Source organism: Kitasatospora sp. NPDC088160 (genome assembly GCF_044741445.1).
Classification (GTDB): Bacteria; Actinomycetota; Actinomycetes; order Streptomycetales; family Streptomycetaceae; genus Kitasatospora.
This window is the reverse complement of record NZ_JBIUSS010000014.1, coordinates 110,020-167,690: the sequence shown is the minus strand read 5'-3', so window position 1 is coordinate 167,690 and position 57,671 is coordinate 110,020. Positions and strand designations below refer to the sequence as shown.

The following is a 57,671-nucleotide window of genomic DNA, read 5'->3' as shown; positions in this document are numbered from 1 at the left end:
GAGGTTGGTCGAGATCCGGTGGACGAACTCGGTGCCCGAGCGCCCGGCGAGGTCGCGGGCGCGTTCGCAGATCTTGCGGATCACCGTGAAGTTCGCCAGCGGCTCCCCGCCGAAGAACTCGAAGCGGACCCGCTGCCCGGGCGCGGCGTAACGGTGGATGAAGTCGAAGATCCAGGCGATCGAGTGCTCGCCCATCGCCTCGGTGATCCGGCCGTAGTCCCCGCCCTCGGCGAAGCAGTACGTGCAGGCGAGGTTGCACACGTTCGTCAGGTTGACGTTGACCGCGAAGTCGGCGCCGTCGGACAGCGCGCTCTCCCGGAGCCGGATGCGGTTGGCCTCCCGGCCGGTGGCGGCGCCGGCCTGCAACCGCTCCCACGCCCGCCGCTCGTCCAGCCGCAGGTGGTCGACGCCGGAGGCCAGCCGCTCGGCGGTGTCCGCCGGGGCGAGCAGCAGCCGGTGGCTCCCGGTGATGAGGACGGCCGACAGGTCGTCGCTGAACGGCAGGACGCGGTAGTCGGTCCCGTGCCGCATCGGACCCGCCTGCTCCGTCGCGCTCGCGGGCCCGGTCATGACCTAGCGCGGGGCTGGAAGAGCGGCAGCGGCGAGACGTCCTCGTTCAGCGTTCCGGCGGAGGCCTCCACGGTCGGGAAGTGCGCGCGGTCGAAGACCTGGTGGAGGCTGGAGGTGCACTGCGGAGGTACGGCCACCTGGACGCCGACCTCGCCCGCCGTGCTCTTGGCCGCGATGTACCGGAAGCTCTCCTGCGGGGCCAGGTCGATGACCTGCCAGCCCTGCTCCGCGGCCGGGTCGCCGTAGCGGCGGTGGTAGGCCCGAACCGGCGCGGCGGAGGTGTTGCGCACCTGGACGTGCAGGGCGCGGACGTCGCCGTGCCAGTCGAAGCGGGCCAGGTCCAGGCCCTCGGCGGCGGGGAGTTCCGGCACCCGGGCGCGCGGGCGGGCGTCGGGCAGCAGGACGATCGGCGAGCGGGCGCCGCAGCCGATGCAGGCGCCGGCCGCGTCCAGGCCGACCAGGTCGGCGTTCAGGCCGTAGCGGGTGATCTGGAGCTGCCCGCACCGGTGGCACCAGGTGTTGGTCGACTCCGTGTCGTACACGTTCCCCAGGTAGACGTGGTTGAGCCCCATGTCCATGGCGACCTTGCGGGCCCGTTCCAGCCGGTCGACGGGGGTGCGGATGGTGTTGGTCATCTTGTAGTCCGGGTGGAAGCGCACGAAGTGCGTGGGCACGTCGGGGCTGAGCCGCTCGCCGACGAACCTCGCCATGTCCCGGGCGGTCGCCTCGTCGTCGCTGAGGTCGGTGACCATCAGCGTGGAGACCTCGACGTGCTTCCCGGCCCGGAACACCTGCTCGGTGCCCTCCAGGACCGGTTCCAGCCAGCCCTTGGTGATCTTCCGGTAGTACTTCGGGTCCAGGGACTTGATCGACACCGAGAAGATGTCGATCACCGGGATCAGTTCCTCGATCGCCTCGCCGCTGATGAAGAACGCGGACTTGTAGAGGTTGACGATTCCCGCCGCCTTGGCGAGGGCGGCCGTCTCCACCACGAACTCGTGCCACACCACCGGGTCGTTGTAGGTCCAGGAGATCACCTTCACGCTGTGCCGGACGGCGATGTCCACGACCTCCTCGGGCGTGTAGTGGTAGACGTCCTTGTCCTCCACGTGGCGCGCCTGCGACGTCTTCCAGTTGTGGCAGTAGTCGCAGTTGAGCATGCAGCCAACGTTCCCCATCGAGAGGATCCGGGCGCCGGGCGCGTAGTGGAACACCGCCTCGGTCTCGATGGTCTCCTCGGTTGCGTGGACCGAGCGCCCGTAGTTCAGGGTCACCAGGCGGCCGTCCCGGTTGGCCCGGACCATGCAGAATCCGTGCTGGCCGGGGCGGATCCGGCAGTTCCGGGGGCTGAGATGACATCGGACCACGCCGTCGTCCAGGCGTTCCTCCAGCCTGGCGGGGCGCGGTTCCTTGTCCCAGGTGTTCTGCGACATGGCTGTTCCTTCCGTGCGGTGGTACGGACACGGTGGTACGGAGGCGGTGGTGGTACGGCGGCGACGGGTCGGGGCCGGACGGGCAGGGGCGGGCGGCCCGGTGCGGTCGTCCGCGCCGGGCGGGGCCCTCCGGATCAGGCCGTCGCCGGAGGAGGTGCGGTCACGTGCGCGGGGCACGCCGGGACGGGGCGCGCCGGGGCGGCGCGGTCGGGAAACCCGAATTCCCGCACTGTGGTGTGGAATTCGACATCGGCCCGCCCGTACATCCGCCCGTGGTCCGGAACGCCGCTGTCCCGGTGTCTCGCTTTCACCGGGCGGGCCGGTTCCGCGCGGGTTTCCGCGGTCACGAACGTCAAGCGGATCTCACTTTCCCTCATGACGAAGCCACTGCTGAGAAAAACGCCTCGTGAAGAGGCCGAAGCGGAGCGGGAGTTCGGTGAGAAATTCGCCAACTGCGATGAGCTTCGGCGTATGGGCTCCCGCCTGTCAAGAAGTCCGCGTGCCGCCCGATCCGGCCAACACCGGGAAGCGGACAGCGCCCTCCGGTCACGGCGGGGAGCAGGTTAGGCAAGCCTCACAAACGGTGATCTCGCGCCTGCCCAGCGGGTTCCCGGGCCGGGGAACGGCGGGGGCCGATCCGGCGGGGCGGCGCGGCCGGGATCGCCCGGTGCGGGAGGAGGGCCGAAAATCGCCGCCGATCGGTGGAATACCTGCCGCCACAGGGCCGATCGGCCGTCCCACCCGCCGCTCGCCGAGCACCGGTAAAGGCGGTCCCGAGGGGGGGCGTGTGGAGCGGCCGGGGCAACGAGGGGCGGCTGCTGGGAATTCAGGGGGCGGTGGGGCCGGACGGGGAGAGGATCCGGGAGAGGCCGAACTCGAAGCGCTCGGTGAAGGCGGCGTCCTCCAGGTGCGGGGCGACCCGGGCGAGCGCCGGGTAGTCGCCGCCGGCGAGGGCCGGGCCGAGGGTGTGCACGCCGTCCTGGGCGGCCAGGGCCTGCTCCTCCTGGGCCAGGCCGAGGGTCAGGTACTGGATGGTCCAGAACACCCAGGACGCGTGGCGCTCGTCCAGTCCGCCGTCGAGGAGCGCGGCGATCATGGCGTCGGTGAAGCGCAGGGTGCCGGACTCGGCGGCGTAGGTGCCGGCGACGATGACCGCGCCGTCACGGTGGGCCAGCAGGCACCGCCGGTAGCGGTGGGCGAGCTCGCGGGCCCGTTCGCGCCAGGGCGCGGGCAGGTCGTCGAGCGGGATCTCACCGACGATCGCGTCCGCCATGAGTTCCAGCAGGCGGCCCTTGGTCTTGGCGTGCCAGAGCACGGTGTTCATCCGGACGCCGAGCCGTTCGGCGACGCCGCGCACGGAGACGGCGGCGGCGCCCTTGTCGTCCAGCAGGTCGAGGGCGGCGCGGACCACCGTGTCGGAGTCGAGTCGGGTCCGGGGGGCGTCCGGGGCTTGCTTCTTGGTCACTGACCTAGTCTACTGGAGCCAAGTCATTGGTCACTGACCAAGAGAGGGATGAGTCATGGAACAGGTCGTCATCGCCGGCGGGGGCCCGGTCGGGCTCTGGCTCGCCGCCGAACTCCGGCTGCAGGGCATCGAGGTCACCGTGCTGGAGAGCCGCACCGAACCCGACCCGCACTCGCGGGCCACCACCGTGCACCCGCGCACCCTGGAACTGCTGGCCTGCCGCGGCCTGGTGGAGCCCTTCCTCGCCGAGGGCGTCCGAATCCCCGGCGGGCACTTCGCCGCACTGCCGCCCCGGTTGGACTTCAGTCGGCTGGACACGCCGTACCCGTTCACGCTCGCACTCCCCCAGGTGCGCACCGAGGCACTGCTGGCCGAACACCTCCGCTCGACCGGCGCCCGGCTGCTCCGCGGACACCGCGTCACCGGGCTGGACCAAGGCGACGACGCGGTCACCGTCCACGTCCACGGCCCGGACGGCCCCCACCGGCTGCGCACCGCCTACCTGGTCGGCTGCGACGGCACCCGCAGCACCGTGCGCGAGGCGGCGGGCATCGGCTTCCCCGGCACCCCGGCCACCGCCTGGGCCTGGATGGCGGACGCCGTGCTCGACGCGCCACCGCGCTGGCGCTCCGTCTCCAACGAGCAGGGCACCGTGATGGTCTTCCCGCTGCCCGGCGGGGTGCACCGGGTGGTCGGCAACGACACGGCGACCGTCCACACCAAGCCCGGCCCGCTGACCTTCGAGCAGCTGCGCGCCAAGGTCCGCGGGATCACCGGGACGGACTTCGGGATGCGCGAGGCCGGCTGGATCTCCACCTTCGGCAACGCCTCCCGCCAGGCCGACCGGTACCGGCACGGGCGGGTCCTGGTGGCGGGCGACGCCGCGCACTCGCACTTCCCGGCCGGCGGGCCCGGACTCAACGTCGGCATGCAGGACGCCGCCAACCTCGGCTGGAAACTCGCCCGCACCATCACCGGCGCCGCCCCCGACGGCCTGCTCGACAGCTACCACGCCGAGCGCCACCCGGTCGGCGTGGAGCTGCTGCGCTCCACCCACGCCCAGTCCGGGCTGATGACCGACCACTCGCGGACGACGCTGGCCCTGCGCGGCCTGCTCGCCGAACTCATCACCGGCGTCGACGAGTTCTCGGACGAACTGGCCGGTCGCGCGGCCGGCCTCACGACCGCCTACCCGGCCGACCCCGCCGGCGGGGCGCACCCGCTGACCGGCTCCCGGGCGCCCGACCTGAGGCCCGCCGGGCCCGCGGACGGCACCGGCCTGTTCACGCTGCTGCGCCCGGGCCGCCACGTCCTGCTCGACCTCACCGGCCGGGCCGGCACCGAGTTCGCCGCCCTCGCCCACGCCACCAGCCCGGGCGTGACGGTACACAGCGCGCCGCTCGCCGCGTCGCGGCCCGCCTGGCTCGGCGTCACCGCCGCCCTGGTCCGGCCCGACGGGCACCTGGCCTGGCTCACCGAGGAGCAGCACCTCCCCGCACTGGTCACGGCCGCGCACGCGGCCGTCACGGCGACGACCGCCCACCCTTCCGCCGCGATCCCTCTACGCTGAGGACCGGTCGGCCCACGGGCGCCCCCTCCGGAGCCCCGAGGGCCGGCGGCAGCCGCTCGGGCAGGTCCGCGGCGCCCCGCCGGCCGCCGACCTGATGCCGCTCACCACCACCCCGGCCACCCGCCGAGCCCGCACCGGAGCCACCCGATGACCACCCTCCACCTCGGCGTCGACGCCGGCGGCAGCCGCACCCGCGCCGTCCTCCTGGACGCCGCGGGCGCCGTCCGGGGCCGCGGCGAGAGCCCCGGCGCCAACCCCGCCGGAGAGGGCCCGGAGCCGGCGCTCGACCGGCTGGCGGCGGCGGTCACGGCCGCCCTCGACGCCCGCGCCCCGGGCCGCATCGCCGCCTGCCTGATCGGCCTCGCCGGGTACCGCTCCCTACCGGACCCGGACGCGTTCGCCGAGCGCTGCCGGGCCGCCCTCGGCCTGCGCCACCCGGTGCGACTCGTCCCCGACACCGTCCCGGCCCTGGCCTCCGGCGGCGTCACCGACGGCCACGGCACCGTCCTGATCGCGGGCACGGGCGCAATCTGCGTCCGGCTCGCCGGTGCCCGCACGCTCGCGCGCACCGGCGGGCTCGGCTGGCTGCTCGGCGACGAGGGCGGCGGCTTCTGGCTCGGCCGCGAGGCCCTGCGCCACGCCCACGCCGACCCGGCCGGCCCGCTCGGCACCGCCGTCCGCGCCCGCTGCGCCGCCGACTCCCCCGACGCCCTGCTCCGCTGGGCCTACGCCGGCCCGCCCCGCCGGCTCGCCACCCTCGCCCCGCTGGTCTCCCGGCTCGCCGCGCAGGGCGACCCGGCCGCCCGCGCCATCGCCGACACCGCCGCCGACCACCTGGCCGCCCTCGCCCGCGCCACCGCCGCCCCCACCGAACCCCTGGTCCTCACCGGCTCGGTGGCCACCGCCCCCGGCCCGATCCGCGAGCGCCTCCACCACCTCCTCGCCGACCTCCACCCCCGCCTCCCCCGCACCGACCCCGCCACCGCCGCCGCCCACCTCGCCACCCGCCTCGCCGCCGGGCGGTAGACGGCCAGACGGATCACCAACCCGGCCGCGCCCCACCGGAAATGGCATGCACGCCACTAGCCAACCGGTCAGTAACGCCCCTACCGTCGAGCTCCCGTGGCTTCGACGGAGGAGCTCCCCTTGCGCCTACGCCCCCACCCCCTGCGCTTCCCGGCCGCCGCCGTCGCGTCGGCCCTGCTCGTCACCGCCGCCCTGACCACCACCCCCACCGCCGCCGCCCCCGCCGCCCCGACCGCCACCGCGGCCGACTACTGCGGCGGCCACTGCCGGGACATCCTGCCGCCCGGCGAGAACGGCAACGCCACGCTCGCCGAGATCCTGCTCAACCGGATGTTCGGCAGCCGCCCCGCCCACACCGACGACCAGCTCGGCCCGTACGCCGCCCTCGCCTCCGGCTACCCGGGCCTGACCGAGGCCAAGCTGCGCGACTTCTTCAACGACGCCTCCTTCGGCGTCCCCGCCGACCAGGTGGCCAGCACCATCAGCCCGCGCGCCGACGTCACCATCGTCCGCGACAAGGCCACCGGCGTCCCGCACATCACCGGCACCACCCGCTACGGCACCGAGTACGGCGCGGGCTACGCCGCCGCCCAGGACCGGCTGTGGGTGATGGACCTGTTCCGGCACGTGGGCCGCGGCCAGCTGTCCGGCTTCGCCGGCGGCGCCGCCGCCAACCGCCAGCTGGAGCAGAGCTTCTGGCAGGCCGCGCCGTACACCGAGGCGGAACTGCAACAGCAGATCGACGCCCTGGCGGCCCGCGGCGGCCGGGCCGCCCAGGCCCTCACCGACGCGAACGCCTACCTCGACGGCATCAACCAGTACGCCAAGGAGTCCTACAACGCCCGCACCTTCCCCGGCGAGTACGACCTGACCGGGCACATCGACCCGATCACCAACGCCGGGTCGATCGAACCGTTCAAGCTGACCGACCTGGTCGCCCTGGCCTCCGTGGTCGGCGCCCTGTTCGGCTCCGGCGGCGGCGGTGAACTCGCCTCCGCCCAGGTCAAGTCGGCCGCCGAGGCCCGCTACGGCAAGGACGCCGGGGACGCGGTCTGGAAGTCGCTGCGCGAGGCCGACGACCCGGAGGCCGTCCAGACCCTGCACGACGGCCAGCGCTTCCCCTACGCCCCCGTCCCCGACGCCCCGCAGGGCGAGGCACTGCCCGACCCCGGCTCGGTGGTGCCCGAGCGGATGATCTACGACGCCACCGGCACGGGCGCCGGCGCCGCGAGGACGGCCGCCCCGGGCGTGCTGCCCGGCAACCTGCTCACCGCCAAGCACGGCATGTCCAACGCCCTGCTGGTCTCCGGCGCCCACACCGACGACGGCCACCCGGTCGCCGTGTTCGGCCCGCAGACCGGCTACTTCGCCCCGCAGCTGCTGATGCTGGAGGAGATCCAGGGCCCCGGCATCAGCGCGCGCGGCGCGGCCTTCGCCGGCCTGAGCTTCTACGTGCAGCTCGGCCGCGGCCAGGACTACGCCTGGAGCGCCACCTCCGCCGGGCAGGACATCACCGACACCTACGCCGTCCCGCTCTGCACCACCGACGGCTCCCCGGCCACCACCGCCGCCGACTCCTACCTCTGGCACGGCCAGTGCGTCCCCTTCGACCGGCTGGAACGCAAGAACACCTGGAACCCGACCACCGCCGACTCCACCGCCGCCGGCTCCTACACCCTGGTCATGTACCGCAGCAGGTACGGCCTGGTGACCGCCCGCGGCACGGTCGGCGGCGCCCCCGTGGCCTTCACCTCGCTGCGCTCCACCTACCGGCACGAGGCGGACTCCATCATCGGCTTCCAGGAGCTCAACGACCCGGGCGCGGTGCACGACGCCGCGAGCTTCCAGCAGGCGGCGCAGGACATCAACTACACCTTCAACTGGTTCTACGCCGACTCCCGCGACATCGCGTACTACAACTCCGGCAGCAACCCGGTGCGCGCCCCCGGGGTCGACGCCGGCCTGCCGCTGCGCGCCGAACCGGCCTACGAGTGGGCCGACTTCGACCCCGCGACCAACACCGCCCGGTACACCCCGGCGGCCGAGCACCCGCAGTCCGTCAACCAGGACTACTACATCTCCTGGAACAACAAGCAGGCCGACGGCTTCACCTCGGCCGGGTTCGGCAACGGCTCGGTGCACCGCGGCAACCTGCTCGACGACCGGGTCAAGGCGCTGCTGCGCAACGGCGGCAAGGCGAGCCGGGTCTCGCTCACCCAGGCCATGGCGAGCGCCGCCCTGGCCGACCTGCGCGCCGAGGACGTCCTGCCGGACCTGATCCGGGTGCTGCGCAGCGCCCCCGTCACCGATCCGGCCGCCGCCACCGCGCTCCAGCAGTTGGAGGCCTGGCTGGCGGACGGCGCCCAGCGGAAGGAGACGTCGCCCGGCAGCCACGGCTACGCGGACGCCGCCGCGATCCGCGTCCTGGACGCCTGGTGGCCGCTGGTCGCGGAGGGCGTCATGCGGCCCGGCCTCGGGGACCAGCTGTTCACGGCCCTGACCGGCGCCCTGCAGATCAACGAATCGCCCTCCGGCGGCCAGACCGGTCCCGGCAGCGGCGGCCCGGTGAGCGCCAACGAGGCGATCCCGCACAAGGGTTCGGCCTTCCAGTACGGCTGGTGGAGCTACCTGGACAAGGACCTGCGGTCCGTCCTGGGAGACCAGGTGGCCGGCCCGCTGGCCCGCCCGTACTGCGGCGGGGGCGATCTGGCGGCCTGCCGGGGCGTGCTGCTGGACACCCTGAAGCGGGCGGCCGCCCAGACCCCGGCCCAGGTCTACCCGGGCGACGCGGACTGCTCCGCCGGCGACCAGTGGTGCGCCGACACGATCATCCAGCGCCCGCTCGGCGGTGTCACGGACGACAAGACCACCTGGCAGAACCGTCCGACCTACCAGCAGGTGGTGCAGTTCCCGAGCCACCGCTGAGCCCGTGCCCTGAAACGGCCGCGGGTGCCCCCGTCCACCCGGGCGGGGGCACCCGCGTGGAAGACAGCGGCCCGGGCCCGACGGGCGGGGACGGGGCGCAGCACCTAGCGTGGTCCGGGGCCGACCCAGGCGTCAGCGGCCCCCTAGGACCCCCGCGATTCCCCGGAGAGGCCCCACACACGCCCAGGAGGTAAGCCGACCATGACCGTCTCCCTGTCCGAGCTCACCGGGGACTACGTCCTCGACCCCGCCCACACCCGGATCGGCTTCGTGGCGCGCCACGCCATGGTGACCAAGGTCCGCGGCTCCTTCACCGCCTTCGAGGGCAGCGCCCACCTGGACGGCGCCGACCCGGGCCGTTCCACCGCCCGGGTGACGATCCGGACGGAGAGCATCGACACCGGCGTCGAGCAGCGCGACCAGCACCTGCGCACCAACGACTTCCTGGACGTGCCGAACTTCCCGACCATCGCCTTCGCCACGACGGCGGTCGAGCCGCGCGGGGACGGCGAGTTCCGGGTGACGGGCGACCTCACCGTCAAGGACGTCACCCGCCCAATCACCATCGACGTCGAGTACACGGGCAACGCCGTCGACCCCTACGGCAACCTGCGGGTGGGCCTGGAGGGCTCGGTGACGATCAGCCGCAAGGACTTCGGGGTGACCTGGAACGCGGCCCTGGAGGGCGGCGGCGTCCTGGTCGGCGACAAGGTCGTCCTGGAGTTCGACGTCTCGGCCGTCCGACAGGCCCAGTAGCGGCCGCAGGAGCCAGGAGCGGCCCGCCGGAGCCCCTGGGGCGCGGCAGCCCCAGCCACAGGCCCCGGAATCCGCCGGACCGGGCGGCGCAGGCCCGGTTAGGCTCCTGACATGGCGACAGACGGCTCCCTCGCAACCGGCCAGCGCTCCCTCGGCGATCCCACCCTCGACTACCCGTTGTGGCCCCCGCTCACCGCGGGCTGTCCCCGCACCAGCACCGAGGACGTCTCCTACCCCGTCGAGGTCGACTACGCCTACCGCGAGGCCGACGCGGCCGCCCTGTTCGCCCCGGGCGCGGACGCCGGGGCGCCGCGCGGCGGGCTGGAGCGGTGGGCCCCGCTGCTGCCGCCGCTGCTCGCGCCGGGCCTGGGCGAGGGTGGCACGCCGCTGGTCGAGCTCGAGCCCGGGGTGTACGTCAAGGACGAGGCCCGCAACCCGACCTGGAGCCACAAGGACCGGCTGAACCGCTGCACCACCAGCGCCGCCGTGGGGGTCGGCGCGCCCGGGATCGCGGTGGCCTCCTCCGGCAACCACGGCGCGTCCGCCGCCGCCTACGCCGCCCGTGCCGGGCTGCGCTGCGTGGTGTTCACCGGGCCCGACCTGCCGCCGGCCGTCGACGCGTTCCTCAACGCCTACGGCGCCGTCGTGCTGCCGGTGCCGTGGGAGGCCCGCTGGCCACTGCTGCGGCAGGTCGTGGACCGGCTGGGCCTGCACCCGGTCAGCAACCTCACCACCACCCACACCGGCCACGCGTACGGCCCAGAGGGCTACAAGACCGTCGCGTACGAGATCTTCCGGGACATCGGCGTGCCCGCCGCGGTGTTCGTGCCCACCGGCTACGGGGAGCTGCTCTTCGGCGTCTGGAAGGGCTTCAGCAAACTGCACCGGCTCGGCCTGGCCGACCGGGTGCCGCGCATCGTCGCCTGCGAGTCCGCGTCCGGTGCGCCGCTCGCCCTGGCCGTCCGCCAGGGCCTGCCGGCGGCCCGGGTGACGGTGGGGCCGAGCGAGGCGTACTCGATCGCCTCCCCGGTCGGCGGTTACCGGGGCGTGGTCGCGGTCCGCGAGAGCGGCGGCCGGGTGCTGACCCTGGACGACGGCCAACTCGCGGCCGCCCAGGCCGAACTGGCCCGCTCCGGGCTCTGGACGGAGCTGTCCGCGGCGGCCGGGCTCGCCGGGCTGCGCAGCCTCGGCGGCGTCGAGGGCCTCGGGGAGGCCGAGGGGCCGGTGGTCTGCGTGTCGACGTCCAGCGGTTTCAAGGACCGGGGCGTCGGCGCGCGGTCGACCGCGCCGGTCACCCCGGAGTGGGAGGAGGTCCGCCGCCGGCTGCACGCGGCCGGAATCCGCGGCTAACGGGGCTCCCCCGACTCACGCCCGGCGTTGGAGGCCTGCTGTTCGCCGTCCGGTTCTCCGGCGTAGGGTTGGCGTTCGCCGCGGCCGCCCAGGCTGGTCCGGATCCGCACCGCCCCCGCTCCTCCCCGTGCGTCGAAGGGCTGTCACCGTGTCCCGTTCCCCCCGCCGTCTGCTCCCGCTGGCCGTCGCCGTCGCGGCGGTGCCCGTGCTCGCCCTGCCGGTGGTCCCGGCCGCCGCGGCCTCGTACGGCACTCCGACGATCACCTTCTCGGCCGGCTACCTGTCCGGCGCGGTCGGCGCCACCGGCGATCCGACGGTGTCCGTGGCGGTGGCGCAGAGCGGGGCCGCGGCCTCGGCGCTGACCGTCGCCGCCTCGGCGAGCACCCGCAGTGCCGTCGCGCGGACCGGCGACGTGGCGGTGACGGGCACCGGCGGCACCCGCACCCTGGCGGTCGCCGCGCAGGGCGTCGGCTACACCGACCTCACCATCAAGGTGACCGGCCTGGGCGGCAAGACCGCGACCCGCACCCTGCACTACGCGGCCTCCCCCGCCGTCCGGTTCCCGGCCGCCAGCCGCTACCTGACCGGTTCCAGCGACGCCTCCGCCGCGGTGGACGCGGGCGGCGGCTACATCCTGGTCGGCGACGACGAGTCCAACGTGCTGCGGCTGTACGACCGCAACGCCTCCGGCGCGCCGGTCCGCACCTGGGACTTCAGCTCCGCGCTCGGCGTCTCCAAGGAGATCGACATCGAGGCCGCGGCCCGGGTCGGCGACACGATCTACTGGACGGGCTCGCTCGGCAACAACAAGGACGGCAAGGTCAAGCCGGACCGGCACACCGTGTTCACCACGAAGGTCACCGGCTCGGGCGCCGACACCCAGCTCTCGCTGGCCGGTTCGTACCACGGCCTGCGCGACGACCTGATCGCCTGGGACGGCGCCCACGGCGACCGCTACGGCTTCGCGGCGGGCGCGGCGGACGGGCAGGCGCCCAAGCAGATCGACGGATTCAACGTCGAGGGGCTGGAGTTCGCCCCGGGCAGCACCACCACCGCGTACATCGGCTTCCGCGCGCCGCTGACCCCGGCGGTCACCGGCGGCCGCGCGCTGCTCGTCCCGGTCACCAACCTCCCGTCGCTGCTGTCCGGTTCGGCCTCGCACGCGACCTTCGGCGAGCCGGTCGAGCTGGACCTCGGCGGTCTCTCCATCCGCGACCTGCGCCGCAACGACCTCGGCCAGTACCTGATCGTGGCCGGCTCCTGGTCCGCCGAGGACAACTCCGCCCCGTACGCCCTCTACCGCTGGAACGGGCAGTCGGGCTCACAGCCGGTCAAGCTGGTCGACCTGCCGACCAGCGACGCCGGCGCCTGGGAGGCCGTCCCGGACGTACCGAACCTGGACGCCCCCGGCGCCCGGGCCCAGCTGATCACCGACGACGGCTCCGCCGACCTGTACGGCGACGGCACCGCTGCCAAGGACCTCGCCCAGCCGGAGTGGAAGAAGTCCCGCTCCACCTGGTTCACCCTGAACTGACCTGCGCGCCGCCGGGGCGGGCACACGAACCGCCCGCCCCGGCCGGGCCCCGCCGACCGCCCGGCTCAGAGTTCGACGAGCACCTTGCCCCGGCTCGCGGAGCGGTCCACGTACAGGCTGCGGTAGGCGGCCGGGATGTTGTCGAAGCCCCGGTGGACGGTCTGCTGGTAGCCCAGGTCCCCGCTGCGGACGAGGGCGCCCAGCTCCTGCCGCAGCGCCGACCAGTTCTCCTCGGTGAACCACTCCAGCGAGAAGATGCCGCGGATGGTGGTGCGCGGGAACATGATCATCGGCAGCAGCCGCGGGCCCGTCCAGTCGCCGCCGACCTGGCTGCCCCACTGCCAGCAGACCGCGACCCGGCTGTCCACGGCGAGCAGGGAGAAGACCGCGTCGGTGAGCGCCCCGCCGAGGCTGTCGAAGTAGCGGTCGATGCCGGCCGGGGCGAGCTTGGCGAGTTCCTCCCGCAGCCGCTCGGGGTCGTCGCCGTCGCGGTAGAGCAGGACCGCGTCGAAGCCCAGCTCACGCAGCCGGGCGGCCTTGGCCGGGGTGGCCGTGGTGCCGATGACCCGGGCCCCCCGGTGCCGGGCCAGCTGTCCGACCACCGAACCGACCGCCCCGGACGCCCCGCTGACCAGCACGGTGTCCCCCGGCCGGACCTCCAGGAACTTCTCGACCGTGCCCCAGGCGGTCATCCCCGGGCCGCCGAGGACACCGAGGGCGGTGGAGATCGGCAGGGCGTCGTCGTAGTCGCTCCGGTCCAGCCGCCGGTAGGCGGGGAAGACCATCGGGAAGGTGCCGGTCTGCCAGAACGCCGGGGCGCCGTTGCTGATCACGTGGGTGCGCCAGCCGCCGAAGCCCTGCACGAGGTCGCCGACGGCGAAGGCGGCGTCCGGCCCGGCCTCCACCACCTCCATGATGGAGTCCGCGCCCATGTGGTCGCCGATCGGGGTGTCCAGGGCGATCCCCTGGAGGTACGGGTCGACCGAGACGTACCTGGTCCGCAGCAGCATCTCGTCCGCGGCGAGGCGGACGTCCACCTCCTCGACCACCTTCCGGTACATCCGTTCGACGTCCGGCACGCCGTCCACGTGCTCGCGGACGACCCACTTCTCGACCCTCATGAGGTGACTCCAAACCGCCGGTCGGCGGGCCCGACCGGTTCGATGACCAGGGTGGGCGGCGGCGCGCTGTCGTCCACGGCAGCGGTGAACGGCCGGCCGTCGTCGCGGCAGATGAACTGGACGACGTGCCGGCCGGCGGCGGCCGCCCGGATCAGTCCCCCCGTGGTCGCCCACACGCCGGAGAGGTAGAAGTTCGCCAGGCCGGGCAGCCCGGGCCCGTTGCGCTTGATCTCGTCCTCCAGGGTCTCGCCGCTCTCCACGAACGGCTGCCAGCCGAGCACCGTGCCGTCGTAGTTGCCGGTGTAGCGGACCTGGGTGAGCGGGGTGGACACGTCCTTGACGGCGACGGCGTCCCTCAGACCGGGGTGGTGCCCGTCCAGGAACTCCACGATGGCGTCCCGCACCCGGCGCTTCTCGCGCTGGTACTCGCGCCCGCGCCCCACCGGCAGGGTGTGCAGTTCCTCGCCCCGCCGCAACCGTGGCGCCTGCTCCGGGCCGGTGCTCAACTCCCGCCAGGGGGCGATGTCGCAGAAGTAGCTGGCGTAGACGACGGTCGTCGCGGCGGGCGACAGCTCGGGGTAGTGGCGGCTGCGGAACTGGACGTTGATGCTGGGGTGGCGGATGCCGGTGAGCCGGTCGGCGACCTCGTCCTCCAGCAGGTAGGTGGTGCACGGGTCCCCGGCCGGGAAGGGGCGGCGCAGGCCGAGGAAGACGGTGAGGTAGCCGGGGAAGACCATGCCGGGCTCGGTGATGGTCCGGGTGTACAACCGGCGGTAGGTGTCGTTCAGGTAGCGGCCCTTGAGCAGGTCCAGCATGGTGGTGCGTCCGTCGCAGGCGGCGACCACGATGTCCGCCCGGATCTCCCGGCCGTCGCTCAGCCGCACCCCGACGGCCCGGTCCTGCTCGACCAGGATCTCGGCCACCTTGGTGTTGTAGCTGATCTCGCCGCCGAGCCGCCGGTAGCGCTGCTCGATCGAGCGGGCCAGCCCGAGCGAACCGCCCTCCGGCACCCCGGCCGACTGCCCGGCGTGCGAGGCGAGTTGGAAGTAGGTGGGCAGCACCGGGAAGTTGGGGTGCTTCTCGTAGAGCACGAAGTTGAACGCCTCGCGCAGCAGCGGGCTCCGGAAGCGCGCCGAGTAGTCGCTCATCAGCACCGTGATCGAGCGCCGGATGACGTTGAAGTACGGCAGGAACGAGGCGAGCATCCGCCAGCGCTCGGCCCGGCCCATCAGTCCGACCGGCTTGAGGAAGGGGTAACGGACCAGGGCGCGGCGGAACTTGCGCAGCCCCTCGCAGAACTGCCGGATCCGCCGGGCGTCCTCCGGGGCGAGGTCGAGCAGGTGCGCTTCCAGGCGGTCGGGGTCGGAGTAGAAGTAGACGGCGCGCCCGTCCCGGGTGCGCACCACGTTGAAGACGTCGAAGTTGCGCATCACCTTGCCCTGCAACGCGCCGAGTTCGAGCCAGATCTGGTGCATCTCGTTGCCGGGGCCGCTGCCGAGCAGCCAGCTCACGCAGCAGTCGAAGGTGAACTCGCCGCGGTCCCAGGCCGTGCAGCAGCCGCCGGGGAGTTCGTGCATCTCCAGGACGGTGGTGCGGTAGCCGTTCATCTGTGCGTAGCAGCCGGTCGACAGGCCGCCCAGCCCGCCCCCGACGATCACCATGGTCTGCCTGCTGGTACTCATTCCGGTCATTCCGGCACTCCCACGGTGGCCCGGTCGAGTTGCGGCAGTTTGCCCAACTTGCCCGCATGCCAAGGTTCCTGGTTGTCACTGGGCCAGGCCCGGAACGGCCGGCCGAGCTCCCGGCAGAGGTACTGCGCGGCGTACCGGCCGCTGGTGGCGGCGCGGATCAGACCGCCGAGGCCGGCCCACTGCCCGGCCATCGAGAAGCCGCGCAGACCGGGCAGCCGCATCCGGTCCCGGTTGACCAGCCGGTTGGCGGCGTCCTCGGCCTCGGAGAAGGCCTGCCAGGCGAGGATGCTGCCGTAGGTGTTGCCGGTGAACCGCTCGGTGGTCACCGGGGAGGCGACGTCCACGACTTCGATCCGGCGGCCGAGCCCCGGGTACGTCCGCTCCAGGAACTCCCGGACGAACGCGGCGACTTCCTGCTTGCGCGCCCGGTAGGCGCGGCGGTCGCGGACCCGCAGGTCCTTCCAGGAGCGGTAGTCGCTGAAGTAGGTGCAGTGCAGCACCGACTTGCCGGGCGGCGCGAAGCCCTCCGCGTAGTCCGAGCGCAGTTGGACGACCAGGCTGTGCTGGAGCGAGCCGGGCAGCCGGGCGCCCTGCTCGGGCGACAGCAGGTAGGTGGTGCTGTGCGGTTCGCCCTCGGGCAGCGGGCCGTCCACGCCGACGAAGGCCGAGACCACGGCCGGGTACAGGTTGCCGGGCTTGTCCAGCAGCTCGCCGTACAGCCGGTCGGTGGCGGGGCTGGACCAGCGGCCTTCGAGCAGCCGGTCGAGCACCGTCGGCCCGTCGCAGGCGGCCACCACGTGGTCGGCGAAGTGCCGGGAGCCGTCCCGGAGTTGGACGCCGACGGCGCGGTCCCCCTCGACCAGGATCCGCTCCACCCGGCAGCGGTAGCCGACCACCCCGCCGAGCGAGGTGTAGCGCTCCTCCACCGACCGGGCCAGCCCGAGCGAACCGCCCTGCGGGAAGCCAGTGTTGCCGTTGTGCGCGGCGGCCAGGGTGTACAGGTACGGCAGCAGCGGGAAGCCGGCCGGCTCCTGGAGGAACATGTTGGGCAGCGCCCGCCGCAGCAGAGGGTCCTGGAAGCGCTCGGCGAAGCCGCTCATCGGGGTCGTCGCGGTCCGCCAGAAGAGCCGGAACGCGGGCAGCACGGTGCGCAGGGTGCGCAGCCGCTCGGCCGGGCCGCGCAGCGGCGGCGGGGTGAGGTCCCAGGGCAGGTCGATGGCGGCGAAGCGGCGCAGGTCCCGGCAGAAGGCGCGGATCGGCTTGGCGTCGCCGGGGGCGGTGGCCAGCAGGTGCTGTTCCAGCCGGTCCGGGTCCCCGTAGAAGGTGACGGCGCGGCCGTGTTCGTCGACGACGCGGTTGAAGACGTCGAAGCAGGTGATCGACTTGCCGTCGAGGGCGCCGAGTTCGCGCCACACCTGGTTCGCCCCGGTGCCCTCGGCGGTGCCGATCAGCCAGTCGATGCAGTAGTCGAACAGGTAGCCGTGCCGGGACCACGCGGTGCAGCAGCCGCCCGGCAGCACGTGCTTCTCGAAGATCCGGGTCTCCAGCCCGCTCATCTGCGCGTAGCAGCCGGTGGAGAGCCCGCCGATGCCCGCGCCGATCACGATGACCCGGGGCGGGCCGCCGGGGGCCCGCTCCCGGCTCGACCAGTCCGGCCCGCGCTCAGACCCGGCCATCGGCGGTGCCTCCGGCCAGGATGGCGCCCGCCAGTTCGGCGTTGCGGGCGGCGAACTCGGCGTCCAGCATCTCGGCGTGGCTGCCGTGCCCGGCGTGGACGGCCGTTCCGGCGCTGGAGGCGCCGTGCCAGGAGCCGTGCTCGCCGCCCGCGTGCAGCGCCAGCCGGTCCCGTTCGCACACCACGTTGAGCGGGGCCTTCAGGACTCCCAGGTTGGGGGTCCTGCTGCAGAACGCCAGGTAGTCCCGGGCCTGTTCGAGGGTCTCCTGGGCGACGATCCGGGAGCCGGTGTGCCGGTGCAGGTGCTCGTGGAGTTCGCGTTCGAAGACGGCCAGGTGCTCCTCGCCGAGCTCGAAGGGCTCGGGGATCCGGTAGGAGTCCACCACCAGGACGGAACTGACCGTACGGCCTCGGCGTTCGAGCTCCCGGGCCACCTCGAAGGCGAGGTTGCCGCCGAGCGAGTAGCCGAGCAGGACGTACGGCCCCGCCTCCTCCAGGTCCTCGACCAGGTCGGCGTAGCGGGCGGTCTTGTCGTCGCCGGTGAGGTAGTTGAAGGCGGCGAGCCGGTGGTCGGGCAGGTGGGCGGCGAGCTGGCGGTAGACCAGGCCGTGGCCGCCGGCCGGCGGGAAGCAGAACACCGTCCGCCCCTCGGGCGCCCCGGGGTTGAACCAGAGGTACGGCTGGCCGCCGGCGACCTCGCCGGTGATGATCTGCTCCAGCGTGCGGGCCATCCCGTGCAGGGTGGTCACCTTGAACAGCAGGCCGACCGGGATGCTGATGTTGAACTCGGTCTGCAGGTGGTGGATCAGCTCGATCAGCCGGATGGAGCTGCCGCCGAGCTCGAAGAAGTCGTGCTGGAGGCCGACCTCCGCCACGCCGAGCAGGTTGCTCCAGTGCTCGGCGGTGCGGATCTCGTAGAGGGTGACGGGCGGTTCGTGCTGCGCGCCGCCGGTGTCGATCCGGGGCTCGGGCAGGGCTGCCAGGTCGACCTTGCCGTTGGGGGTGAGCGGCAGGGCGGGCAGTTCGGTGAGGTGGGAGGGGATCATCACGGTGGGCAGGTGCTCGGCCAGGTGGCGGCGCAGTTCCCGGCGGTCCAGGGTGGTCCCCTCGGCGGGGACCAGGTAGGCGGCCAGCACGGCTTCGCCGGTGGAATCCTCACGGACCGTCACACAGGCCTGGGCGAGTTCGGGGCGGGCGGTGAGGTGGGCCTCGATCTCGCCGATCTCGATCCGGTGGCCGCGCACCTTGACCTGGTTGTCGATCCGCCCGAGCAGGTGGGCGGTGCCGTGGGCGTCCCAGTGGCCGAGGTCGCCGGTGCGGTAGAGCCGGACGGGCGGGCCGTCGAGCTCCAGGGTGGTGAAGCGCCGGGTGGTCTGCTCCGGGTCGTTCGGGTAGCCGGCGGCGACACCGGCGCCGCCGATCCACAGCTCGCCGGGCACGCCGGGCGGTACCGGCTCGCCGTAGTGGTCGAGGATGTACAGCGCGCTGTTGGGGAAGGGTCGGCCGATCGGCACCATCCGGCCGGGCTCCAGGGCGTCCGCGCCGCCCTCGTAGTAGCTGGTGTCGATGGTGGCCTCGGTCAGGCCGTAGGAGTTGACCAGCCGGGTGTCCGGCCCGCACAGGGCGCGCAGCCGCCGGTGCTCGGCGGCCTTCCAGGAGTCGGAGCCGACGACCAGCAGCCGCAGGAAGTCCAGCCGCAGGCCCTCGCGTTCGCAGTGGGCCAGCAGGCCGCGGGCGACGGCGGGCACGAACTCGCCGCAGTCGACGGCTTCCTCGCGCATGGTGCGGTACAGCCGGGCGGTGTCGAACAGCAGGTCGCGGTCGACCAGGACGAGGGTGCCGCCGGTGCTCAGCGCCCGGGCGAGGTCGCCGGAGAACACGTCGAAGGCGGTCCCGGCCATCTGGAGGTGCACCCGGGCCTCGGTGTCGAGGCGGTACTCGGCGCGCCAGCCCGCGGTGACGGCGGCGAGGTTGCGGTGGTCGACCCGCACGGCCTTCGGGCGGCCGGTGGAGCCGGAGGTGTGGATGACGTAGGCGGGGCGGTCCGGGTCGGCGGCGGGCAGCGGGCCGCTCTCGGCGGCGGGCCGGTCGAGCTCGTCCAGGGTGACGGGGCGGACGGGCGGTTCGGTGCCGAACGGGTTCCGCTCCGCAACCACGACGAGGGCCGCTCCGGCGTCGGTCACCTGGTAGGCGAGCCGGTCGGCCGGGTGTCCGGGGTCGAGCGGCAGGTAGGCGGCGCCGGCCCGCCAGATCGCCAGCAGGACGACGATCAGCTCGGGTGACTTGTCCAGGCAGACCGCGACCACCGAGCCTTCGCCGACGCCCAGTTCGCGCAGCCGCAGGGCCGTCCGCTGGGCCCGCCGGTCGAGTTCGCCGTAGGTGAGGCGGCGGGCGCCGTCCGGGCGGGGGGCCGTGACGGCGACGGCCTCGGGGTGTTCGGCGGCGGCCTTGGCGACGAGTTCGGGCACCGGGGTGTCGTGGTCCGCCCGCCGGTCGGCGCCGCTGAAGCCGGTGAGGATGCGGCGGCGTTCGGCCTCGTCGAGCATCCGCAGCCGGCCGACCGGGCGGTCGGCGCCGGCGCTGGTCATGGCGTCCAGCAGGTTGCGGTAGTGCGCGGCCAGCCGCTCGACGGTGGCGGCGTCGAAGAGGTCGGAGTTGTACTTGAACACGCAGTGGAAGCAGCCGTCCGCGCGGTCCTCGTAGGCGGACAGCGTCAGGTCGAACTGCCCTTCCTCCTCGGGGAGTTCGATGTACTCCAGGCGGTAGCCGAAGCGTTCCACGGCGACCTTGTGGGTGAGCAGGATGAACATCGCCTGGAACACCGCCGAGCGGCTGGGGTCGTGCTGGAGCCCCAACTGCTCGACCAGCAGCGGGAACGGGTACTCCTGGTTGTCCAGGCCGCCGAGCACGCTCTCCCGCACCCGGGCCAGCAGCTCGGACACGGTCGGCTCCCCGGCCAGGCTGACGTGCAGCGGCAGCGGGTTGACGAAGTAGCCGTAGACGGAGGCGAACTCCTCCTGGGTGCGGCCGGTGACGGGGCTGCCGACCACGATGTCCTGCTGGCCCGACCAGCGGTGCAGCAGCAGGTAGTAGGCGCTGAGCAGCACCATGAACGGGGTGGCGTGGTGCGCGCGGGCCAGCTCGTGGACGCGGGCGGTCAGGTCGGCGTCGAGCCGGAAGAACGCCGAGGCGCCGTTGTGGGTCTGCACGGCCGGCCGGGGCCGGTCGGTGGGCAGGGCCAGGACGGGCATCTCGGCCGGCAGGTGGCCGCGCCAGTAGTCGAGCATCCGCCGGGCGTCGGGGCCGGCCAGGAAGCGGTTCTGGTGGTTGAGGAAGTCGAGGTAGCGGGCGGCCACGGCGGGGAGTTCGGGGGTGCGGCCGTGGCGCAGCGCCTCGTAGACCTCGAACAGCTCCTCGATGAAGGTGAAGGTGGAGATCGCGTCCGAGACGATGTGGTGGACGGCCTTCATCAGGACCCAGCGGTCCGGTCCGCGCCGGAACAGTCGCAGCCTGACCAGCGGGTCGTTCGCGAGGTCGTACGGCCGCCGGTACTCGGCGACGATCAACGCGTGGATCTCCTCCCAGGGGCGGCCCTCGACGTCGAACAGTCCGGTGTCGGCCACCGCCTCCGGGCGGATCCGCTGGACCGGTCGGCCCTCCTCGGCGGTGAAGGCGGCCCGCAGCCCGGGGTGCCGGGCGACCAGCGCGCGGAAGGCGGCGAAGACCAGCTCGGGGTCGAGCTCGGCGCGCACCTCCACCGCGCCGCCGATGTTGTAGGCGAAGCCGTCCGGGTGCAGCTGGCGCAGGAACCACAGCGCCTGCTGGTTGTGGGTGAGCGGGTAGCGGGCCTCGTCGGTGTGCAGCTCGACCTCGGCCTGCTCGGGGCCGCCCTCGGCGTCGAGCCGCTCGGCCAGGCCGGCGACGAGCAGGTCGACCAGGTCGCCGACGGTGCCGTTGCTGAGCAGCGCCACCACCGGCAGGGCGACGCCCAGTTCGCCGTGCACCCGGGCGCGCAGCTCCATCGCGAGCAGCGAGTCCAGGCCGTGCGCGCCGAGCCTGGTGTCCGGGGCGATCCGCTCGGCGCCGATCCGCAGCACGGCCGCGGCGGCGGCGGTGAACCGCTCGGTGACCAGCCGGTGCCGGGTCGGCGGATCCGCCGTGCGGTAGGCGTCCAGGAAGCCGCCGGTCTCGGCCGGGGCCTGCTCGGCGGCGTCGGCGGCCAGGTCGGCGACCAGCGGCGGCGGCGCGGGGTACCAGGCGAGGAAGGTCGGCCAGTCGACCACGGTGGCGACCAGCAGCTGGGCGCGGTCCTGGCCGAGGACGCGTTCCAGCACGGCCGTGCCGGCGTCCGGCGGGAGCGAGCTCATGCCGCGGGCGTCGCGGTAGTGGGCGACCAGGCCCAGTTCCTCGATCATGCCGGTGGCCCAGGGGCCCCAGTCGAGGCTGAGCGCGGGCAGGCCGGCGGCCCGGCGGTGGTGGGCGAGGGCGTCCAGGAAGGCGTTGCCGGCCGCGTAGTTGGTCTGCCCGGCGGTGGTGAGCAGCGAGGCGACGGAGGCGAACAGCACGAAGTGGTCGAGCGGTTCGTCGCGCAGCAGCCGGTGCAGCAGGTGGCCGCCGACCACCTTGGGGGCGTATCCGGCGTCGAAGGCGGCCCGGTCCATCTGCGGCACCAGCACGTCCTTGACCTGCCCGGCGAGGTGGAACACCCCGCGGATGGGCGGGCGTTGGCGTTGCCGGTAGTCGGCGAGCCAGGCGGCGAGGGCGGTCTCGTCGGTGACGTCGACGGGGGCGAGCAGCGGTTCGGCGCCGAGCGCCTGGAGTTCGCGCAGGAAGGCGATCCGCTCCCCGGCCGGGCTGGCGGGGTCGGTCCGGTACCACTGGTCGCGCTCGGGCAGCGCGGTGCGGCCGACCAGGATCAGCCGCCGGGCGCCGCGCCGGACCAGGGTGCGGCAGAGCAGCCGGCCGAGCGCGCCGAACGCGCCGGTGACCAGGTAGCTGCCGTCGGGGCGCAGGACCGGCGGCAGCGGGCGGGTGAGGCCCTCGGCCCGGCGGAGCCGGCTGGTGCGGCGGTGGCCGGCCCGCAGGGCGATCTCCTGCTCGTCCCGGGAGGCGAGTTCGGCGAGCAGCGCCTCGGCCTGGTCGAGCGGCTCGGCGGCGGGGTCGAGGTCGATCAGGGTGCCGCGCTGGGCGACGAGTTCCTGCTGCCAGAGCACCCGTCCGATGCCCCAGGCGGGTGCGCCGAGCGGTTCGACCCGGTCGTCGGGGGCGGCGGCCTGGGTGCCCCGGGTGACGATGTGCAGCCGGGCGTCCGGGAGGGCGGCGGGCAGGGCCTGCGCGAGGGCGATCAGCGCGTAGCCGCCGAGGGTGGCGAGCTGGTCGAGCCGGTCGGCCGTGGTGGTGTCGAGGGCGGGCTGGTCGAGGTTCCACAGCTGGACGACGGTGCGGTAGCCGGGGCCGAGGTCGGTGAGGAGCCGGGTGAGGTCCTCGGCGGAGTCCGGGCGGACGGTCGAGCGCCCGTCGCCGGGCCGGTAGTCGGTGCCGGGCCGGACCAGGTGGCAGCGGGCGCCGCGTTCGGCGGCCAGCGCGGCGAGGCGTTCGGCGAGGCCGCCGGCGTCGGCGAACAGCAGCAGGTCGCCGAGGTCCTGGTCGGCGGGCGCGGCCGGGGCGTCCGTCCAGGCGAGTTCGGTGAGCCAGCCGTCGATGGTGGCGAGGCCGACCGAGGCGGGGGCCTGCGCGACGTCGGCGACCCGGAAGCCGGTGATCCGGCCGACCGGGGTGCCGTCCTCGGTGTACAGGGCGAGGTCGCCGACGAGTTCGCCGCCGCCCTCGCGGGTGACGGTGGCGTGCGCCCACAGCGGCCGGTCGCCGGCCTGGTCGAGCCGGACCTCCTCGATGGACACCGGCAGCCGGACGCCGCCGTCCTCGGGTGTGAGCAGCCGGGTGGCCAGCAGGGTCTGGAAGCAGGCGTCGAGCAGCACCGGGTGCAGCTGGTGGTCGGCCGCCTCGGGGCCGAGCCGGTCGGTCGGGCTGATCCGGGCCAGTGCCTCGCCAGGGCTCGTCCACACCTCCTGGACGGCCTGGAAGGCGGGCCCGTAGTCGTAGCCGCGGGCGGCCAGGAGCCGGTAGCAGTCGGGGCCGTCGAAGCGCTGTCCGCGGGAGCGGATCGCCTCGGCGTCCAGCGCCGGCCCGTGGGCGCGGCGCTGGCCGGTGCGGACCCGGCCGCCGGCGTGCACCACCGGTTCGCCGCCGACCGGGGTGGAGGCGATGGTGAAGCGGGCGTCCTCCGGGGCGTAGCCGAGTTGGACGGGGGTGGGCTCGGTGTCGGAGAGGAACAGGGCCCGGTTCAGCTCGATCTCGGCGAGCACCACCTCGGTGCCGCCGGTGAGGGCGCGGACGGCCTGGGCGGCCATCTCCAGGTACCCGGCCGCCGGGAAGACCATCTGGCCCTCGATCCGGTGGTCGGCCAGGTAGGGCAGCCGCTCGGGGTCGAGTGCGGTGGTCCAGGCGGGTTGGGCACTCGCGGTGCGGCGGCCGAGCAACGGGTGGTCGACCTCGCCGAGCCGGACCTGCCGGACGGCGCTCGGCTCGACCCAGTACCGGTCGCGCCGCCACGGGTAGCCGGGCAGCGGCACCGGGCGGCCGGCCGGGTGCAGTGCGCGCCAGTCCGGTTCGACGCCCAGGGTGTGCAGTTCGGCGAGCGACCGGGTGAAGCAGGCGGGCTCGTCGGCGTGCCGGCGGATGGACGGCAGGGCGTGCGCGCCGTCGACGCACTCGCGGATCGCGTGGCCGAGCACCGGGTGCGGGCCGATTTCCAGGAACAGGCCGTGCCCGTCCTGGGCCATCCGTTCGACGGCGGCGCGGAAGCGCACCGGGTTGCGGACGTTGTGCCACCAGTACCCGGCGTCGAGTTCGGGGCCGCGGGCGAGGCCCTCGCGGGCGGTGAGGTAGAGCGGCAGCCGGGCCTCGTTGGGCTTGAGCGCGGCGAGCGCGGCGGTCAGCTCGTCCCTGATCGGGTCCATCCGCACGCTGTGGTACGGGACTTCGACCTCCAGGAAGCGGGTGAACACCTCCTGCCCGCGCAGTTCCTCGGCGAGTTCGCGCAGCGCGTCGGTGTCGCCGGCCAGGGTCACGGTGGAGGGGCTGTTGACGGCCGCCAGCGAGACCCGGGCGCGGTACGGGCGGATCCGGCGCTCCGCCTCGGCCTCCGGGAGGCCGACGGCGAGCATGGTGCCGGTGCCGGCCAGCCGCTGCTGGAGGCGGCTGCGGGCCAGCACCACCCGGACGGCGTCGGCCAGGTCGTACACCCCGGCCTCGTAGAACGCGGCGACTTCGCCGGTGCTGTGCCCGACCACCGCGTCGGGGCGCAGGCCGTGGCTGCGCCAGAGCGCGGACAGGCCCAGCTGGACGGCGAAGTTGGCGGGCTGGGCGAGCCAGGTCTCGGCCATCCGGGAGTCGGCCTCGTCGCGGTGCAGTTCGTCGAGCAGGGACCAGCCGGCCTGCTCGCGGATCTCCCGGTCGCAGGCCTGGACGGCCGCCCGGTAGACCGGTTCGTTCTCGTACAGGCCCCGGCCCATGCCCCACCACTGCGGGCCCATGCCGGTGAACACCCAGGCGAGACGGCGCTGTTGGCGCTCCCGGGCGCGGCCCTGGAGCACCCGGGGGTGAGCCTCGCCGCGCTCGTGGGCGGCCAGCGCCTCGTCCAGGTCGTCCCGAGTGGAGTAGGCCACCGCGAGCCGCTCGGGCAGGTGCTGGCGCCGGTGCGCCAGGGTGTGGCCGAGGTCGTCGAGCGGCACCCCGGCGGCGAGCTCCCGACGGATTCCGGCGGCGAGTTCGGGCAGCCCGGCGGCGTCCTTGGCGCTCAGCGGCAGCACGGTGCAGGCCGGCTGCGGGGCCGGGGCGGCGGGCCCGGTGCTCGGCGGCTCCTCCAGCAGGACGTGCGCGTTGGTGCCGCCGAAGCCGAAGGAGTTGACGCCGGCCCGGGCCGGTCCGTCGTGCTCGGGCCAGTCGATCGGGGCGGTCGGGATGTCGAAGGGCAGCGCGGCCAGGTCGATGCCGGGGTTGGGCCGTTCCAGGTTGAGGTGCGGCGGGATCCGCCGGTGCTTGAGGGCCAGGGCGGTCTTGATCAGCCCGGCGACGCCGGCGGCGGCCTCGGTGTGCCCGATGTTGGTCTTGACCGAGCCGACGTAGCAGCGGTCGCCCGGGCGGCGGCCGATGCCCAGCACCCGGCCGAGCGCGGCCGCCTCGATCGGGTCGCCGACCGGGGTGGAGGTTCCGTGCGCCTCGACGTACTGGAGGCTGCCGGGCAGCACCCCGGCCTCGGCGCAGACCCGTTCGATCAGGGTGACCTGGGCGTCCGCGCTGGGGACGGTGATGCCGTTGGTGCGCCCGTCCTGGTTGACGCCGCTGCCGAGGATGACGGCGTGCACCGGGTCGCCGTCGCGCAGCGCGTCCGACAGCCGCTTGAGGACGACCACGCCGACCCCCTCGGCCCGGACGTAGCCGTCGGCGGAGGCGTCGAAGGCGCGTGAGCGGCCGTCGGCGGACAGGAAGCCGCCCTTGGTCTCGGCGATCGTGTACTGCGGCGCCATGTGCAGCAACGCGCCGCCCGCCAGGGCGAGTTCGGTCTCGCCGCGGAGCAGGCTCTGGCAGGCGAGGTGCACCGCGACCAGGGAGGAGCTGCAGGCGGTGTCGATCGAGACGCTGGGGCCGCGGAAGTCGAAGCAGTGCGAGATCCGGTTGGACACCATCGTCATCATGGTGCCGGTGGCGGTGTGCGCGGCGAGCGTGCGGAAGTCCAGGTCGGCGAACTGGAGGATCTTGTAGTCGAGGGTGAAGGCCCCCATGTAGACGCCGACGTCGCGGCCGGCCAGCTCGCCGGGGCGCAGGCCGCCGTCCTCCAGGGCCTCCCAGCTGACCTCCAGGAGCTTGCGCTGCTGCGGGTCCATATGCTCGGCCTCGCGCGGGCTGATGCCGAAGAAGTCCGGGTCGAAGGTGTCGAAGCCGTCGATGTAGCCGCCCCGGCCGCCGACCAGGCGGCCCGGTTTGGACCGGTCCCGACTGCCGAGCGTGCCGGTGTCGTAGCGGTCGGCGGGTGTCGCGGTGAGGCAGTCCCGACCCTCGACGAGGTTGCGCCAGTAGGTCCGGTGGTCGTTGGCGTGTCCCGGCAGGCGGCAGCCGATGCCGGTGATCGCGATCCGGTCGCAGGGCACGGCGAAGGGCGAGGTGTTCATGATCCAATCCGAGGGTGATGGCGTGGCGGCGCGGACACGGGCGGAGGAAGAGCGGCCTCGCGGGCAGGGTCAGACGGACGGCTCGGTGGTCTTCACCTGGCGCCAGGGGTGCAGCAGGGTGGCACCCACTTCGCCGGTGGCCGGGAAGGCGGCCGGATCGGCGAGGCCGACGGCGGTGGGCACCCGGCCGGGGCGCCAGGTGAAGCTGCCGAACACGTGGTCCCACAGCGAGAGGTCGGAGGCGTAGTGCCCGGCCTCAGCGAGGTCGGTGCTGTGGTGCAGTCGGTGGAGCTCGGGGCCGGCCAGCAGGTGGCCGAGGAACCCGAGGCGGACGTCGATGTTCGCGTGAACGAAATACCCCTGCGCAAGAATGAATATTCCGACCACGAACACGGATTCCGCCGAGAAGCCGATCAGCGACAGCAGGAGTTGCACCACGGACTGCGCGACGAACACGTCGAGAATATGGTTCACACCGTTGTTCGCGACATTCACCTTGTCCGGCACATGGTGGACGCCGTGCAGGCGCCAGAGCCACCGGTTGTGGTGGGACCAGCGGTGGACGAGGTAGTCGCCGAGCGATCCGATCAGCAGCGCGAGCGGGATCTCCAGGGCGAACGGGAGCACCGGATGGGCCGCCCCGAGCACCTGCACCAGCGCCGTCACCAGCCCCTGGGCGAGCGCACCGCCGACCATGCTCAGCACGAAGTACACGGTGTACCAGCGCAGTTCACGCCCACTCGGATGCCAGTCGGTCCGGTACGGGATCACCCGCTCCAGTACGGCCAGGTACCCGAGGACGCCGACCAGCACGAGGGGGGAGACCCGGTCGGGCTCCCAGTGGAAGTGCAGTGTGGCGACGGCCGTGCACAGCACCCCCAGGAGCAGAAGCGGATGAGCGAGCCGGCGTGCAATGGCGGACAGCACGCGCCCCCTTGGTTATTCGCGAACTAATGACTGGAAACGTCAGAGACTCTAGCTGGAGAGGTCAGCTACGGCAGTCATTCGACGTGTTAACGCCATAAATAACCCGATCGGAGGAAGATCTGCGCACGAAGTTGACACCAGACCGGCGCGAAAGGGGCGCGTTTGTTCGCAGGCGCTGGAGAAACCGGAGCGCAGCGGGGTCGGTCCCACGCCGGGCGAGGTCGCACGCCCCCTGGCGCAGGGGGCGGTCCGGACCCGGATCCGGCCCCCGGTCCGGCGAGGGCGGCGCGGGTGGCACCGGGCGAGCGCGAGCCTGGCGCGAGGGCGCGGGCCGTGCGGGTGGCGCCGCCCGTCAGGATCCCGCCAGCTCCGCCAGCCGCCACGCCGCCTCCGGCCGGTACGCCGCGAGGCGGTCGCGCAGGCCGCGCAGCTCGTACCCGACCAGGGCCGGCAGGGCCGCCGCCGGGGCGGTCTTCAGGGCGGGCCCGAGCAGTTGGACGGCGGTCTGCGGGTCGTGCGCGCAGGCGTGGCAGTCCGCCACCCGGACGGTGAAGAGGAGACGGCTGGAGGGGAGCTGGGCCGGGCCGAGCAGGCCGAGCGCGGTCTCGGCCGCGGTCAGCGCCCGGCGGGCCAGCCGGGGGTCGCCGACGACCGCGGCGAGGTCGCGCAGCGCGGCGGCCGCGCCGGACTCCACCCGCAGCCGCATCGAGGCGATGGAGAGCCAGGGCGCGTCGTCCTCGTCCCGGGCGCCGATGTGGTCCAGGTGCAGCCGGGCGCGGCCGAGGTGGCGAATGGTGGCCCGGACGTCGCCGGTGAGGGCGTGCGCACGGGCCTGGCCGATCTGGCCCATCGCGCCGGCCCAGTGCCGGCCGGGGGCGGCGCGGCCGGTCTCCCGGGCGTAGCCGAGGGCGGCGGCCGGGTCGCCGTCCATCCGGGCGAGGGTGCTCATGTCGCTCAGCGCGGCGACCTGGGTGGCCTGGTCCCCGGCGAGCTCCGCCCAGGCGAGCGCGCGGTCGAAGCAGGCCATCGCGGTGGCGTTGCGGCCGTCCTGCATCCGCAGCGCGCCCGCGGCGTGCGCGTGCTCGGCGGCCAGTCGGGCGAGCGGGCGGCGCTGCGCGGCGGGGGCGGCGGCGAGCCGGGCGAGCACGGCCTGCAAGGTGCGTTCGACGGCGGCGGCCAGGCCGGGCAGGCCGCCGGCCTCGCCGGAGCGCAGGTGGGCGGCGAGCAGCCCGGTGAGGGCGTGTGCGGTGGCGGCGTCCAGGGGTGGCGCGCCGGCCGGGTTCGCGGCGCAGAACTCGGCGTGCAGCGCGGCGAGTTCGACCGGGTCGGGGACGTCGCAGCCGTCGGCGCCGTGCAGCGGGCAGAGCAGGCCGTAGTCGGGCAGCCGGGGCGGCGGCTGGGCGGGGGCGCTCCAGCGGGCCGGGCCGCCGGGCCCGTTCGCGGCCGCGGTGGGCAGCGGGGGCCGCAGCAGGGCGGGCGCGAGGGGCGCCAGGGAGGGCAGTTCGGCGGTCTCGGCCCGCTGGCAGGCGGCCCGCAACTCACCGCCCGCGCCGAGGAGTTCGTCGATCCTGTCAGCGATCCGAGGGGTGACCCGGCGGGCGCCGTGCTCGATCTTGCTCACCGCGGTGTGGTCGTAGCCGATTCCGGCGCCGAGTTGGGCCTGGGTGAGGCCGGCCCGGCGCCGCCAGTGGCGCAGCCGGGCGCCGAAGTCACGCCAGGCGCCCAGCTCCTGGGCGGGCGGGGCGACGGGTGGGGACGGAGGTGAGGACGCCGGTGCCACGGCCACGCGGTTCCGGTGCACGGCTGCCTCCTCCGGTCGCTTCCCCCGGGCCCCTCGCCAACCTTCCGACCATCAGGACGGTACTCGATGACACCCGGTCCGTACATGAGGTGGTCTCAACCACTCGGGCAAAAGCCCAGCTTGACGGAATTTGCCAACCCTATGCATCGCGTGCACCAGCCATTGACCAGAGCATGACGCCGTGTGAGGGTTCCGGCACCCGAGCGCGGACGGCCCGCACGGCCGTCCCCCAGACACGGCCCTGCGGTGGGCCACCAGCCCTGCCGTCCGCGGTCGAGGACCCCCACATGCGAGGAGCCTCGATGCAACGCAGAGTTTCCACAGGACGGTTGCTGACCACGGCGACCACCCTGACCGTGCTGGCCGGCATGATCGCCGCCACGGCCGGGCCGGCCACCGCCGCGCCCACCCCCTCTCCCGCACCACCCAGCGCCCTCGCGGCAGCCGTCAACGCCGCCGACGCGGCCGCGGCCGCCGGCCTGGACGCACTGGCCAAGGGCCCCGGCGAGACCTACGAACGCCGGGCCGTCACCCCCTGGCTCGGCGGCCTCTACTCCGTCGCGTACGACCGCAGCTACCGCGGCCTGCCGGTGGTCGGTGGCGACGCCGTGGTGCTCGCCGACGGCCAGGGCAAGGTCCGCGGCCTCCAGTCGGCCGCCACCGGGCCGGTCGGCGGCTCGATAACCCCGCAGGTCAGCGCGGCGAACGCGGAGAAGACCGCGCGCACCAAGCTGGCCGCGGTGGACTCGGTGGCCGAGCGCCGCCTGGTCGTCCGGGTCAAGGACGGTGCGAGCCGGCTCGCCTGGGAGACCGTCCTCAAGGGCCGTACCGAGAGCGCGCCGAGCACGTTGCACGTCTTCGTGGACGCCGCCAGCGGCGAGGTGATCGACAGCTACGACGATGTCCGCGCCGGCACCATCAACAGCAAGTGGAACGGCCCCGGCCCGCTGACCATCAGCACCACCAACTCCGGCGGCTCGTACTCTCTGCGCGACCCGAACCGGCCCGGCCTGACCTGTTCCGACTACAGCAGCGGCCAGGTGTTCAGCAAGTCCTCCGACTCCTGGGGCACCGGCAACCCCTCCAGCAAGGAGACCGGTTGCGCCGACGCCATGTGGGCGGCCCAGAAGGAATGGGACATGCTCCGCGACTGGCTCGGTCGCAACGGCCACAACGGCAACGGCGGCAGCTGGCCGGTCAAGGTCGGCCTCAACGACGTCAACGCCTACTGGGACGGCAGCTCCGTCTCCATCGGCCACAACCAGAACAACGAGTGGATCGCCGCCCAGGACGTCGTCGGCCACGAGTTCGGCCACGGCATCGACCAGTACACCCCCGGCGGCGCCAACAACGAGAACGGCCTGGGCGAGGGCACCGGCGACATCTTCGGCGCGCTCACCAAGGAGTACGCCAACCAGCCCGCGCCCTACGACTACCCCGACTACCAGGTCGGCCGGCAGGTCAACCTGGTCGGCCAGGGGCCGATCCGCAACCTCTACCAGCCCTCACTGGTCAACAACGACCCGAACTGCTACTCCTCCTCCATCCCCAGCACCGAGGTGCACGCGGCGGCCGGCCCGCTGAACCACTGGTTCTACCTCCTGTCGATGGGCTCCAACCCGGGCGGCGGCAAGCCGTCCAGCCCCACCTGCAACAACTCCTCGGTCACCGGCATCGGCGTCAAGCAGGCCGGCCAGGTCTTCTACGGCGGCATGCTGCTCAAGACCAGCGGCATGACCTACAAGCGGTACCGCACCACCACCCTGACCGCCGCCAAGAACCTCGACCCGACCTGCAACTACTTCAACCGGACCAAGGCCGCCTGGGACGCGATCAGCGTGCCCGCGCAGAGCGGCGACCCGACCTGCACCCCGTCCGGCAACAACGACTTCTCGCTCGCGCTCGGCCCGGCCTCCGGCTCGGTCCAGCCCGGCGCCTCGACCACGGCTACGGTCTCCACCGCCGTCACCTCGGGCACCGCGCAGACCGTCAACCTGACCGCCTCGGGCGCCCCGACCGGGGTCACCGCGACGCTCAGCCCCTCCTCCGTGCAGACGGGTTCGTCCGCGACGCTGACCCTGTCGGCCTCCTCGGGCGCCCCGGCCGGGACGTACGTGATCACCGTCACCGGCACCGCCGGCGCGGCCACCCACACCGCCCAGTACACCCTGACCGTCGGCGGCGGGGGCACCCCCGGCGGGCCCGCGCCCGACATCGACGTCGCCAAGGTCCAGGCCCACCTGACCCAGCTGAACACCATCGCCAGCCAGAACGGCGGCAACCGCCGGGCCGGCAGCGCCGGGCACAGCCAGTCCGTGGCGTACATCAAGGGCAAGCTGCAGGCCGCCGGCTACACCGTGACCGAGCAGACCTGCACCTCCTGCACCTACCAGTCCAACAACCTGATCGCCGACTGGCCCGGCGGCCCCGCCGACCAGGTCACCATGTTCGGCGCCCACCTGGACAGCGTCTCGGCCGGCCCCGGCATCAACGACAACGGCTCCGGCTCGGCCACCCTGCTGGAGAACGCCCTCGTCCTCGCCCAGCAGAACCCCACCCTGACCCGGCACGTCCGGTTCGCCTGGTGGACCGGTGAGGAGCAGGGCCTCCAGGGCTCGCAGTCCTACGTCGGCCAGCTCAGCTCCACCCAGCGCTCCGCGATCAAGTCCTACTACAACTTCGACATGGTCGGATCGCCCAACGCCGGCTACTTCATCAACAACATCACCTCCGCCGCCGCCGCGCCGATGAAGGCCTACTGGGACTCCCTCAACCTCCAGCCGGAGGAGAACGTCGAGGGCCAGGGCCGCTCGGACGACTACTCCTTCCAGCAGGCCGGCATCCCCACCTCCGGCTACGCGGCCGGTGCCGACGCCGTCAAGACCTCCGGCCAGGCGACCAAGTGGGGCGGCAGCGCGGGCCGTTCGTACGACTCCTGCTACCACCAGTCCTGCGACACCACCAGCAACATCGACCCGACCGCGCTGAACCGCAGCGCCGACGGCGTGGCCTACACCATCTGGAAGACTTCCGTCGGCGGCACCACCCCCGCCAACGACTTCTCCCTCGCGGTGAACCCGGCCACCGCCACCGTCAACCCCGGCGACTCGGCCACCGCGACGGTCTCCACCGCCACCACCTCCGGCTCCGCCCAGACGGTCAACCTGACCGCCTCCGGCGCCCCGGCGGGCGTCACGGTCTCCTTCAGCCCGTCCTCGGTGCAGTCCGGCGCCTCGGCCTCGCTGACCATCGCGACCGCCGCGAACACGGCGGCCGGCACCTACAGCATCACGCTCACCGGCACCGGCTCCGCCACCCACAGCACCAGCTTCTCGCTGGTCGTGGGCAACGGCCCGACCAACCCCGGCGGCACCTGGACGCCCGGCACCACCTACCAGGCGGGCGACGTCGTGACCTACAACGGGGTCAGCTACCGCTGCCTCCAGGGTCACACCGCCCAGGTCGGCTGGGAGCCGCCGATCGTCCCCGCCCTGTGGCAGGCCGTGTGACCCGCAGGTCACCTGCCTGACACCCCGTAAGCCGCTGCGCCGCGGTCCGTCGAGGGGGACGGATCGCGGCGCAGCCGTGTGCCGGGCGCACCCCCGGGTCACCGGGCGTAACCGGGCCGCCACTCGGCTGACGTACAGTCGGCTGCGGGGCGGGCCGCCCGCCCACGACGGCCGACCCCCGAGGAGACTCCTGGTGACCACCGACACCCGCCCCGTACCGGAGCTGGCCGCCGAGGCCGTCGAGCAGTGGCGCAGCGAGGAGGCCGACCTCGTCGACCTGCTCGCCCGGGCGCAGCGGGGCATCGGCGGCATCGCCGCCTTCCGGCTCGGCCCCACGCCCACCGTGCTGGTCACCGACCCGGCCGCCGTGCAGCACGTGCTCGGCCGCCACCCCGACCGCTACGTCAAGCGCTCGCACCGCGCGCGGATGCTGGTCGGCGACGGCGTGCTCTCCGCCACCGGGGACGCCTGGAAGCGCCAACGGCGGCTGCTGCAATCCCAGTTCACCGGCACCGGGATGCGCCGCTACGAGCAGCGGATCGCCGCCGCCGCCCGCCGGACGGCCGACCGCTGGGAGGGGTACGCGCGCAGCGGCGAGACCTTCGACCTCGGCGAGGAGATGCGCGGATTCGCCCTCGACACCGTCTGGCGGGCCCTCACCGGGCTGCCGCTGGACGACCGCACCGACCATGAACTCCGTTCTGTGGAACGGGTGGTGGCGGTCATGCCGACCCTGCCCACGGACGCCGGGGACGCCCGGGACGCCGTCGCCGCCGACCTCGCCCGGATCGACGCCGTCGCGCTGGCCGCCATCGACGCGGCGCGCTCGGCGACCGACGCCGAGGAGCCCGGCGTGCTGCGGGTCCTGCTCGACGCCTCAGCCCAACACCCGGAGTACACCGACCGGTTGATCCGCGACGAACTCGTCACCCTGCTCGTCGCCGGGCACGAGACCACCGCCACCACCCTGACCTGGCTCTTCCTCCTCCTCGACCGCCACCCCGAGGCGCGCGGCGCGGACCCGCAGGCCCTGGTCAGCGAGGCCCTGCGGCTCTACCCCCCGGCCTGGCTGCTCCCCCGGCACGCCGTCGAGGACGACGTGATCGACGGCCACCGCATCGCCGCCGGCACCGACGTCCTGGTCTGCCCCTACCTCACCCACCGCGACCCGGCCCTGTGGCCCGACCCCGAACGCTTCGACCCCGCCCGTTTCACCGCCACCGGCGCCCGCCCCGCCCAGCTCGGCGCGTACCTCCCCTTCGGCCTCGGCGCCCGCGCCTGCCTCGGCACCCAGTTCGCCGTCCGCGAGACCACCGCGCTGCTCGAACTCCTGCTGCCCGCCCACACCGTGCGGTTCCGATCCGTCCCGACCGGCTCCGCCTACAGCATCACCGTCCGCCCCGACGGGCCGACGCCGGCGGTGCTGGGCTGACCGATCCCGGTCGCGGTCCCGGTCGCCGGCGGGAGGAAGGCGTCGGCCAGTTCCTCGCCGGCGAGGGCGGCGTCGACGCGGGCGTCGATGTGCGCGTGGGTGACCGGGCAGTCCAGCGGGCGGTCGCGGTGGCAGTCGAGCATGTGGGTCAGGACGGCCGCGGCGCGCTCCAGACGGCGGGCGCGGGCCGTCATCTCGTCCCGCTGCGCCGCCAGCAGCGCCTTGCGTTCCGCCGCCTGCTCGCTCGCCATCACGGCGGCCGTCCCGGCGAGCGGGATCATGCCGTCCACGTGCCAGAGCTGGACCAGGGCGAGGCGTTCCAGGGCCGCCCGGTCGTACTGGCGCACCCGGCCGCGGCGGGCGGCGGGGGTGATCAGGCCGCAGTCCTCGTAGTAGCGCAGGGCGGGGACGGAGAGGTCGAAGGCCTTCGCGGCCTCGGTGATCGAGTAGAGCTGCTCCACGCGTCGTCTCCTTCACGGCCGGCGGGTTGCACTCAAGCGCACTTGAGCGTGAAAGCTCAGGCAAGCCTAACTTCCTGCCGCAGCGAAGGGTTCGCCGCTCATGCCGCTCAGCACCGCCTCCGCCCCCAGCCGGACCTCACCCGGCCGTGCCGCCCCCGCCTCCGGCGCGCTGCTCGTCGTCGGCTTCGTCCTCCTCAGCCTCAACACCCGGGTCGCGTTCGGACAGGTCGGACCGCTCGCGCCGGTCGCCGGCTGGGGCCAGGGCACCGTCACCGTGCTCGGGCTGCTGCCCCCGCTGTGCATGGGCCTGTTCGCGCCGCTCGGCGCCGTCGCCCGGCGGCGGATCGGCGAGGAGCGCGGGCTGTTCTGGGCGAGCGTGCTGCTCGTCGCCGGGGCGCTGCTGCGCACCGCGGGCCTGCCCGGGCTCTACGCGGGGACGGTGCTGGTGGGCATCGCGGTGGCGGTCGTCAACGTGCTGATCCCGGTGTTCGTCCGGGCCCGCTTCGCGCCCCGGCGGATCGGCACCATGATGGGCGTCTACGCCCTCGCGATGGGCACCGGGTCGGCCGTGGTCGCCGCCCTGGTCGCGCCGGTCGCCGACGCGTGGTCCTGGCGGGCCGCGATCGGCCTCGCCGTCCTCCCGGCCGTCCTCGCGGCGGCGGGCATGGCGCCGCAGCTGCGGGTGGAACGGCGGATACCGGCCGCCGCCGCGCCGGTGCACCGCCGGCCCGTCGGCCGCACCGCGCTCGCCTGGAGCCTGACCGCCTTCTTCGGCATCCAGACCCTGGTCTTCTACGCCACCCTCGCCTGGCTGCCCTCGATCCTGGTCGACGCGGGCCTCAGCCGCACCGCCGCCGGCACCGACCTGGCCGTCCTCATCCTCGGCCTCGCCGTCGGCGGCTTCCTCGCGCCCGTCCTCGCCGCCGCCCGCGCCGACCAGCGGCCGCACCTGCTCGCCGTGGTGGCCGTCTGCGTCCTCGGCCTGCTCGGCGTCGTACTCGCCCCCGCCACCGGCGCTCCGCTCTGGGCCGGCATCCTCGGCATCGGCATGGGCGGCGGCCAGGCCCTGGCCGCCGTGCTCTTCGCCCGCCGGGGCACCGACCACGACCACGTCGCCGCGCTCTCCACCATGGCCCAGACCTGCGGCTACCTCCTCGCCGCCAGCGGCCCCGCCCTCACCGCCGCCCTCCACACCGCCACCGGCTCCTGGACGGCCCCGCTGCTGACCCTGGTCGGCCTGCTCCTGGCCGGCTCCGTCCTCAGCCTGCGCGCCGGCCACGACGCCCGGCCGTGACCGGCGTGGCTCCGCACCGGCGACCGCGCCGCCCCTCGATACTCCGGTAAGCCCCGAACGAGAGGACACCGATGGAATTCCTGGTCGACATGGTGACCACCGTCCCGGACGGAACCACCGAGGACGCGGTCGCCGACATCCGGGCCCGCGAGGCCCAGCGGTCGCGCGAACTCACCGCCCAGGGTGCCCTGTTGCGGCTCTGGCGCCCGCCGCTCGCCCCCGGCGAATGGCGCACCTGGGGCCTCTTCAGCGCCCCCGACGAGACGCGGCTGGAACAGGCGCTCGCCTCCATGCCCCTGCGGGTATGGCGCCAGGACACCGTCACCCCGCTCTCCCCGCACCCCAACGACCCCGGCACGGGAGGCGCCCGATGAGCGACGAAGCCGTGCTGCGCGGCGTCCTCAACCGTTGGAAGGCCGCCGTCGACGCTCACCAACCCGAGCAGGCAGCCGACTGCTTCACCGAGGACGCGATCTTCCAGGGCCTCCACCCGTACACCGTCGGGCGGGCCGGCATCAGTGCCTACTACGCCTCCCAGCCCCCCGGCATGACGGCCGACTACCGCATCCTGGAGTCCCGGCGGCTCACCCCGACCCTTCTCCTCGGCTACCACAGCGTCGACTTCGCCTTCCCCGACCGCCCCACCCTCACCGTCAACCTCGGCATCCTGCTGCGGCGCTCCGACGACGGCTGGTCCATCGCCCACTACCAGGTCTCGCTGCTGCCCTGAACTGCGCCGACACATCCCATCGCCGCGATCCGTCGCACACCACGTCGTGAACCCGGCCCGCCGAGCACCCAGCTCGGCGGGCTGACGGGGGAGGTGGCCCCAAGGGACATCGGACGCTGCCCTGGCGTACCTTCCGCCGGAGGTGCGGGGTCGAACAGACTGGGAGGGACTGTCGCCGATCCCTCGAAGGGGCCTTACCTGTGCGTGCCCATGACTCCGGTAGTGCGTTTGCCACCGACCGACGACCGGGCCGTACCAGTCGGCCCACGGCTCCCGCCCGGCTGCCCTCCGGTGCCCGGGCCGTGACGCCGGCGGCGCTCACCGCCATGCAACGGGCCGTGGGCAATGCCGCGGTGAGCCGGATGCTGGAGCAGGAACAGGAGCAGCACGAGCACGCCGCGGCCGACGTGCAGCGCTCGGCCGTCCACGAGGTGCTGAGGAGCCCCGGCACGCCCATGGCGGACGGGATCCGGGCCGAGATGGAGACCCGGCTCGGCGCGGACTTCTCCGATGTCCGGCTGCACACGGGTGCGACCGCCCGGGAGTCGGCCGCGGGGATCGGCGCCCGCGCGTACACCTCGGGCAGCCACATCGTGCTCGGCGCCGGAGGGGGCGACAAGCACACGCTCGCGCACGAGTTGACCCACGTCATCCAGCAGCGCAGCGGCCCCGTCGCGGGCACCGACAACGGGAGCGGGCTACGGGTCAGCGACCCCTCGGACCGCTTCGAGCGCGAGGCCGAGGCGAACGCCTCCCGGGTGCTGTCCCGGCCGCTCGCCCGGGAGTCCGAAGCGGAGCACGCGGCCCACGCGCACGGCACGCAGGCCGGCGAGCCCTCGGTGCAGCGGCGCCCCACGGCGAAGCCCGCCGAGGAGGAGGGCGACCACACCCACGTCGACGCCGACTATCCGGGCATGCGGCTCATCCTGGACCAGAAGCTGACCGACGAGCACTACGAGAAGATCTACCAGCTCGCGGGCTCCGAGGAACGCGTGATCTTCGACGAGGACGGCAGCTACGGGTACATCAAGGTCGACGACGGCCTGGAGACCTACTACAAGCTCGTCAACATGGAGGTCGGCCCCGAGCAGGCGCAGGCGGACCTGAGCGGCCACGTCAACCGGCAGCGGGACTCCAGCTACCACGTCCGGGCCGGTGCCGGGACTTTCGAGGGCGCACAGATCGACCAGTTGCAGGACTTCGCCGCGCAGGGCGTGCGTCCCGGCCAACTGGTCGAGGTGAGCGTCGCGTTGCTGCGGCAGGCCAGCGGTCGTGCGCAGACGGTGGCGGGCGGGCTCGACGAGAAGCGGCTCAGTGCCGCCGTCACCGGCATGAAGAACAGCGCCGCGCTCGAACCGATCAAGATCCGGGTCGACGGGGGCGGCATCAGCATCCAGGACGGGAACCACCGCCTGGGCGCGGCCGTTCAGCTGGGCGCCGCGTACGCGCCCTGCAAGATCGTCTGACCGCCCGTTCCGCTGCCGACCTCGCTGGTGATCCCGGCGAGGTCGGCAGCGGTGGCGTCTCAGTGGCGGTGGTGGTTGTCGGGTTGGGCCGGGTCGCCGGGGTGCTCCAATCCCTCGACGAGGGTGAGGCGTCGGGCGCGCTCGTGGTCGAGCCAGCGGACGAAGGCGGCGCGGCGGGCGGCCTCGGTGAGGTCGGCGGTGGGGTCGTGCTCCTCTGTGACGGTGTGCACGGAGCGGAGCGCGGCCCTCCAGGGGCCGGCGGTGACCCAGGTGCCGGGCGGAGCCTCGCGGAGGGCTTCGGCGAGGGCGGTCGGGAGGGTGTCGGGGTTGGCGTCGAGTTCGCCGTCGGGCAGGGCGAGGTGCCAGACGGCCGACGGCGGGCGGGTGGTCAGGGTGCGGTAGTGGGCGACGTCGGCGGCGGAGGGTTCGACGTCGGCGGTGACCGCCGCGTAGACGGCTCGGACGGCTGGGCTGCCCTCGTAGGCGGCGGCGGTGATGGAGCCGAGTTCGACGGCGGCCTGCTGGTCCAGGCGGGCCGGGCCGGTGGACCGTACGGGCAGGTCGCGCTCGGTGGCGACCGCCTCGCACAACGCCTCGGTCAGCAGCACCTGGGCGACCCAGCGGCTGAGCTGGCGGTCCTCCGAACTGCCGGGCTGGGGCAGGGCGGTGGAGCGCGGGCCGGTGCGGAGGGCGGCGAGGCGGTGGTCGAGGGCGGCGCGCGGGAGGGGCTTTCCGTCGAGCAGACCGAGGGTCATGCCTCCACCTCCAGGGCGACGGTCGGGGAGTACTGGCAGCGGCCGAACCACATGACCTTGGCCAGCGCCCAGTACGCGCCGGGGTCGGTGGATTCGGGGGCGGCGATCTCGAAGGCCACGGTCGAGGACGATCCGGCCGGGACGGTGAAGCCGCGGACCGGGTCGGCGATGGCGTCCCAGGTGCCCCAGGGGGAGACGAGTTGAAGTTCGCCGCGGATCTCGCCGCGGGTGCGGTTGGTGAGGGTGAGGCCGAGGGTGGTGCGGCCGCCCGCGGTGACGCGCAGGGTCTCCTCGGAGACGGCGACGTCCAGGCCGGTGTCGCGGCCGGTGGTGGCCTTGGTGCCCTGGGCGATCGTCCAGTCCTCGGGGGCGTCGCCGGGGACGGGCAGCAGGTTGGGGAGGTCGCCGACGGCGATGGTCACGACGTCCTCGATCTCCTGGCCGTCGTGCACGATCCGGACGGCGGCGAAGTGCAGGCCGGGCAGGACTTCGGCGGGCGGGGTGAGGGTGACCGGGAAGCGCAGGTGGCCGCCGGGCTCCAGCCGGTAGGGGCGGCTGCCGAGGCTGGTCTGCCAGCCCTCGGGCGGCAGGACGACGGCCGTGCCCTCGACCGCCGCGTCGCGCAGTTGTGAGGACAGGGCGACGGAGAGTTCGACCGCCTCGCCGTCCGTCTGCAGCAGGCCGGGCGAGGCGCCGACGGAGACCGGCAGGTAGCCGAGCGGCGCCGGACCCCGGTTGTGCAGCCAGTAGCGGGCGTGGACGGGTTGCGCGGGTTCGGCGACCGGGCCGAGGACCGGGCCGCCGGGCTCGGCGGCGACGCCCGGGGCGGCGAGCAGGGTGGCGATCTGCGAGCCGGCGAGGTCGACGCGTTCGACGGCCTCGCCGAGGGGGCGTTCCAGCAGGTCGGCGGGCCGCAGGTGGCTCAGCCCGAGTGCGCCGCCGAGTTCCGCCGTGCGCCCGAGTCCGGTCGACTCGACCAGCCGGACGGCGAGTTCGCGCCCGACGGCCGCCGCCGAGCCGTGCGCGATGGGGTTGCCGGCGGGCTTGAGCGCGCCGAGCAGGACTTCGCGCTGCGGTTCGACCCGCAGCCAGGAGAGGGTGGCCGGCAGCGGCCCGTCCTGCGGCGGCGCGATCCGGGCGTGGAGCGGGTGGTTGAACTCCTGGCCCTGGGCGGGCAGGGTCTGGCTCCGCCAGTCGCCCGGGCCGCCGACCAGTGCGTAACTGAACTCGTGCGTCCAGTGCTGGAGTTGGAAGGAGGCGCCGTCGGGCAGGGTGCGCCGGGGCGGGTCGATCCAGACGCCGGAGGGCCAGCCGGTGCAGGAGCGCATCAGGGAGAGGTGCAGGGCTCCAGTGGTGTCGACCGCGAAGCCGGGCAGGCCGAAGCTGAGCAACGCGACGGTGTGGTCGGCGAGTTGGTCCACGACGTCGGACGGGCAGACGGCGCCGATCCGGGCGTCGGCGAGGTCCGCGACGAGCGCGGCGGCGTCCGTGACGACCAGTGCGGGCAGCGCCCGCAGGTCCCGCAGGTCGGCGCCGGGCTGCCAGACCTCGGCGAGCGGGGTGAGTGCGGGCACCCACACCGCGCCGTGCGTCTTGAGGACGCTCGCGTACTCCTCGCCGGCCCGCTCGATCAACTCCCGTGCGGCGTCGTTCTCTTCCGGCCCGCCGAGGACGATCCGGAAGTCGGGCAGGTTGGAGTCGACGTCCAGCCAGCCGTACCGGGCCCAGTCGGCGCCGGAGGTGGTGGCGGTGACGCCGACCCGGGCGAGGGCGACCACCAGCGGGCGGGCGTCGGCGGCGTCGTCCAGGCTCGGCACGACCACCTCGGCGACGCCCAACGCCCGCTCCCCCAGCGGCGATCCGGCCGGATCGGACAGCACGGCGCGCGCGGTGGCGCCGAGGCCGAACCAGGTGTTGGCCGGGTTGTCCAAGGTCCACGGCGCCTCGGCGGAGTCGACGTCGGGCAGGGCGAAGCCGCGCCCGACGACGGCGCCGGCGACCTCGCTGACCGGCAGCGCGCCGGGCAGGTCGACGGGGAAGCGCAGCCGCAGCAGCCGATCGGCGCCGGAGTAGTCGACGACCCGGGTGCGGCAGTCGACCCGGTCGAGGCCCCGCCACAGGGTGACGGTCTGCTCGTAGCGGATCCCGTCGACGGTGCCGCCGATCACCAGCCGCTCGCCGAGCGGGCCGGTCTCGCGGCGCACGTCGGCCGGGGCCGTGCCGGAGCCGCGCACCGGTCCGCTGGGCACCAGGTGCCAGGGGCCCTCGCCGAAGTCGGGGTGCTGCGGGTACTCCTCGTAGACCCGCAGTTCGTTGCCGATCCGGCCGCCCTGGATCAACTCCCGGTCGTGCAGGAGGTCGTGGACGGAGGACAGGCCGCCGCCACGGACGGGGTCGGCGCTCACCCGGTAGCGGTCGTTGGTGATCACCACCCCCTCGGCCGCCGTCCAGGGCTCCGCCGCCGGGCCCTCCACCAGCCGCCAGGTGCGCCAGCCGAGCGCGGGGACGTCGGCGGCGAGGAAGCGCAGGGCCCCCCGGTCGACGGTGCTCGGCACGGGCTCGCCCCGGTCGTCGAGCACCCGTACCGCCCCGGTCTGCGGGGGAAGTTGGACGACGACCAGGTCGGTCCGGTCGAAGGAGAGCGTGTTGGTGACGACCACGGCCGAACCGGCGGCCACCGCCGACCCGCCGGCCCCCTCCGGACCGACGCCGGCGGTGGAGATCCGCGCGGTCAGCGCGTCCAGCGCCTGGTCCCGGACGGCGGCCGCGAGGTCGTGCGCCTCTCGCCAGCCGCCGAGCAGGTCGAGGTAGACCTGGTCGGACTCGGAGCCGGTGATGGCGTCGTGGTGGGCGCCGTAGGCGAGTTGGCGCCAGACCTTGTCGAGGGCGGCGGTGGGGTACTGCCCCAGGCCGTGGACGGCGGCGAGGGTGGCGAGCTTCTCGGCGTCGGCGGCCGCGACCTCGCCGGCCCGCTGGGCCTGCTTGGTGTCGATGTACGAGACGTCCTTGCCGGTGTAGACCGGGTTCATGTCGCGGGTCTGCGGGCTGGGCCGGCGGCCGGTGGCGGCGAGTTCGGCCCGGACGGCGTCGAGGAAGTCGCGCGGGGTGGCGCAGACGAAGCGCGGCCAGAGGTACTTGGCGGCCCAGGAGCGGTGGATCTCGGTGACCCACTTGTTGGGCGGGGTGTAGTCGGTGCCGACGGGCAGCAGCAGGTTCCTGGTCGCGCCGACGGGCTTGAGCTTGCGGTACAGCTCGTAGACGGCCTGTTCGGCGGTGGCGAGGTCCGGGGAGGAGTCCATCCACCAGCCGGCCGAGTAGTGGTGCGGCATGTAGTGGGTGAGCACGCCCTCGCCGGAGGGGGCGATCCACTCGAACTCGCTCGGGAACTGCATCACCCGGGCGTCGTCCTTGGCCTCGCGGAAGTTCTTCTGGATCGGGCCCCACTGGTGGAAGGGGCCGCGGGCCCAGGCGCTGCCGGTGAGGCCGGCCGCGGCGAGGTGGCCGGGGAACTGCGGGTCGTGCCCGAACACGTCGAGCTGCCAGGCGGTTTGCGGGTCGCCGCCGAGGATGTCGCGCTGGTAGCCGATGCCGTAGACGAGGTTGCGGATGGTGGTCTCGGCGCCGGTCAGGTTGGTGTTGGGCTCGTTGTAGGTGCCGCCGACGAGTTCGACCTGGCCGCGCTCGAGCAGCGTGCGCAGGGTCTCGCGGCGCTCGGGGTGCTGGTCGAAGTACGGCTTGAGGTAGTCGACTTCGGCGAGGACGAACTTGTACACCGGGTCCCGCAGCGCGAGGTCCATGTGCGCGTCGACGAGCGCGAAGCCGTTGCGCTCCCAGAGCGGCCGGGTGGTGGCGTCGGCGGAGAGCAGTTCCCAGGGGGAGGTGTAGGCGGCCTGGGTGTTCCACCAGACCGGGTCGTAGTGGAAGTGGGAGACCAGGAACATCGTCCAGCCGGGTTCGGCGACCTCCACCAGGGCGTCCACGGAGGCGCCCTCCGCCTCGACGGTGACGGGGAGTTCGGTGCCCGGCTCGGGGGCGCCGGTGAGCTCCAACGGGACTTCGACCAGCCCCGTGCCGGTCGCCTCGCCGCGCACGCCCGGGCCGCTGACGGTGATCCGGGCGGCCGGGCCGTCGAGGGTGACCCGCAGCAGTTGGCGCGGGGCTTCCTCGGGACCGGTGAAGAGGTCGGTGTTCTCGACGGCGGTGATGGTGACCGGCACGGGGAGGGTCCTTTCGGTGCAGGTGCGGGGGCCGGGCGCGGGGTTGGGTGCCGCGCCCGGCGGGAGTTGCTGACGTGCCCGGTTACTGGCCCCAGGCCTCGAACTCGTAGATGCGGGCGGCCGGGTCGGTGTTCTGGGTGGGCTTGGTGACGACCAGCCGGACGTAGCGGGCGGTGGTGGTCACCGGGTGGGTGGTGGTGCCCGCGGTGTTGCCGGTGACGTCGGCGACCGTCGTCCAGGGGTCGGTGGTGTTCGAGCGGACCTGGATCGAGAAGTCGCGGGTGTTGAAGGCCGCGCTCTCGCCGCCGGCGCCCGCGTGCTTGACCACGAACTTCGACAGCTGCTTGGCCGAGCCGAGGTCCACCTCGAGCCACTTGGAGCTGTTCAGGCTGCACCACTTGTCGCCGGTGCCGCCGTTGGCGCTGCCGTTGACGGCCTTGGCCGGGCCTTCGTCGGCGTTGCACTGGCCGGAGGCGGTGGCCGGGCGGTTCAGCGCCAGGTTGCCGCCGGTCGCGGGCGGCGTGCCCGTCCAGCCGACGGTGGTGGAGGCGGCGGTGGAGCGGCCGTAGGTGGTGGAGACGGCCTCGACGTCGAGGGTGGTGGCGTCCTCGGTGCCGGCCCGGTCGAGCCGCCCGACGTAGTACGCGTCGTTGGGGGTCGCGCCGAGGAAGGTCCGGCTGCCGTCGGCGTTGCGCCGGTACACCTCGTAGTGGTGGACGTCGCCGCCGGGCGCGGCCGTCCAGGAGAGCCGCAGCGACTGGCTGGAGCCCGCCGTCACGTCGCTCGCGCCGAGGACGGTGAGGCCGCTGGGCGCCGCCGGGGCGCCCACGTCGCCGTCGTGGACGGAGATCTGGCCGATCCGCACGTCGTAGGCGGGGTCGGAGCCGTCGGCCCGGAGGGCGAGCTGGGCGATGGTACGGCCCGCGTACGGGGCGAGGTCGAGGGTGTGCCGCTCCCAGCCGGTACCGGAGTTGGCGCCGACGTCGATCGTGGTGAAGCTGTTCGGCGCGTCGGTGAAGGAGACCGCGGCCTTGAGCTTGGTGGGCCCGGCGGCCGGGGTCCTGACCACCAGGTCCAGCTTGGTGTTCGCGGCGACGGGCAGTTTGGTCTCGTACAGCCGCACGGTGTTGGCGGCGTCCAGGGTGCCGGTGAGGCGCAGCGAGGAGCCGCCCTGGTAGGCGTCGGTGAAGTCGACGGACGGGGTGAGCTTGCTGCCGCTGGAGTCGACCATCCACCGGTAGGTCGGCGGGACGTCCTGGAGGGACAGGTTGTTCCAGCCACCGGTGGCGACCCGGGTGCCGGCGGAGTTGTAGAAGTCCCCCTGCCCGGTGTTGAAGTTGGTGACGAAGGGCTTGGCGGTGATCGGCGAGGACTCGGCGACGTAGCCGGCCAGGCCGGGCCAGTTGTCGGAGGGGTTGGCCTTGGACGGGTCGTTGTCGGCGCCGACCCAGTAGCGGGCGTCCTTGGCGTAGAAGTCGGCCCGGTCGGTGGCGGACTTCCAGGTCCATTCGGGCCGGTAGAGGCCGAGCGAGGTGGTGTGCGGCTGGCCGGTCGGGAAGAGGGACTTCCAGTCGACGCCGGTGTTGTAGCCGTTGGCCTCGGTGTCGATGCCGGAGTAGAGGTCGTACTCGCTGCGGCCGAGTTGCCGGGCCAGCGCGCGGGAGGAGTTCAGGCCGCCGGAGCTCCAGTTGAAGTTCAGGAACATCGAGTCCGAGGTGCGCTTCGAACCGTCCTGGAGGAACGGGGAGTTGGCGGAGGTGAGGGCGTTCTGCCAGTTGACCGAGCCGGAGGTGGTCATGGCGTCGTACCACATGAACTCGGTGCCGCTCTTGGCCTTGCTGTACTGCATGAGGTTGCGCACTTCGGTGGCGAGGGCCGAATCGCCGCCGCCGGTCTCCTGGTTGATGAACCAGCCGTCGAAGCCGTAGTACTGGGCGGCCTGGGCGAGTTTGTCGGCGACGGGGTAGCTGTTGCCGGACTTCTGGACGAAGTCGCGGAGCCACTGGAGCTGGCCGCCGTAGGCGGCGGGCGGGAAGAAGACGGTGCCGTAGACCTTGACGCCGTTGCGGTGGGCGGCGTCGATGACGGTCGGGTTGGGGGCGAGGATCAGGCCCTCGCCGGCCGAGCCGCCCCAGAAGACCAGCTTGTCGACGTACTGCCAGTAGCCGAAGGCGTAGTAGTTGGGGTCGGCGGAGCCCTGGGAGGGGTTGTTGGAGGTGGGCCCGAAGGAGACCAGGGAGGCGATCTTCCCTTCGCCGGTGCGGGCGTTGGGGTTGGCCTTGAGGGCGGGGTCGCTGGTGCGCGGCTGGAGCGGGACGCGGGAGCGGTTGAAGCGGGCGTCCGGGTCGGTGGCCGGGTCCCAGTTGAGGATGGTGGAGGGGTACCAGTACGAGGCGTAGGGCTGGGTGCCGGGGGTGCCGGCGGCCGGGGTGGTGGGCGCCTGCGGCCCGGCGTGGGCGGCGGGGGCGGCACCCAGCACGGCGGCCGCGAGGGCGGCGCTGAGCAGCAGGGGTATCCGTCGTGACATGCGGTGGCTCCGATCGAGCGGAGGTGGGTGGGGGCGGGCCGTCGGCGTGGACGGGCCGGGTGCATGTGGGCGTGGCGGTGCGCGAGGAGGCGGGGTGACCGTGTCGCGGCTGCGGCCGGCCGCAGCCGCGACGCGGCGGGCCCGCCGGGGGTGCGGGCCTGCGGAGGGTGCGGGCCTGGGTGCGCGCCGGGCGGAGGCCGCTCGGCGCAGCGAACCTAAACCGGTTCAGGAGCGCTGTCAACGACTCGCGCAGCAACCACCCCGTCGGGTGGCTCGGCCCCCGGCGGCGAGGTGGACTCGCGCACGGTCAGCCGCGGTGTGGGCATCTGCAGGTCGCGCCCCGGGCCGGCCTCGTCGAGGGCCGCCAGCAGGCTGCGGGCGACCTGCTCGCCGAGCGCGAAGGTGTCCCGGCTCAGCGCGGTCAGCGGCGGGTGGACGATCCGGGCCAGCACCGAGTCGTCGAAGGAGACGATGGACAGTTCGGCGGGCACCGCGACGCCCATCTCCCCGGCCACGCCGAGCCCGGCGACGGCCATCACGTCGCTGTCGTAGACGATCGCGGTGGGCCGCCGGGGCCGGGAGAGCAGGGTGCGGGTGGCGGCGGCGCCCTCGGCGTCGCTGAAGTCGGTGGGCACCGACACGGCCTCCTCCAGTCCGAGCCGGCGGGAGGCGTCGCGCAGCGCGCGGATCCGCCGCTGGGTGTGCTGGAAGTGCGGCAGCCCGGCCAGGTGGGCGATCCGGTGGTGCCCGATGGCGGCCAGGTAGTCGACGATGGAGAGCATCGCCTCCCGGTCGTCGGCCCAGATCCGCAGCGGGCCGCCGCCCTTGCCGGGCCCGCCCAGGATGACGGCGGGCAGGCCGAGTTCGTCCAGCACCGGCAGCCGCGGGTCGCGGACCTGGAGGTCGACGACGATGAAGCCGTCGACCCGGTGCTCGGAGGCCCAGCGCCGGTAGACCTCGATCTCGGCGGCGGTGTCCTCGACCACCATCAGGTGCAGTGCGACGGAGCTGGCCGAGAGCACCGCCTGGAGGCCGGACAGCAGTTGGCTGAAGAACGGCTCGACGCCGATGGTGCGGGCCGGGCGGGCGATCACCAGCCCGACGGCGTCGGCCCTGGCTCCGCCGAGGGCCCGCGCGGCGCTGTGCGGGCGCCAGTTCATCTCCTCGGCGACCCGCAGGATCCGGGCCCTGGTCGCCTCGCTCACGCCGGGGCGGCCGTTGAGCGCGAAGGACACCGCGCCCTTGGAGACACCGGCCTGGCGCGCGATGTCGGCGATCGTCGGTCTGGCCACAGAACCCGACTCCTCTCTTGACATCCAAGTTTAGGCGGGAGCATAGTCCCTGGCATAGCTAGACCGGTTTAGTAAGACAGGTTCTGGAACTCGGCACCACCCCCGTGACCCAAAACCACCCCCCGAGCTCGGCACGATCCCCCACCCACCCCCAGGACCGGGAGACCCTCATGCGAAGAATCTGGGCGGCACTGACCACGACGGCGTTCACCGCGGCCGCACTCACCGGCTGCGGACTCGGCTCCAGCGAAAGCAAGAACAGCGACAGCGTGGCGAGTGCGGCCGCCACCGGCGAGGTCAAGGGCAAGGTCTCGATCCAGACCTGGGCACTCAAGCCGAAGTTCACCGACTACATGCAGGGCGTCCTCGACGGCTTCAAGAAGAAGTACCCCGGCGTCGAGGTCGAGTGGCTCGACCAGCCCGGCGAGGGCTACTCCGACAAGGTGCTCAGCCAGGCCGCGTCCGGCGGCCTGCCCGACGTGGTCAACCTCCCGCCGGACTTCGCCTTCCCGCTGGCCAAGAAGGACCTCCTGCTGGACGTCCTCAAGGCCGACCCCAAGCTCGCCGACGAGTACGTCGCGGGCGGCGTCGAGGCCTACCGCTACACCGGCCTGAACGGCACCTTCGGCTACCCGTGGTACCTCAACACCGATGTGAACTACTGGAATTCGGAACTCCTGACGAAGAACGGACTGGACCCGAAGAAGCTCCCCGCCAGCCTGGACGACCTGATCGCCCAGTCCCGGGCGATGAAGGAGAAGTCCGGCGGCCAGACCTACCTGATGAGCCGCAAGCCGGGCCTCGGCGACCTCTACAACGCCGGCGTGAAGCTCATGTCCGACGACGGCAAGTCCTTCACCTTCAACACCCCCGAGGCCGCCGCGCTGCTCGACAAGTACCGCGACGCCTTCAAGGAGGGCCTGCTGCCCAAGGACGTGCTGACCAACACCTACGTCGGCAACTCCAAGCTCTTCAACGCGGGCACGGCCGCCTGGACCACCGGCGGCGGCAACTTCATCACCAGCCTCGCCACCGACAACCCGACGATCGCCCCGAAGATGGTCTCCTCCCCCACCATGGGCGTCCCGCCGCTGTACGTGCAGGGCCTGACCATCCCGAAGAACACCAAGAACCCGGCCGCCGCCGTCGCCCTCGCCCGCTGGGTCACCAGCGCCGAGAACCAGGCCGCGTTCTCCCACCTGACCAGCGTCTTCCCGTCCACCAAGGCCTCCGCGAACGACCCGTTCTTCAGCAAGAGCGACGGCACCAACGCCGGCGACGCCAAGGTGGTCGCCTTCGACTCGCTCGCCAAGGCCAAGCTGATCCAGCCCGTCCAGGTCGACGACGCCATGAGCACCATCGTCAACCAGCAGATCGCGCTGGCCATCAGCGGCGACGCGAGCTCCAAGCAGGCGCTGGACTCCGCCGTCGAACAGTGCAACAAGCTGCTCAAGGGCTGACGGCCAGGCGCCACCCCGACCGTACCGGTCAAGCGGCGGGCCACCCCCGCCCGCCGCACCCGGGAATGACCCGCACCACCCCCAGGAAGGCAACGGCATGACCCACCGGCGTTGGTTCACCCCCTGGCTGCTCGCCGGGCCCGCGATACTCTGGCTGGCCGTCTTCAACCTCTGGCCGGCCGTCAACACGGTGATCCTGTCCTTCACCAACGCCAAGCCCCTGGGCGGCGGGCAGTTCACCGGCCTGGAGAACTACGGGCGCCTGCTCGACGACGAACAACTCGCAGACGCCCTGCTCAACAGCATCGTCTTCATGCTGGTCTGCCTGCCCCTGCTGACCATCCTGCCGCTGCTGCTCGCCCTGCTCGTCCAGCGCAAGATCCCCGGCATCACCTTCTTCCGCACCGCCTTCTACACCCCGGTCATCGCCTCCGCCGTCGTGGTGGCGCTGATCTGGGGCTGGGTGCTGGACGACCGCGGCCTGGTCAACGGCCTGCTCCAGCAGTCCGGTCTGACCGACTCCCCGGTCGCCTTCCTCACCGACCGCTGGCTGCTCCTGTTCAGCGCGATCGCCCTGACCGTCTGGAAGGGCTTCGGCTACTACATGGTCATCTACCTGTCCGCCCTCGCCAACGTCCCGCGCGAACTGCACGAGGCGGCGGCCGTCGACGGCGCCAGCCCGATCCGACGGTTCTGGCACGTCACCCTGCCCGGGGTGCGGCCGACCATGATGCTCGTCTCCGTCCTCATCTCGGTCAGCGCGCTGCGCGTCTTCTCCGAGCTGTACGTGCTCTCCCACGGCCAGGGCGGCCCGGGCGGGCGGGACATGTCGGTGGTGATGCTGATCCAGATGTACAGCCGCGGCTTCAACGGCCACCTCGGCTACGCCTCCGCGCTCAGCCTGATGCTGTTCGTCATCACCCTCGGCCCGATGCTGCTGCTGATGCGCCTGAACCGGAAGGCGGCCTGAACCCCGTGACCTCCCCCCGTTCGAAGGCCGTCCGCCGCGCTCAAGGCTCGCAGGGCTCCCGGGGCTCGCAGGGCTCCCGGGGCTCCCAGGGCTCCCGGGGCTTCAACACCCCCTCCACCGCCCAGACCGCCGGCCGCTACCTGCTCCTGGTGCTCGTCCTGCTGCTGGTGGTAGGGCCGTTCCTGTGGCAGCTCTCCACCTCCCTCAAGGGTCCCAACGAGGACGTCTACACCAGCACCCCGAGCTTCATCCCCGAACAGCTGACCTTCGGCAACTACGGCAAGGTCGCCGAGACCATCCCGGTCTGGACCTACGCCCTCAACTCGCTGATCGTCGCCGCCATCTGCATCACCGGCAACGTGGTCGGCTGCACCCTGGCCGGCTTCGCGCTCGCCCGGCTGCGCTTCCGCGGCGCCAAGCTCGTCCTCGGCCTCTTCCTCGCCACCCTGGTGCTCCCCGGCGAGGTCACCATCGTCTCCCAGTACGTGCTGGTGCGCGGCCTCGGTCTGGCCGACACCCTGACCGGCGTCGCCCTGCCCGGCGCGATCGCCATGCTCAACGTACTGCTGATGCGCACCGCCTTCGCCGCCGTCCCGCTCGAACTCGACCAGGCCGCCCTGGTCGACGGCGCCACCGTGTGGCAGCGGCTCTGGCACATCGGCCTGCCCAACGTGCGCGGCATGCTCAGCGTGATCGTCATCTTCACCTTCATCGGCGCCTGGGACGACTTCCTCTGGCCCCTGATCGTGCTCAACGACCCGCAGAAGTACACCCTCACCGTCGGACTCCAGTACCTCAACGGCACCTTCTCCGCGAACCCGCGGCTGATCGCGGCCGGCACCATGATCGCCTTCCTGCCGATCGTCGTGGTGTTCGGCGTCTGCCAGCGCTTCTTCTTCAAGGGCGTCGAGGAGGGAGCCGTCAAGGGTTAGGCCCCGGCCGGACGTGTCCGACGATTCCTGACCCCACCGCCCGTTCGCCCCACACCCGTTGAGGACTCACCCGCCCATGAGCAACCCCGCACCGCAGCGCCCCCGCTTCGGCGTCAACTACACGCCCAGCGCCGGCTGGTTCCACCACTGGCTCGACTTCGACCTCGACGCCGTCCGCGCCGACTTCGACTCCATCGCCGCACTCGGCCTGGACCACGTCCGGGTCTTCCCGCTCTGGCCGCTGTTCCAGCCCAACCGCACCCTGATCCGCCCGCGCGCCGTCGAGCAGCTGGCGGCCCTGGTGGACGCGGCCGGCGAACGCGGCCTGGACGTCGCGGTGGACGGCCTCCAGGGCCACCTGTCGAGCTTCGACTTCCTGCCCTCCTGGACGCAGACCTGGCACCGGCGGAACATCTTCACCGACCCCGAGGTCCTCGACGGCCAGGCCGCCTACCTGCGCACCCTCGCCGAGGCGCTGCACGAGCGGCCCAACTTCCTCGGCATGACGCTCGGCAACGAGATCAACCAGTTCTCCGGCGAACCGCACCCCGACCCCGACCGGATCACCCCCGGGCAGGCCGACGCCTGGCTGCGCCGGATGCTCGACGCCTGCGAGCAGGGCGCGCCCGGCCGGATGCACCTGCACGCCTCCTACGACGCCGCCTGGTACCTGGACGAACACCCGTTCACCCCCTGGCACTCGGCCCGGATCGGCGCCGCCACCGCCGTGCACTCCTGGGTGTTCAACGGCACCGCCCAGCGCTACGGCGCCCACTCCACCGCCACCGCGCAGCACGCCGCCTACCTGGTCGAGCTCTCCAAGGCCTGGGCGGACGACCCGGCCCGCCCGGTCTGGCTGCAGGAGGTCGGCGCCCCCGCCCCGCACATCACCGCCGAGGACGCCGCCCGGTTCACCGGCGCCACCGTCGAGGCCGTACTCGACTGCCCGGACGTGTGGGGCGTCACCTGGTGGTGCTCGCACGACGTGGACCGGTCGCTGGCCGACTTCCCCGAGCTGGAGTACAGCCTCGGCCTGCTCACCACCGACCGCGCGGTCAAACCGGCCGGCGCTCGGCTGGCCGAGGCCGCCGCCGAGGCGCGCCGCTCCTGGCAGCCGCCCCAGCCGCGCACCACCGCCGTGGTGGTGGCCACCGGGGACGAGGTGACCGCGCCCAAGCGCTCGGCCTGCGGGCCCGGCGGCGCCGTCTACGAGGCGTTCATGCGCCTCGCCGAGGCGGGCGCCCGCCCGACCACCGTCCTCGCCGAACACGCCGAGGACCAGGCCCACCTGGCCGCGCGCGGGATCACCGAGGTGGTCCACCCGGACGACGTACGTTCTCTCTGACCCTTCGCCTCAGCCGTTACCCCTCAGTCACGCAACGGAGCCCGCTGACATGCACGATGACCGCACGCTGGTCGAGTCCCGCCTCAAGCGCGTCCTGGACGAGCGCATCCGCCCGGCCGTCTACCCCGAGTCCGTCCCGCTGGAGGTCGGCATCTGGACGGCACCCGGCGAGCCCGTCCCGGTCGCCGAGGGCCTGGCCGCGCCGCGCACCCCGATCGCGGTCGGCGACGCCTGGGGCGCGCCGTGGGGCACCAGCTGGATCACCGTGACCGGCACCGTGCCGCAGGCCTGGGCCGGGCGGACGGTCGAGGCGCTGATCGACCTCGGCTTCGACGCCAACATGCCCGGCTTCCAGTGCGAGGGCCTGGTCTACCGCCCGGACGGCACCCCGGTGAAGGGCCTCAACCCGCAGAACCAGTGGGTGCGCATCGCCGCCCCCGCGGCCGGCGGCGAGCAGGTGCTGCTGCACGTCGAGGCGGCCTCCAACCCGGTCATCCTGGACTACCACCCCTTCCTGCCCACCGAGTTGGGCGACAAGGACACCGCCGGCGACCAGCCGCAGTACAAGCTGACCAGGATGGACCTCGCCGTCTTCGACGAGACGGTCTGGCAACTGGTGATCGACCTGGAGGTGCTCGGCGAGCTGATGGCCGAGCTGCCGGTGGACGGCGCCCGCCGCTGGGACGTCCTGCGCGCGGTCGAGCGGGCGCTCGACGCGATCGACCTCCAGGACGTCAACGGCACGGCGGCCGCCGCCCGTTCGGAGCTCACCGACGTGCTGGCCGCGCCCGCCGTGCCGTCCGCGCACCGGATCAGTGCGATCGGCCACGCGCACATCGACTCGGCCTGGCTCTGGCCGCTGCGCGAGACCGTCCGCAAGGTGGCGCGCACCACCGCCAACATGACCGCGCTGCTGGAGGACGAGCCGGACTTCCTCTACACCATGTCCCAGGCACAGCAGTTCGCCTGGATCAAGGAGCACCGCCCCGAGGTGTACGCCCGGGTGCAGAAGGCCGTGGCGGAGGGCCGGTTCGTCCCGGCCGGCGGCATGTGGGTCGAGTCCGACACCAACATGCCCAGCTCGGAGGCGATGGCCCGGCAGTTCGTGCACGGCAAGCGGTTCTTCCTGGACGAGTTCGGGGTGGAGAACCACGAGGCGTGGCTGCCCGACACCTTCGGCTTCACCGGCGGCCTGCCGCAGATCATCCGCAACGCGGGCTCCAAGTGGCTGCTGACGCAGAAGATCTCGTGGAGCCAGATCAACAAGTTCCCGCACCACACCTTCCTCTGGGAGGGCATCGACGGGACCAGGATCTTCACCCACTTCCCGCCCGTGGACACCTACAACTGCTCCATGAAGGGCAGCGAGATCGCCCACGCGGCACGGAACTTCAAGGACAAGGGGGTGGCCCGGCACTCGCTCGCCCCGACCGGCTGGGGCGACGGCGGCGGCGGCACCACCCGCGAGATGGTCGCCAAGGCGGGCCGGATGAAGGACCTGGAGGGCTCGGCCACCGTCCGCTGGGAGAAGCCCGCCGAGTTCTTCGCCAAGGCCGAGGCCGAGTACCCGAACCCGCCGGTCTGGGTCGGCGAGCTCTACCTGGAGCTGCACCGGGCCACCCTGACCAGCCAGGCGAAGACCAAGCAGGGCAACCGGCGCAGCGAGAACCTGCTGCGCGAGGCCGAACTCTGGTGCGCCACCGCCTCGTTGCGCACCGGCGCGGCTTACCCGTACGAGCAGCTGGACCGGATCTGGAAGACCGTCCTGCTGCACCAGTTCCACGACATCCTGCCCGGCTCCTCCATCGCCTGGGTGCACCGCGAGGCCGAGGCGACGTACGCGGCGCTGGCCGCGGAGCTGGACTCGCTGATCGACGGCGCCCAGCAGGCCCTCGCCGGGGACACCGCCGGCGGGCGCGAGCTGGTGTTCAACTCGGCGCCGCACCCGCGCTCGGCCGTCCCGGCCGGCGGGGCCGCCCCGGCCGTGCTCGGCTCGGGCGCCTGCGAGGTCATCGAGCGGCCCGAGGGCGGCTTCCTGCTGCGCAACGGGCTGCTGGACGTGGTCGTGGACGCCGACGGCCTGGTGGCGTCGGTGGTCGAGGTGGCGAGCGGCCGGGAGACCGTCGCCCCCGGCACCCGGGCCAACCTGCTCCAGCTGCACCCGGACTTCCCCAACATGTGGGACGCCTGGGACGTCGACCAGTTCTACCGCAACACCGTCACCGACCTGACCGCCGTGGACGCGCTGACGGCGCTCTCCGCCCCCGACCAGGCCGCCGTCCGGGTGGCGCGCTCCTTCGGCTCGTCCACCGTCGTCCAGACGCTCACCCTGCGGGCGGGCGAGCAGCGGCTCGACATCGACACCGAGGTCGACTGGCACGAGACCGAGAAGTTCCTCAAGGCCGCGTTCCCGCTGGACGTGCACACCGAGCGGTACGCCGCCGAGACCCAGTTCGGCCACCTCTACCGGCCCACCCACACCAACACCAGCTGGGACGCCGCCAAGTTCGAGGCCTGCAACCACCGCTTCGTCCACCTCGACGAGCCCGGCTGGGGCGTCGCCCTCGTCACCGCCTCCACCTACGGCCACGACGTCACCCGCGCCGTGCGCGACACCGACGGCGGCACCACCACCACGGTCCGCTTCTCGCTGCTGCGCGCGCCCCGCTTCCCCGACCCGAAGACCGACCAGGGCCTGCACCGCTTCCGGCACGCCCTCGTCCCGGGTGCGGCGATCGGCGACGCCGTCCGCGAGGGCTACCGGATCGGCCTGCCCGAGCGGCGCGTCACCGGCACCGCCGAGCAGGTCGCGCCGCTGGTGCAGCTGGACAACGACGCGCTGGTGGTCAGCGCGGTCAAGCTCGCCGACGACCGCAGCGGCGACCTGATCGTCCGGGTCTACGAGGCGGGTGGCGGCCGCGCCCGGGGCCTGCTCACCACCTCCTACCCGCTGGCCGGTGCCGTCCCCTGCGACCTGCTGGAGCGGCCCTGGGACGGCACCCGCGGCGAGGTGGCCGTGGAGGACGGCGCGGTGCGGCTGGCGCTGCGGCCGTTCGAGCTGGTCACGCTGCGTCTGAGCGCGGCGGGCTGAGCACCGCCGGCTGACGGGCGGGCGGGGACCCGCCGTTTCGGGGACCCGCCGTTCGGAGCCCCGCTGTTCGGGGCCCCGCTGTTCGGGGCCGCCGTTCGGGGTCTCGCACCCCCGCCCACCGCGCCCCGCATGCCGCACTACGCTGATCGGCGCCCCGGCCCGCCCGCCGGGGCGCCGCCCCCGCCCGAACCCGCCTGGAGCCCGCCGCGATGACCCTCACCCCGCCGCCCGCCGCCACCCCGCTGTTCGCCGCCGTGGACATCGGCGGCACCAAGATCGCCGGGGCGCTGGTCGACGGCCACGGGCGGCTGCGGCACCGGCACCAACTGCCCACCCCGGCCCGGGAGCCGGGCGCGGCCGTGCTCGCCGTCGTGCACGAGGTGCTGGACCGGCTCGCCCGCACCGCCGACTGGTCCGCCGTGACGGCCGTCGGGATCGGCAGCGCCGGCCCGGTCGACCTCGTCGCCGGCTCCGTCAGCCCCGTCAACATCCCCGGCTGGCTCGACTTCCCGCTGGTCGCCGAGGTCGCCGCGCACCCGGCGGTGGCCGCCCGGCGGCTGCCCGTCCAACTGGCCGGGGACGGCGTCGCGATGGCCGCCGCCGAGCACTGGCAGGGCGCCGCCCGGGGCACGGCCAACGCGCTGTGCCTGGTGGTGTCGACCGGGGTCGGCGCCGGGCTGGTGCTCGACGGCGCCGTCCGCCCCGGGCCCAGCGGCAACGCCGGCCACCTCGGCCACATCAGCGTCGACCTGGACGGCGAGCCCTGCCCGTGCGGCTCGCGCGGCTGCCTGGAGGGCCTCGCCAGCGGCACCGCCATCGCCCGCCGGGCCCTCGCCGAGGGCTGGCGCCCGGCCGGGGAGGACCGCTCGGCCCGGGCCGTCGCCGCCGACGCCGAGGCGGGCGACCCGGTCGCGCTCGCCTCCTTCGACCGCGCCGCCCAGGCCCTCGCCGCCGGGATCGCCGCCACCGCGGCCCTGGTCGACCTCGACCGGGTGGTGGTCGGCGGCGGCGTCGCCACCGCCGGCGACGTCCTGTTCGCACCGCTCGCCCGCCACCTCGACCGCTACGCCACGCTGTCCTACATCCGCGGCCTCGACGTCCGCCGCGCCGAACTCGGCACCGATGCCGGGCTGATCGGCGCGGCCGCGCTCTGCCGCTGACCCGAACCCCTCGGAGGCCGCGCCATGTCGCTCCCGCCCTTCGCCCTGCTCCACAACCCGGTCCGCCCGTACGCGTGGGGCTCGCCCACCGCCATCCCCGCGCTGACCGGCACCGCGCCGACCGGCGCCCCGCAGGCCGAACTGTGGATGGGCGCACACCCGTCGGCGCCCTCCGAGCTGCTGTCTCCGGACGGCACCGGCGGGCCGCAGCCGCTGGACGAACTCATCCAGCGGTACCCGAACGCCATGCTCGGGCCGGACACCGTGGGGCGGTTCGGCCCGACGCTGCCGTTCCTGTTCAAGGTGCTCGCCGCCGACCGGGCGCTCTCCCTCCAGGTCCACCCGACCCGGACCCAGGCGGCGGCCGGGTACGCGGCCGAGGAGGCTCGCGGCGTCCCGCTCGACGCACCCGAACGGGTCTTCAAGGACCCCGGGCACAAGCCCGAACTCATCTGCGCCCTCGGGGACTTCGAAGCACTGTGCGGCTTCCGCCCGGCCCCTGGAACGGCCCGGCTGCTGGACGCGCTCGCCGTCCCGCTGCTCGCCCCCTGGGCGGACGACCTGCGCGCGCACCCCGCCGCCGAGGCCCTGCCCGCGCTGCTGCGCCGGGTCCTGGCCGAGGACCGGCCGACCCGCACCCAACTCGGCGACGTCACCAGGGCGTTGCACCGGCTCGCGGCCGAGGGCGGCCCGTTCGCCGAGGCCTGCGCCGGCTACGCCCGCGCCGCCGCGCAGTACCCCGGCGACCCGGGCCTGATCGCCGCACTGCTGCTCAACCACGTCCGGCTCACGGCGGGCCAGGCCCTCTACCTGGACGCCGGGGTTCCGCACGCCTATCTCCGGGGCGTGGGCGTGGAGTTGATGGCCAACTCGGACAACGTGCTGCGCTGCGGGCTCACCCCCAAGCACGTCGACGTCGACGGCCTGCTGGCGGTCACGTCCTTCCGCGCCGATGAACCGCAGGTCCTCACGGCACTCCCAGGCGACCGATTCGAGGACGAATTCCCCTCCCCCGCCGAGGAGTTCAGGCTCTCCCGGCTGCGCCCCGGCCCGGCCGCCGTCCGCGCCGAGCTGCCCACCCCGCAGATCCTGCTGTGCGTCGAGGGCCGCGCCCGACTGCACGCCCCCGGCTTCGCGGACCTCGACCTCCCCCGGGGCGCGTCCGTCTACCTGCGGCCGGGCGCCGGACCGGTCGAGCTGACCGGCCGGGGTGCGGAGCTGTTCCGGGCCACCACCGGCGCGCCGGCCCAGGCCGGCACCGGGTGGCCGAACAGCAGATCGTAGCCGTCCGGGAGCTGCTCGACCACGCGGTCGACCAGTTCCCCCGGGGCCAGGTCGGCGAGGGTGCCGAGCACGGCCCCGATGTCCCACGGCCCGGTCGCCTCGGTCGCGCCGTCGATCCAGCCGACCACGCCGCGCACGAAGCGCTCGGCGGTCAGCGGTTCGGCGGCGGGCCCGGCATCGCGCAGCAGCGGGGCGTACGCCTCGGGCAGCGCGTCGGCGAGCTCGGCCCGTTCGGCCCCGACCAGGTGCTCACCGAGCAGCGCGAGCACGACCCGGATGGCGTGCTCCGCCTCCGCCTCGCTCGGGTACTCCCCACAGTCGACGACGCGGGCGCGGAAGTCCTCCGGGGAGATGGTCATCGCGTCCTCCTTCCGGTCGGCGGGAACCGGCTGCGCTCCGCCCGGAAGCCGGAGGCCGAGAGCCGCCGGCCCTCTCGCGGACGATCCCTGGCCCGGTGGCCCGGAGGCCCGGAGGCGGCGGACGGCTGGTGTGGCGGACGGCCCGTGGCGGACGGCTGGTGGCGGCGAGGTCCGGTCGGCTGCGCCGTCACGGCCCGTGACCGCCTGGGGTTCGCCGGTACCCGTGCTGCTCAGCGTACTGCGGCACGGCGGCACGGCGGCAGGGAGACCGGCCGGACGGATCGACGCCGTTGTCGATCACGCCGCCGGCCCG

The 57,671-nt window shown here is 73.6% G+C and carries 34 protein-coding genes (1 of these 34 running past the window's edge); 19 read left to right on the top strand and 15 right to left on the bottom strand.

The features are described from left to right. The 3 genes from ACIOGZ_RS23075 to ACIOGZ_RS23065 all read right to left on the bottom strand — a co-directional run. Positions 1-531: the 5' end (the start) of a radical SAM protein gene (locus tag ACIOGZ_RS23075; protein ID WP_400803068.1), read on the bottom strand. The gene continues 975 nt to the left of window position 1, outside the view; the window shows 531 of its 1,506 coding nt (coding positions 1-531); its start codon is at positions 529-531; its stop codon lies beyond the left edge, outside the window. A 35-nt stretch (positions 532-566) separates the two neighbouring features. Then, positions 567-2,003, bottom strand: coding sequence for an AmmeMemoRadiSam system radical SAM enzyme (gene amrS / locus ACIOGZ_RS23070; RefSeq protein WP_400987023.1), 1,437 nt, complete (start codon positions 2,001-2,003; stop codon positions 567-569). 826 nt (positions 2,004-2,829) lie between these two features. Beyond that, positions 2,830-3,468: a TetR/AcrR family transcriptional regulator C-terminal domain-containing protein gene (locus tag ACIOGZ_RS23065; protein WP_400987021.1), complete on the bottom strand. Its 639-nt coding sequence runs from the start codon at positions 3,466-3,468 to the stop codon at positions 2,830-2,832. A 55-nt stretch (positions 3,469-3,523) separates the two neighbouring features. Here ACIOGZ_RS23065 and ACIOGZ_RS23060 point away from each other — a divergent pair, with 55 nt between their 5' ends. The 6 genes from ACIOGZ_RS23060 (at position 3,524) to ACIOGZ_RS23035 (ending at position 12,629) form a co-directional block, all read left to right on the top strand. After that, positions 3,524-5,038: an FAD-dependent monooxygenase gene (locus tag ACIOGZ_RS23060; protein WP_400987019.1), complete on the top strand. Its 1,515-nt coding sequence runs from the start codon at positions 3,524-3,526 to the stop codon at positions 5,036-5,038. Positions 5,039-5,185: 147 nt separating this feature from the next. After that, positions 5,186-6,064 carry an N-acetylglucosamine kinase gene (locus tag ACIOGZ_RS23055; protein ID WP_400987017.1) on the top strand — a complete coding sequence of 293 codons (879 nt, stop codon included), beginning with the start codon at positions 5,186-5,188 and terminating at the stop codon, positions 6,062-6,064. A 120-nt stretch (positions 6,065-6,184) separates the two neighbouring features. Further along, a complete protein-coding gene (locus tag ACIOGZ_RS23050) occupies positions 6,185-8,989 on the top strand; it encodes a penicillin acylase family protein (RefSeq protein WP_400987015.1) in 2,805 nt (934 codons plus the stop codon). Between the two features lie 201 nt (positions 8,990-9,190). After that, complete coding sequence (locus ACIOGZ_RS23045) at positions 9,191-9,745, top strand: YceI family protein (RefSeq protein WP_400987013.1); 555 nt, start codon at positions 9,191-9,193, stop codon at positions 9,743-9,745. A 111-nt stretch (positions 9,746-9,856) separates the two neighbouring features. Beyond that, on the top strand, positions 9,857-11,095 hold the full coding sequence (locus ACIOGZ_RS23040) for a pyridoxal-phosphate dependent enzyme (RefSeq protein ID WP_400987012.1): 1,239 nt from the start codon (positions 9,857-9,859) through the stop codon (positions 11,093-11,095). A gap of 148 nt (positions 11,096-11,243) precedes the next feature. Further along, positions 11,244-12,629 carry a hypothetical protein gene (locus ACIOGZ_RS23035; protein ID WP_400987010.1) on the top strand — a complete coding sequence of 462 codons (1,386 nt, stop codon included), beginning with the start codon at positions 11,244-11,246 and terminating at the stop codon, positions 12,627-12,629. Positions 12,630-12,694: 65 nt separating this feature from the next. Here ACIOGZ_RS23035 and ACIOGZ_RS23030 read toward each other — a convergent pair whose 3' ends face one another. The 6 genes from ACIOGZ_RS23030 to ACIOGZ_RS23005 all read right to left on the bottom strand — a co-directional run bounded on the left by ACIOGZ_RS23030 (position 12,695) and on the right by ACIOGZ_RS23005 (position 29,074). After that, complete coding sequence (locus ACIOGZ_RS23030) at positions 12,695-13,750, bottom strand: NADP-dependent oxidoreductase (RefSeq protein WP_363628389.1); 1,056 nt, start codon at positions 13,748-13,750, stop codon at positions 12,695-12,697. Further along, complete coding sequence (locus ACIOGZ_RS23025; RefSeq protein ID WP_400328666.1) at positions 13,747-15,432, bottom strand: phytoene desaturase family protein; 1,686 nt, start codon at positions 15,430-15,432, stop codon at positions 13,747-13,749. The genes ACIOGZ_RS23030 and ACIOGZ_RS23025 overlap by 4 nt, the downstream gene beginning before the upstream one ends. A gap of 5 nt (positions 15,433-15,437) precedes the next feature. Then, positions 15,438-17,117 (bottom strand): phytoene desaturase family protein, encoded by a 1,680-nt coding sequence (locus tag ACIOGZ_RS23020; protein ID WP_400987009.1) that lies wholly within the window; start codon positions 17,115-17,117, stop codon positions 15,438-15,440. Then, positions 17,104-26,346 (bottom strand): amino acid adenylation domain-containing protein, encoded by a 9,243-nt coding sequence (locus ACIOGZ_RS23015; RefSeq protein ID WP_400987008.1) that lies wholly within the window; start codon positions 26,344-26,346, stop codon positions 17,104-17,106. The genes ACIOGZ_RS23020 and ACIOGZ_RS23015 overlap by 14 nt, the downstream gene beginning before the upstream one ends. Before the next feature lie 69 nt (positions 26,347-26,415). Then, positions 26,416-27,273 (bottom strand): sterol desaturase family protein, encoded by an 858-nt coding sequence (locus tag ACIOGZ_RS23010; protein WP_400987006.1) that lies wholly within the window; start codon positions 27,271-27,273, stop codon positions 26,416-26,418. 352 nt (positions 27,274-27,625) lie between these two features. Continuing rightward, on the bottom strand, positions 27,626-29,074 hold the full coding sequence (locus tag ACIOGZ_RS23005; protein WP_400987005.1) for a helix-turn-helix domain-containing protein: 1,449 nt from the start codon (positions 29,072-29,074) through the stop codon (positions 27,626-27,628). 302 nt (positions 29,075-29,376) lie between these two features. Here ACIOGZ_RS23005 and ACIOGZ_RS23000 point away from each other — a divergent pair, with 302 nt between their 5' ends. Continuing rightward, a complete protein-coding gene (locus ACIOGZ_RS23000) occupies positions 29,377-32,583 on the top strand; it encodes a M28 family peptidase (RefSeq protein WP_400803090.1) in 3,207 nt (1,068 codons plus the stop codon). A gap of 193 nt (positions 32,584-32,776) precedes the next feature. Further along, on the top strand, positions 32,777-34,015 hold the full coding sequence (locus ACIOGZ_RS22995) for a cytochrome P450 (protein WP_400987003.1): 1,239 nt from the start codon (positions 32,777-32,779) through the stop codon (positions 34,013-34,015). On the opposite strand, the gene ACIOGZ_RS22990 is transcribed toward ACIOGZ_RS22995, so the two are convergent. After that, on the bottom strand, positions 33,964-34,476 hold the full coding sequence (locus ACIOGZ_RS22990) for a MerR family transcriptional regulator (protein WP_400987002.1): 513 nt from the start codon (positions 34,474-34,476) through the stop codon (positions 33,964-33,966). The genes ACIOGZ_RS22995 and ACIOGZ_RS22990 overlap by 52 nt on opposite strands. A 100-nt stretch (positions 34,477-34,576) precedes the next feature. Here ACIOGZ_RS22990 and ACIOGZ_RS22985 point away from each other — a divergent pair, with 100 nt between their 5' ends. The 4 genes from ACIOGZ_RS22985 to ACIOGZ_RS22970 all read left to right on the top strand — a co-directional run bounded on the left by ACIOGZ_RS22985 (position 34,577) and on the right by ACIOGZ_RS22970 (position 37,966). Then, positions 34,577-35,770 (top strand): MFS transporter, encoded by a 1,194-nt coding sequence (locus ACIOGZ_RS22985; protein ID WP_400987000.1) that lies wholly within the window; start codon positions 34,577-34,579, stop codon positions 35,768-35,770. Between the two features lie 71 nt (positions 35,771-35,841). Then, on the top strand, positions 35,842-36,144 hold the full coding sequence (locus ACIOGZ_RS22980; RefSeq protein ID WP_400986998.1) for a muconolactone Delta-isomerase family protein: 303 nt from the start codon (positions 35,842-35,844) through the stop codon (positions 36,142-36,144). After that, complete coding sequence (locus tag ACIOGZ_RS22975) at positions 36,141-36,500, top strand: SgcJ/EcaC family oxidoreductase (protein ID WP_400986996.1); 360 nt, start codon at positions 36,141-36,143, stop codon at positions 36,498-36,500. The genes ACIOGZ_RS22980 and ACIOGZ_RS22975 overlap by 4 nt, the downstream gene beginning before the upstream one ends. A 338-nt stretch (positions 36,501-36,838) precedes the next feature. Further along, the gene (locus ACIOGZ_RS22970) at positions 36,839-37,966 is read left to right on the top strand and encodes a DUF4157 domain-containing protein (RefSeq protein WP_400986994.1); all 1,128 of its coding nucleotides are present in this window, start codon (positions 36,839-36,841) and stop codon (positions 37,964-37,966) included. 59 nt (positions 37,967-38,025) lie between these two features. On the opposite strand, the gene ACIOGZ_RS22965 is transcribed toward ACIOGZ_RS22970, so the two are convergent. The 4 genes from ACIOGZ_RS22965 to ACIOGZ_RS22950 form a co-directional block, all read right to left on the bottom strand. Continuing rightward, on the bottom strand, positions 38,026-38,721 hold the full coding sequence (locus ACIOGZ_RS22965; protein ID WP_400803106.1) for a hypothetical protein: 696 nt from the start codon (positions 38,719-38,721) through the stop codon (positions 38,026-38,028). Continuing rightward, positions 38,718-42,938, bottom strand: coding sequence for an NEW3 domain-containing protein (locus ACIOGZ_RS22960; RefSeq protein ID WP_400986992.1), 4,221 nt, complete (start codon positions 42,936-42,938; stop codon positions 38,718-38,720). The genes ACIOGZ_RS22965 and ACIOGZ_RS22960 overlap by 4 nt, the downstream gene beginning before the upstream one ends. A gap of 82 nt (positions 42,939-43,020) precedes the next feature. Then, complete coding sequence (locus tag ACIOGZ_RS22955; protein WP_363628374.1) at positions 43,021-45,465, bottom strand: endo-beta-N-acetylglucosaminidase; 2,445 nt, start codon at positions 45,463-45,465, stop codon at positions 43,021-43,023. A 215-nt stretch (positions 45,466-45,680) separates the two neighbouring features. Further along, positions 45,681-46,757 (bottom strand): LacI family DNA-binding transcriptional regulator, encoded by a 1,077-nt coding sequence (locus tag ACIOGZ_RS22950; protein ID WP_363581810.1) that lies wholly within the window; start codon positions 46,755-46,757, stop codon positions 45,681-45,683. Positions 46,758-46,927: 170 nt separating this feature from the next. Between ACIOGZ_RS22950 and ACIOGZ_RS22945 the strand changes: the two genes are divergently transcribed. The 7 genes from ACIOGZ_RS22945 (at position 46,928) to manA (ending at position 56,999) form a co-directional block, all read left to right on the top strand. Then, entirely contained in the window at positions 46,928-48,217 is a 1,290-nt protein-coding gene (locus ACIOGZ_RS22945; protein ID WP_363581808.1) for a sugar ABC transporter substrate-binding protein, read from the top strand. A gap of 97 nt (positions 48,218-48,314) precedes the next feature. Beyond that, a complete protein-coding gene (locus ACIOGZ_RS22940) occupies positions 48,315-49,187 on the top strand; it encodes a sugar ABC transporter permease (RefSeq protein WP_363581806.1) in 873 nt (290 codons plus the stop codon). Between the two features lie 5 nt (positions 49,188-49,192). Continuing rightward, positions 49,193-50,119, top strand: a complete 927-nt coding sequence (locus ACIOGZ_RS22935) for a carbohydrate ABC transporter permease (protein ID WP_363628372.1) — start codon at positions 49,193-49,195, stop codon at positions 50,117-50,119. Between the two features lie 76 nt (positions 50,120-50,195). Further along, positions 50,196-51,464: a glycosyl hydrolase gene (locus tag ACIOGZ_RS22930; RefSeq protein WP_363581802.1), complete on the top strand. Its 1,269-nt coding sequence runs from the start codon at positions 50,196-50,198 to the stop codon at positions 51,462-51,464. 49 nt (positions 51,465-51,513) lie between these two features. Beyond that, positions 51,514-54,555, top strand: a complete 3,042-nt coding sequence (locus ACIOGZ_RS22925; RefSeq protein WP_363581799.1) for a glycoside hydrolase family 38 C-terminal domain-containing protein — start codon at positions 51,514-51,516, stop codon at positions 54,553-54,555. A gap of 209 nt (positions 54,556-54,764) precedes the next feature. Beyond that, positions 54,765-55,715, top strand: coding sequence for an ROK family protein (locus tag ACIOGZ_RS22920; RefSeq protein WP_400803118.1), 951 nt, complete (start codon positions 54,765-54,767; stop codon positions 55,713-55,715). Between the two features lie 24 nt (positions 55,716-55,739). Then, positions 55,740-56,999 (top strand): mannose-6-phosphate isomerase, class I, encoded by a 1,260-nt coding sequence (gene manA, locus ACIOGZ_RS22915; RefSeq protein ID WP_400803121.1) that lies wholly within the window; start codon positions 55,740-55,742, stop codon positions 56,997-56,999. Here manA and ACIOGZ_RS22910 read toward each other — a convergent pair. Further along, positions 56,882-57,358, bottom strand: a complete 477-nt coding sequence (locus tag ACIOGZ_RS22910; protein ID WP_079135401.1) for a DUF2267 domain-containing protein — start codon at positions 57,356-57,358, stop codon at positions 56,882-56,884. The genes manA and ACIOGZ_RS22910 overlap by 118 nt on opposite strands. Positions 57,359-57,671 lie beyond the last annotated feature (313 nt).

Bases quoted from the DNA above. Each gene is read 5' to 3' on its own strand.
- amrS (WP_400987023.1), bottom strand. From the start codon at position 2,003: ATGTCGCAGAACACCTGGGACAAGGAACCGCGCCCCGCCAGGCTGGAG.
- ACIOGZ_RS22925 (WP_363581799.1), top strand. From the start codon at position 51,514: ATGCACGATGACCGCACGCTGGTCGAGTCCCGCCTCAAGCGCGTCCTG.
- manA (WP_400803121.1), top strand. From the start codon at position 55,740: ATGTCGCTCCCGCCCTTCGCCCTGCTCCACAACCCGGTCCGCCCGTAC.
- ACIOGZ_RS23000 (WP_400803090.1), top strand. From the start codon at position 29,377: ATGCAACGCAGAGTTTCCACAGGACGGTTGCTGACCACGGCGACCACC.
- ACIOGZ_RS22940 (WP_363581806.1), top strand. From the start codon at position 48,315: ATGACCCACCGGCGTTGGTTCACCCCCTGGCTGCTCGCCGGGCCCGCG.
- ACIOGZ_RS23060 (WP_400987019.1), top strand. From the start codon at position 3,524: ATGGAACAGGTCGTCATCGCCGGCGGGGGCCCGGTCGGGCTCTGGCTC.
- ACIOGZ_RS22985 (WP_400987000.1), top strand. From the start codon at position 34,577: ATGCCGCTCAGCACCGCCTCCGCCCCCAGCCGGACCTCACCCGGCCGT.
- ACIOGZ_RS23055 (WP_400987017.1), top strand. From the start codon at position 5,186: ATGACCACCCTCCACCTCGGCGTCGACGCCGGCGGCAGCCGCACCCGC.
- ACIOGZ_RS23020 (WP_400987009.1), bottom strand. From the start codon at position 17,117: ATGGCCGGGTCTGAGCGCGGGCCGGACTGGTCGAGCCGGGAGCGGGCC.
- ACIOGZ_RS22955 (WP_363628374.1), bottom strand. From the start codon at position 45,465: ATGTCACGACGGATACCCCTGCTGCTCAGCGCCGCCCTCGCGGCCGCC.
- ACIOGZ_RS22910 (WP_079135401.1), bottom strand. From the start codon at position 57,358: ATGACCATCTCCCCGGAGGACTTCCGCGCCCGCGTCGTCGACTGTGGG.
- ACIOGZ_RS22965 (WP_400803106.1), bottom strand. From the start codon at position 38,721: ATGACCCTCGGTCTGCTCGACGGAAAGCCCCTCCCGCGCGCCGCCCTC.
- ACIOGZ_RS23025 (WP_400328666.1), bottom strand. From the start codon at position 15,432: ATGAGTACCAGCAGGCAGACCATGGTGATCGTCGGGGGCGGGCTGGGC.
- ACIOGZ_RS22980 (WP_400986998.1), top strand. From the start codon at position 35,842: ATGGAATTCCTGGTCGACATGGTGACCACCGTCCCGGACGGAACCACC.
- ACIOGZ_RS23045 (WP_400987013.1), top strand. From the start codon at position 9,191: ATGACCGTCTCCCTGTCCGAGCTCACCGGGGACTACGTCCTCGACCCC.
- ACIOGZ_RS23030 (WP_363628389.1), bottom strand. From the start codon at position 13,750: ATGAGGGTCGAGAAGTGGGTCGTCCGCGAGCACGTGGACGGCGTGCCG.
- ACIOGZ_RS23040 (WP_400987012.1), top strand. From the start codon at position 9,857: ATGGCGACAGACGGCTCCCTCGCAACCGGCCAGCGCTCCCTCGGCGAT.
- ACIOGZ_RS22945 (WP_363581808.1), top strand. From the start codon at position 46,928: ATGCGAAGAATCTGGGCGGCACTGACCACGACGGCGTTCACCGCGGCC.
- ACIOGZ_RS22920 (WP_400803118.1), top strand. From the start codon at position 54,765: ATGACCCTCACCCCGCCGCCCGCCGCCACCCCGCTGTTCGCCGCCGTG.
- ACIOGZ_RS22975 (WP_400986996.1), top strand. From the start codon at position 36,141: ATGAGCGACGAAGCCGTGCTGCGCGGCGTCCTCAACCGTTGGAAGGCC.
- ACIOGZ_RS23015 (WP_400987008.1), bottom strand. From the start codon at position 26,346: ATGAACACCTCGCCCTTCGCCGTGCCCTGCGACCGGATCGCGATCACC.
- ACIOGZ_RS22930 (WP_363581802.1), top strand. From the start codon at position 50,196: ATGAGCAACCCCGCACCGCAGCGCCCCCGCTTCGGCGTCAACTACACG.